Consider the following 57,671-nt stretch of genomic DNA (forward strand, 5'->3'; position numbering starts at 1 on the left):
TCCTAAAGCTCTCATCGCATCAATATATTCGAGCTTCTTAACAGATAAAGTAGAACCACGAACAATCCTGGCAAATACAGGTACAGATGAGATAGCAACCGCGATAATAACATTTTGCAGGCTTCCTCCAAGCACGGTTACGATTGCAAGTGCAAGTAAAATACTAGGAAAAGCAAGTAAGATGTCCATTAATCTCATAAGGATGCTGTCCGTTCTTCCACCATAATATCCAGCGAAAATTCCAATAAGGACTCCGACTGCACCACCGAGTAGAACAGAGAAAAATCCGACAATTAATGTTAGGTTTGTTCCGTGAATAATACGGCTAAAAATATCACGACCAAAGTTATCCGTTCCCAGCCAATTATCTCCTGATGGGGGTTGGAGCTTATTCAGCATATCTTGTGTATCGGGTTGATATGGTGTGAAGTATGGACCGATTATTGCGACAATTATAAGGAATAAAATTAGAAAACCGCCAACCATAGCTGATTTATTCTTTTTTAGCTTTCGATATACTAATCTCCAATTTTTGAATCGCGGGTTAGGAGGTTTGATCGCGGTTCTAGTGTTTTCGATATGTTCTGTCGACTGACTCATAGATTGCTAACTTCCTTTCATAAGTAGATTAAAAGGTAGTTCAAAAAGCCCGGTGAAAAGGACACGTTTAGACGAGAGGTTGACAATGCTCAACACTTTCTGCAGGGCAGAGGTGTGAGCTTAATCATATAACCATCGTCCAAAACTACTATGTATTTTTCATCTGCTTTTTGAACACGCACCTAAATTGCATATTTTTACCCACCATTTTTCGATTATAACACGAAAAATTGAATTTACAATTTGATTAAAAAGTGGGACTATTGTCGAAAAAAGAAACATACTGGTAAATCAACAATTCGCAATAAAAATATGTAAATTGGTATTTTTCAGTAATTAAGTCGTCTAATTATTTCGTCTATGGTATGCTAATAACAGAACGAGCATACACATATAGCAATTAAGTGGCTCATCTAGACAGTAAACCCACTTTACAAAAATGCTTTTAAAAAGGAGTGAGAAAGGATGGCAGACATATTAGAAAGATTAAAAATTACAATTCCGATCATTCAAGCTGGTATGGCTGGTGGGATCACGACGCCTGAACTTGTAGCCGCTGTGTCGAATGCTGGTGCGCTTGGAACAATTGGTGCAGGCTACATGAGTACACATACATTAAAAGATACGATTCACCGTGTGAAACAATTAACTGACAAACCTTTTGCGGTAAACCTGTTTGCTGCAAATCTCGAAGCCTTCTCAACGGATGTAGATGAGATGCAAGCACTATTGAACAAACAAAGAGATGAAGTAGGTATAGATACTAAGGAGAATCTAGTAAAAGTGAAGGACTATTTACAAGAGAAAGTGTATCTGCTTATAAAAGAAAAGGTTCCTATTGTCAGTACAGCTTTTGGTGCACTTTCTTCTGTATTAATAAAACGGTTAAAAGAGAATCACATAATCCTTATTGGAATGGCAACAAATGTTGGTGAGGCAAAGCACCTAGAAGATATGGGGTATGACATGGTCGTTGCCCAAGGTGTTGAAGCTGGTGGTCATCGTGGCACGTTTGATATTGAAAAGTACCCGAGTGGGAGTAATATTGGTTTGATTACACTAATCCAGTCAATTTTAGAAAATACCTCTTTACCAGTTGCTGCTGCAGGAGGGATTTATACGAAGAAACAACTGGATGCGCTACTATTAATGGGAGCAAGTGGTGTACAGATGGGGACAAGATTCTTACTGGCTAAAGAGGCTGGAACAAATAAAACTTATCGGAGAGCATTAATGAAAGCCAGTTATGAAGATACGGTGATAACAAAAGTGTTCTCAGGTAGACCCGCAAGAGCAATTAAAAACAGTTTCATCGATGAAGTAGAATCAAGTGGGCTAGATATTTTACCTTTTCCAATTCAAAATGAACTAACGAAAGATCTAAGAGCAGCTGGAGCTGAATTTGCCATTGCTGATTTACAATCACTTTGGGCTGGTCAAGGAGTAGGGGCATTACATAAAGAAGAAAGCGTGAAAGATATTATCGGATTTTTTGTGGGGAACACAGAAGTTAAAACGATATAACCTGATCATATTAATAAACAGCCAAGAACCTAGATTAACTTAATTTCTTGGCTGTCTTTATTCGCTTGTTTAATAGAATGAATATAACAATAAATTACAGTAAATGAGGAATTATGATTAAATAACTAAAAAAATGATGCTTTAGAATTATTTGACATCAAATTATCGTTCCGTTACTATATTATTTATTAGAATAGTAAAACAAAAGGGGTGTTTTAATGAGAAAGATAAAATTGTTTTTATCGACAGTATTATTGATGGGGTTTGTATTATTTCTAGCAGCATGTAGTGAGGATGAATTTCTCCAAATGCTAACAGGGGGAACTAGTGGTACTTATTACCCGCTTGGTGGTGAAATGGCTACTAATATAACAGAAGCTACAGGTATTCAGACAGATGCAGTTTCATCGAATGCTTCGGCTGATAATGTAATCGCTTTAAGTGAGGGAGATGCTGAGTTAGCGTTTGTACAAACGGACGTTATGTCAAATGCGATTGATGGAATAAACTCTTTCGAAGGTAATCCGATTGATAATGTACTTGCAATTGGAGCACTTTATCCAGAAACAATTCAAATTGTTACAACTGCAGACTCTGGTATTGCATCTGTAGAAGATTTGGCAGGGAAATCTGTTTCAGTTGGTGCACCAGGATCGGGAACATATGTGAATGCAGAGCAAATTCTTGAAATTCATGGAATGACTATGGATGATATCGACCCGCAAAACCTTGACTTCGGTGAATCTACTGGAGGAATCCAAGACGGTACTATCGATGCTGCTTTTATTACAGCAGGTACGCCAACAGGTGCTGTTGAAGGGCTGTCTGCTACAGTAGACGTTTCGGTCGTTCCAATTGCTCAGGATAAAATTGATGAAATGATTGAACAATATCCGTATTATGCTGCTGACACGATTTCAGCAGGAACATATGGCTTAGATGAAGACGTAAACACGGTTGCGGTGTTAGCAATGCTTGCGGTAGTAGATAGCGTTTCAGAAGATACAGTTTATGACATCACGAAAGCTATTTACGAAAATGCAGATAGCATGGCGCATGATAAGGCTCAATTTATTAAGTTGGAAACTGCGTTAGATGGTATCGGAATTGATGTACATCCAGGAGCGCAAAAGTATTATGAGGAAGAAGGTATAAGTGTAGAATAGACTGTTTCTATTTATAGGTTGCTATAGCCGGCTGTCCGTCCTTTTATAAGGAAATGGCTGTCGGCTATTTTTGCCAAATAGATAGGCAGTTATATGACTAATCATTGAATAATGAAAGCATGATCTAGGTGAAACGTTATGTTACATAAAAAAAAGATTATCATTATTATTTTTATCATAGCAAGTTTATTAGGCATTTTTCTATTTGCTCCAGTCGGTACTGCTCTTGTTTTCTATGAAAAAAACACAAATGAACTGGCAGCGTTTAAACCAATAGAAATAGGTGACAAATTTCAGATCATCTTTACACATTCCATTCACTTAACAGATGTTGCAGAAAAATATATCGTTACGGAAAACCTTGATATACAGCAATACGAAATTGTCTATGAGGAATTTGGTATTGGCATGCCTGCTAATGCGGGAGAAGGAGAAACATTTGTCTATGAGGATGGAAAATATCATGTGAGAGACTTAGAAAATTACTTTGCTTCGATGAAAATTCGCAACGGAAAAACTGTTTCAGAAAATCGATTCTTATGGGAGTCAAATTCGGGACAGGAGCATATGGTCTGGTTTAATGATTATTTTGATCCTGGTGATTGGTTTACAGTGAAGGTAGAAAAAATCACATTATGGAAATATGTGAGAGGAGTAGAGATCCATGAGTAAAAACAAAGAAACAAAGCAATTAACATTCGAAGAGCAACAGGAACTTATGCAAAAATATGATGCTGAATCAAATACACGAAATGTTGGTGGCTTTATTGCTAAAGTAATCTTTTTTGTATTAATTGCTTTCTCTCTTTTCCAAATTTATACAGGAGTATTCGGTCAACAAACAGCTTACATTCAACGAACAGTCCATTTAGGCTTTGCATTGACACTGATCTTTCTATTATTTCCTGCCCGAAGAAAAACAAAAAGGCAGACAATACCTTGGTATGACTATGCTCTTGCATCATTATCCATTGTTGTCTGTGGATATTGGCCGGTATTCTATGAGTCCTTAGTTCAACAAGTAGGGGGCATTGATGGCACGCAAGTAATCATAGGTGGGGTTGCAGTACTATTAGTTTTAGAAGCTGCCAGAAGAGCCGTTGGCATGCCAATAACAATAATTGCTGGATTATTTCTTGTGTATGCAATTTTTGGTCCGTTTATGCCAGGAATGCTTGCACATCGGGGGTTAAGCTTCCAGCAATTAATTCAATCTATGTTTTTTACAACAGAGGGTATCCTTGGTACTCCATTACAAGTATCATCTACGTATATTTTCTTATTCTTATTATTTGGCGCTTTTTTAGTTCAAACAGGAGTTGGAAACTATTTTAATGACTTGGCGATTTCGATTGCTGGTCGCCGGATTGGAGGACCCGCAAAAGTTGCGATATTTTCTAGTGCGCTGAACGGAACAATTTCTGGAAGCTCTGTAGCGAATACGGTTACAACGGGTGCGTATACGATTCCAATGATGAAAAAGCTTGGATATAAGAAAGATTTTGCGGGGGCGGTAGAAGCGGCAGCATCCACCGGCGGGCAAATTATGCCGCCAATTATGGGAGCGGCAGCATTTCTAATGATTGAGTTTGCGGGAGAAAGCTATTGGAATATAGCGAAAGCAGCAACAATCCCAGCTATTCTGTATTTCTCCGGTATTTGGATTATGACGCATTTTGAAGCGAAGCGAATGGGCCTTCTTGGATTACCGAAGGAAGAAATCCCAAGTAAAATATCTGTACTGAAGAAAATCCATTTATTACTGCCAATACTGGCAATTGTTTACTTTTTATTTATTGGTATAAGTGTTGAACGTGCAGCAATCTATGGGATTATAGCCACCATTATTGTAAGTTTGTTTCGAAAGGATACACGAATTACACCGAGTAAGTTTATTGTTGCATTGGAGTCAGGTGCGCGAACAGCGTTAGGGGTTGCAGCAGCCACGGCCTGTGCCGGAATTATTGTAGGGGTCGTTACAAAAACAGGTTTAGGGCTAAAATTAGGAAATGGTCTTGTTAGCATTGCAGGAACCATTGCAGGTTCACCAGAAATTCAGTTGATGTTAACCTTGTTCTTCACAATGATTACGTCGATCATTATTGGAATGGGATCTCCGACAACAGCAAATTACATTATTACATCGACTATTGCTTTACCGGCAATCATTGCATTAAATGGAGAACTGGATGTAGCAATTCCTGTTTTAGCTGCACATATGTTTGTGTTCTACTTTGGTATTGTTGCGGATATTACACCGCCAGTGGCACTCGCGGCTTTTGCAGCGAGTGGAATATCTGGAGGAGATCCGATCCGTACGGGACTAAATGCATCGAAGCTAGCGATTGCTGCTTTTATCATACCGTATATGTTTGTTCTTAACCCGACACTATTGATGATAGAAGGAAACTTTCTCGATATTGGCTGGTCACTCATTACGGCCATGATTGGAATGGTTGCGGTTGGTGCAGGTCTCATTGGATTTTGGTATCGGAAAATTAACTGGTTTGAAAGGATTATTTCAGTAGTTACTGGATTGCTGTTAATGTATCCAGAAGGCTATTCCGATACAATTGGCTTTATTGCTTTTGTTATATTAGTGGCTATTCAGTTTATGACAAAAGATAAAGGCCAAAATAATCAGCGTGGGAATCTGGAAAAAGCAGGGTCTGCAGGATAAAATTTAATATGAAGGTGATCAGGATCTTATCTGATCACCTTTCTTTGATTTCTTATGTTAATGCGCTATGCTTAAACATAAGATTTATATAATAGAAGAAAGAGGATTAACATCATGAAGCAATATGATTTTACAGAAGGGAATATATTCAAGCAGCTAATTCGGTTTTCTTGGCCAATTATGTTTACAAATTTATTGCAAACATCCTACCAGCTGATCGATAGTTTGTGGGTCGGAAACTTGCTTGGTGCCACTGCATTGGGAGCAGTAGCAGTATCGGGAACCATTTTGTTTACGGTACTTTCATTTATAATTGGTTTGAATAATGCAGCACTTACCATTCTGTCACAGCAGAAAGGAAAGGATAATGAAACAGGATTAAAACGATACTTAAATGCATTTGTCGTAATTCTAACAACGATAGCGATTGTGTTAGGTGCCATAGGATACTTTTTTTCAGAACAGTTTCTAAGTATGCTTGGTACACCGGAAGTTATGATGGAACAAGCAAATGCTTATTTACAAATTAACTTTATTGGGATTTTATTCCTGTTTGGTTATAATTTTATTAGCACGGTTCTTCGAGCTTTGGGTGATAGTAAAACGCCGGTACGCTTTGTTATGATTGCTGTGGCGCTAAATACGGTGCTCGATCCAATATTTATAAGTGTGTTTAATTGGGGAGTAGAAGGTGCGGCATATGCAACTGTACTATCGCAAGGAGTCGCTTTTCTATATGGTTTGATTTATATTTTATCTAAAAAGCTTGCTCCGTTTAGTATGCCAATATTACCAGCTAAAGCTGAAGTTGGATTGATTTTGAACCTTGGGATTCCTTCAGGTTTACAAATGTCTGTTATTTCAGCAGGATCAGCAGCAATTATGAGTGTTGTTACAGGATTTGGTGGTGGCGTTGTTGCTGGATTTAGTGCAGCTCAGCGTTTGGATAGTTTACTAATGCTGCCTGCACATGCACTTAGTACTGCTGTTAGTAGTATGGCAGGACAGAACATTGGCGTAAAAAATTGGTCTCGTGTAAAAGGGATCGCGAAGTATGGGGTGCTCTACAACTTCTCTATTATGCTAGCAATCGGTATTGTTGTTGTATTTTTGGCTGAATATGGTGTCAAACTGTTTATCCGGGATGAATCAGCAGTGGAGTTTGGTAAGACGTACTTACAAATTATTGCTTTGTGCTATCCGTTTTTAGGAATTAATTTTATCTTAAATGGAATCGTTCGTGCGGCAGGTGCAATGTATCAAGTGCTTGTACTTAATATTATTTCATTTTGGGTATTGCGGTATCCGCTAACAGCCTTATTTGCGATGTTATTTGGTGAGATTGGAATAGCAATCGGAATGGGAGCAAGCTTTGTGATTAGCAGTGTGATTGCTATTGGATACTATCGATTCGGTAAATGGCGAGAGAAAGAATTGTTTAAAAAAAGTAAATAAATTGGAGCAATTTAATGAAACGATTATGTAATCTTATAAGTAGTGGCATCATTTCCGGTTTAGTACTGGGTATATTTTTGAAGATGGTGGAACTTTTTACAGGGAAAGCGGTTTATGTTCTGTTATTAAATGTAGATTATATTCCTGTTATAAAAGAATGGAATATGCATGAGGCTATTGAATTTGGCTTGCATTTGATTGTTTCTATTATACTTGTACTATGTATCTACTTTTTGCTTGAAAGGTGGAAGCTTCAAAATCAAATGCTGCCATACATAATCGTAAATGTTCTGATTGGATGTATCCTCTATTTTACAACGCAATTATCAGAGCGCACTCCAGATTTGATGGATAGGACTGCATTTTTGTTTTGGGCTGTTGGACATCTCATCTATGGGGTTGTTGTCTGGCTGTTGATACAGTTATTGTTGAGGGAAAAGGAAAGATAGTATATGAAGCTAAAACGGAAGATACAAAAGATAACAAAGCAAACCTTCAGTGTAGTGTTTTTTTTAATTGGTGTATTTTTACTAGTGTCGTTTTTGACTTTTGAAAAACAAGAGGAATTCCGTCCTGAAAGATCATCTCCCTTAATCAGTGAAGAAGTTCGGAGCTATAAGCCTTTAATTGAAACCTACGCGAAGGAATATGGTGTTGAAGATTATGTCGATGTTCTGCAAGCAATGATGATGCAGGAATCAGGTGGGAGAGGCAATGATCCGATGCAATCGTCGGAAAGCTATTGTGGAGAAATTGGGTGTATTAAGGATCCTGAGCTTTCTATTAAACAAGGGGTCTATTATTTTTCGAAAACATTGGCGGATGCAGATGATGACCTAGAACTTGCCATCCAATCGTATAATTTCGGCCGAGGATTTATTGATTATGTTCATGCAGAAACTGGACGCTACTCACAGGATATTGCAATTGCATTTTCTAAAGAAATGTATGAGAACGCTTCTGATCCAACCATCTATACATGTCTGCGGGAAGAAGCAAAGCAATACGACGCCTGCTACGGAGATATATACTATGTCAGATCTGTTATGCAGTATAAAGATGTATTAGCTCCTGAATGAAGAACAGCGAAGAAACTGGTATGATTATAGAAAAGAAAGAATTTAGACAAAACAAATACAATGGGAGGAATTCAAATGGTGAAAGTAATTCAAACAGAAAAAGCACCAGCAGCAATTGGACCGTATTCACAAGCAATTCAGGCAGGAGATTTTGTCTATGTGTCAGGACAGATTCCGATAGCTCCAGCATCAGGTGAAATTGTTGATGGTATTGCAAATCAAACCAAACAAGTACTTGAAAATTTAAAAGCAATTTTGGCAGAAGCGGAAAGCGATTTTTCTCAAGTTGTTAAATTTACGATTTATTTATCTTCAATGGATCATTTTGCTGAGGTAAATGAAATTTATGGCAGCTTTCTAACAGAGCCATATCCGGCTAGAGCAACTGTTGAGGTAAGCCGACTACCCAAGGATGTTTTAGTTGAAATGGATGTCGTAGCATATACCAAATAATATTGGAGGAATCTAATTTGGAAAATTTTACGTATCAGAATCCGACGAAATTAATTTTCGGTAAAGGGCAGCTGGAGAAGCTCGCTGATGAAATAAGACCGTATGGCAATCGTGTTTTAGTTGTCTATGGTGGGGGAAGCATTAAACAGAATGGCATTTATGATGATGTGAAGAGAGAGCTCGATAGGCTTGGAGCAGATGTGTTTGAATTGCCTGGCGTAGAGCCTAATCCACGTATTTCAACCGTCCGTAAAGGCGTAGCCATCTGTAAAGAGCAGCAAATTGATTTCCTGCTTGCAGTTGGTGGCGGAAGTACTATTGATTGTACGAAGGCAATTGCTGTCGGTGCAAAAACAGATGTGGATATGTGGGATATTGTGACAAAGAAAGAGCGTGCAAACGGAGCGTTACCATTTGGAACTGTTCTAACTTTGGCTGCAACAGGCTCAGAAATGAATAGTGGATCGGTAATCACAAACTGGGAGAAAAATGAGAAGCATGGCTGGGGAACGCCGTATACGTATCCTGCATTTTCTATTTTAGATCCAGCACATACATTCACCGTACCACGCGCCCAGACAGTATACGGTATTGTCGATATTATGTCCCATGTGCTTGAGCATTATTTCCACGAAACGCCAAATACATTGGTGCAAGATCGTTTTTGTGAATCGATATTATTAACTGTAATGGAAACTGCACCGAAATTGCTTGATGACCCTGAGAATTATGATCACCGGGCAACAATCATGCTTAGTGGTACGTTAGCATTAAATAATATGCTGAACATGGGTTATCGTGGAGATTGGGCGACCCATAACTTAGAGCATGCCGTATCAGCAGTGCATGATATTCCACATGGCGGAGGATTAGCAATTCTTTTTCCGAATTGGATGAAGCATGTTTTGGATGAAAATAATGCACCACGCTTCAAGCAATTAGCAGTTCGTGTATTTGGTGTAAGTACGACAGGTAAATCAGATCAGGAAATTGCCTATGAAGGAATTGATAAACTCCGAGTGTTTTGGAATTCTATTGGAGCTCCAGCGACATTAGCCGACTATGCTATCGATGAAAGCACGGTTGAATTAATGGGTGAAAAAACGGTTAGTGCTAGCCCGGAATATGGTAACTTCAAGCGGTTAAACAAACAGGATTCGATTGCAATTTTCACAGCGAGCTTAACCGAATAATTTCGACTATTTCCCAGGAAATATTTTGTCAAATAAAGTAGAAAAAGAACTGGCATATCATTGATAGATAGCCAGTTCTTTTTTTATTTCCTCACGTATTTTTTCCAAACATTCTTCCGGAGTCTTACCGAAAACGCGTTTGTTGTTTACAAGTGCATACGGTCGTACTCGACATAATCCGCAAAATGATAAACATTCATTCATTAGCACGGCTACTTCCGGAAATTCTGCTTCGATAATTTCTTCTATATTTAAAGTAGTGATTGCATTACCGTCACAAACTTCAACAACGACTATACCCATTGCTATCACTTTCTTTCCTTAATAATTAAGACTTAGTTAGTTTTAGCATATTTGGGTCTAGAAATCAATCATTCTGTTTCGGTCTAGCCACGTAAGCAAAACATCCACCCGCTTTAAGCCTGCTATCTTGATGAAAAGGAATGAGCTTGCTTTGGTGAATTCTCGCTTTTATACCAAGCTACAAGCATAATTACACCACTAGCAATAAGCAATAAACTTGTGATAAGGAATACAGAAGAGAATCCCCAAGTAGCAGCAATTATACCGCCAAGTGCTGGGCCGATAATATTTCCCAGGAAGCGCAGGCTTGTGTTATAGCCAAGCACTTCACCTTGCATTGATAACGGTGCTTCCTGACGAATATATGCAATCCGTAGTGGAACAATACCGCCAATTGAAACACCAAGTAGGAATCTCAGTACGACGAGCTGCCAAATGTTCGTTACAAATGCTCCAGGGAAATAGACAATACCGGCCATAAATAAGAGGATGATTAATATCTTTATATAACCAATACGGTCTCCAATCTTGCCCCATCTTCGGGACATGAGAAGATTCCCTAACCCGGCTGCTGAAAAAGCTAGCCCGGCAAAGAATGCAATATTAACGGGGCCGTGAATTTCAGCTACAAATAAAGAAAGTATTGGCTGAATGCTAAAATGTGCAATCTGTACCAATGTTGAGAGCAACATCACGACAAGTAATACTGGTCTACTCAGAATATGCTGCAATACTTCTTTACTGCTATACGATTTAAAATCATTTTTATCATTAGATATATTGATTTGCAGCTCCTTGATTCCAAACATGACAAGGAATCCTGAAATGAATATTGTAATGGAAACCCATTTAAATGTGCTTGAATACCCAAATATATCTGCTAATGCACCACCGAGCATTGGTCCCATTAGCGCTCCAGTTATGCTCCCGGTTTGCAGCGTCCCGAGTACTTTCCCTGCGACTTCTTTCGGTGTTTGTACAGATATAAATGCTTGTGACATTGGGATAAATCCGGTTACGATTCCCATAAACAATCGCAATAAAAAAAGCTGCCATACTGATGTGGCAAACCCCATTAAAAATACAGATAGTCCAATCCCAAATGCAGAGATAATTAAAATATTCTTTCTGCCATATTTATCTCCTATTCTTCCCCATATTGGAGAAAAGATAAATGCAGCAATGAATGTTACTGCAAACGTTAACCCCGACCAGGTTTGTACATAGGAGTCGGAGAAATTCCCCATTGAATTAATATATAAGGAGATAAATGGAATTACCATTGTCATACTACCACTAACAAAAAAATTGGCGAACCACATAATAGCCAAATTACGTTTAGCCGCTTGGTCAGTATCTATGATTCCAAAAACCTTCTTTCTTTCAATTTATTTCGGTACTCTAAATATACACCAATACGAAATAAATTGAAAGTTATCTGCTCATCATACGGAATTGATTCGTGAAAAAGATGTTCAAAATTATATCCAAGCGTTATAATAGATAAAAGTAAAACTACATTCATTAGGGGCTTTCCCCGCTGAATGTTAGTCCTTCAAGAGTATGGCTTTAAAACGCTTGAAGAGAAACAGCAATTAATGCTATTACGTTAATTCGGAGGTTAAATTTGATTTTTTAGTGAGAATAAAAAGGAGACATATAACATGAAATTTAATGGAAAGATTATTCGATTGTCACTGTTGGTTCTAACGTTATTTATCGCGTTTGCTATGCCGGTATCAGCGGCGTCCAATACGATACTAATTTATGGAGAGAAGTTAAATGATTCACAGCGAGCCCAAGTTCGAGAAGCGTTAAATATTGAAGATACGGATACATTTGAAGCACACGACGTCAGTGGACAGGATTATGCAAATTTTATTAATGGAAATCCAAATGCCAATATGTACTCTTCAGCAAGAATTCTTCTGGAAAATGAAGGAGAAGGGATAACAGTTAATATTGTTACTCCGGAAAATATAACACAAGTTACAGCATCGATGTATGAAAATGCGTTACTTACTGCTGGTGCAGAAAATGCAACAGTGGACGTTGTATCACCAATCAAAGTTAGTGGACATTCAGCATTAACGGGTATTTATAAGGCATACGACGTAGAAGGCGAAGAACTAGACAAAGAACGGATGGAATTAGCCAATGAAGAGCTGAATGTAGCTACAGATCTTGCTGAAAATGAAGATATTACGCAAGATGAAGTAAGTACATTGCTTACCGAAATTAAACAGATGATTGCGGAGCAAAATCCGGCAACAAAAGAAGATGTAGAACGAATTGTCAGCGAGCAATTGGATAAATTAGAGATTCGTTTAAGTGATGAAGATCGGCAAATGCTTGTAAATCTTTTTGATAAAATGCGAGATCTAAACATTGATTTTGGAGCAGTGAAAAATCAGCTCGAGGATATTGCTAATTCAATTGCAGATAAAGCAGATGAATTAGGTCTTGATGCAAGTTTCTGGGAAAAGGTTGCTAATTTCTTCAGCGAGCTATTTAAATCAATTGGCGATTTCCTAGGCGGTTTATTTAATTAAAGTAGATACGTTTTAATAGAGAAGAGAAGTAGTCTTGTGGAAAAGAAGCTACTTCTCTTTTTTGTGTCTAATTTCCTGTTTTGTAATAGGAAAAAATGATAAATTGAGTCTTTTGTATCAAAAATATTACGCAATGTAACAAAAATATGAAAATAGTAATCCTTGTAATAGACTCTTAAACGTCTTGTAACTGTATTTGCAGTTTGCCTGTGGTACGATAATCATTGTCAGAAATTCAAGGAGGTACATCAGATGAAAAAACTAGTAGCAGCACTCGCTGCAGGTATTTTTATTGCTGGCGCGGCTACAACAACAGTTTCAGCTGAAGAACACGAAGTACAAAAGGGAGAAAGTCTCTGGGAGATTGCAGATAAATACGATACAACCGTTGAGGATTTAACTGAAATAAATGATTTAAAATCTACTGTCATTCACCCAAAGCAATTACTGTTTATTAACAACATGTATTCAGTAAAGCAAGGGGATACATTGATCAGTATTGGAAAAGAATATGACATAACAGTAGATGAATTGAAGGAATGGAATGATCTTAAAAACGATATCATTGTTATCGGACAAGATCTAAAAATAAATGGTGTAAATGTTAGTCAAGATGATTCAGAGCCAGCTGAGATTGAAGAAGCGCCAAAACAAGAAAATGAAACGGAAAAACAAGCTGATGAAAAGAAAGCTTCCGTTAAAACAGAGAAAGTAGAAGAGAGTTCAGAAGAGAGTTCAGAAGACAGTTCAGAACAGAGCCCTGAAGGGGAAACAATCACTGTAACGGCAACTGCCTATACAGCTAAATGTGATGGCTGTTCTGGAGTAACATCTACAGGGGTAGATTTAAACGCTAATCCCAATGCAAAAGTAATTGCTGTAGACCCGAATGTAATACCTTTAGGTTCAGAGGTCTACGTTGAAGGTTATGGTTACGCAACAGCAGCAGATGTTGGTGGTGCGATTAAAGGTAATAAAATCGACCTTCATGTCCCAACGAAAGAAGAAGCAGTAAATTGGGGCGCTCAGCAAGTTAACGTAACGGTTATTAAATAATTTTTTAGCCCGAAGCATTAACAAAAAGGAAAGCACTGTTATAATGTGCTTTCCTTTTTTTGCGGCTAAAAAAACATGGAATTTCTCTATCTGCATATGTCTTCCAATATAATAAAATCTTGCACCCGCTTATAAACAATTATAATTGTATCTCTGTGGAGTGATTCGATTCTTCAATGACTTCATTTGGCTTATTGTTTAATTCTGTATACCCAACTATTCCAATCGTAAGAATAATAATAACGAATAATCCCAATAATATCCTTCTCATGCATGCTTCCTCCAAGATGTAAAATGTCTATAAACTAGTATAGTAGAAATAGAGTAAAACTACTATAGGAAAATACAGTAAACTTAAAAATTATTAACGAAATTTTTTAATCAAATTGTATATACACAAATCAAATGTAAGCGTTTTATGTTAAACTTAAATATGGAAGTATTTCTGTGTTTAAGGAGGAGTTTTACCGTATGACTAGTAAGACATTAGACAATTTTTTAAATGGTAGTATTTTAGATTTAAAACAACGTGGGCTATTCAATGAAATTGATACAGTAGAGGGAGCGAATGGTCCAGTTATACGGATTCAGGGAAAAGAGTTAATTAACCTTTCATCTAATAATTATCTTGGACTTGCAACAGATGAACGTTTGAAACAAGCAGCAAGTGAAGCAATAGGTTCGTATGGTGTTGGGTCAGGAGCAGTACGTACAATTAATGGTACTTCTGATCTCCATATTGCGTTAGAGGAGAGAATTGCAGCCTTTAAAGGAACGGAGGCGGCAATTTCCTATCAATCTGGCTTCAATTGTAATATGGCTGCGATATCAGCGGTTATGGATAAAAATGATGCGATTTTGTCAGACTCTCTCAATCATGCGTCAATCATTGATGGCTGTAGGCTTTCAAAAGCAAAGATAATTCGATTTGAGCATTCGGATATGGATGATTTACGTCGGAAGGCTGAGGAAGCAAGATCAACTGGCAATTTTAATAAAATAATGGTTATCACTGATGGTGTCTTCTCAATGGACGGGGATATTGCAAAGCTTCCAGAAATAGTTGAAATTGCAGAAGCATATGATTTAATTACGTATGTTGATGATGCACATGGCTCGGGAGTTACTGGAAAAGGCGCCGGTACAGTTAAACATTTTGGTTTACAGGATAGAATAGATTTTCAAATGGGAACGCTTTCGAAGGCTATTGGAGTAGTTGGTGGTTACGTAGCGGGCAAGTCCAACCTGATTGACTGGCTGAAGGTGCGATCACGTCCATTCCTATTTTCTACAGCTGTTTCACCGGCAGATGCGATTGCTAGTACAAAGGCAATTGAATTACTTATGGAAAGCACGGAATTAAATGAAAAACTCTGGGAAAACGGAGACTATTTAAAACAGGGCTTGAAAGCATTAGGTTTTACAATAGGTGCTAGTGAGACGCCGATAACGCCATGCATTATTGGAGATGAGAAGGTAGCGCAGCAGTTTAGCAAGCGTTTGGTTGAAGAAGGGATTTATGCAAAATCAATTGTGTTTCCAACTGTCCCACGTGGAACGGGGCGTGTCCGTAATATGCCGACAGCTGCTCATACAAAGGAAATGCTAGATAAATCGATTGCTGTGTATGAAAAAGTAGGGAAAGAAATGGGCTTAATTTAATTTCGATTGCATAGAGGGGTTTTGGAGATGAAAAAAATTCTAGTTACGGGTGCTCTCGGACAAATTGGATCCGAACTTACAGGCAAGTTGCGGGGTATTTATGGAACCGATCAAGTTATTGGGACCGATATACGGAAGATTGATGGGATTGAAGAACAAGGGCCATTTGAAGTGATGGATGTTACAGATATAGAACAAGTCTTGCATGTTGTTAAAAAGCATGAAGTAGATACGGTTATGCATCTTGCAGCACTTTTATCAGCAAAAGCGGAGGCATTTCCGAAGGTTGCTTGGGATATAAATATGGGTGGTTTGCTCAATACATTAGAGGTTGCAAAGGAATTCCATTTGCAAATTTTTACACCAAGCTCAATTGGTGCATTTGGTCCAACGACACCAAGGGATAATACGCCGCAAAATACATTACAACGTCCAACCACGATGTATGGCATCAATAAGGTTGCTGGTGAGCTTTTATGTGATTATTATTACCAGCGCTATGGGGTGGATACAAGGGGTGTTCGTTTTCCAGGCTTAATTTCGTATGTTGCTCCCCCAGGTGGTGGAACAACAGATTATGCAGTTGAAATCTATTATGAAGCGGTGAAACACAACGCATATGAATCGTATATTGCTGCAGACACCTATATGGACATGATGTATATGCCAGATGCATTAAATGCGATTGTTCACTTAATGGAAGCAAATCCGGAAAAGTTAATTCATCGCAATGCCTTTAATATTTCGGCAATGTCTGCACAACCAGAAGATTTTGCCAAATCGATTCAAAAACAGCTGCCGGATTTTAAGCTTTCATATAAAGTAGATCCGGTTAGACAACAAATCGCTGATAGCTGGCCGAATTCAATCAGTTCTCAAGCAGCAATGGAGGAATGGGGATTTAAGGCTGAATATGATCTCGATCGTATGACGGTTGATATGCTTGATAAAATTAGAAAGAAAGTAGCAGTTTAATAAAATAGGGGATGCATTCGGCATTCGTGAAAAAATAAGTGAAGGTGCCTAATAAAGGCGCCTTCACTTCGTGTTTTTATGCATACATTTCTGCAATTTGTTTTTGCAGCTTGCGATCTTGTACGTATTCATCATAGCTCATCTCTTTATCGATAATACCTTTTGGTGTAATTTCGATTAAACGATTTGCGATACTGTTAATGAATTGGTGGTCATGTGATGTAAACAGAATGGATCCTTTAAATTTAATTAACCCATTGTTCAATGATTGAATAGATTCTAAATCTAGATGGTTTGTCGGTTCATCAAGCATTAGTACGTTTGCATGTGAAAGCATCATTTTTGACAGCATACAACGTACTTTTTCACCACCAGATAGCACATTCGCCTTTTTCAATGCTTCCTCACCAGAAAACAGCATTCTTCCTAAAAATCCGCGTAAAAACGTTTCTGTCTCATCTTCTGGAGAATATTGACGAAGCCAGTCAACTAGTGTTAAATTCCCGTTTTCAAAGAATTTCGCGTTATCTTTAGGGAAGTACGATTGAGATGTTGTGACACCCCAATGATATGTTCCTTCATCAGGTTCCATTTCACCTGCTAAGATTTTTAATAAAGTCGTTTTGGCAATATCGTTCTTTCCAACAAGAGCAACTTTATCATCCTTATTCATCGTAAAGCTAACATTATCTAAGATTTTTACGCCTTCGATTGTTTTACTTAGCCCTTCGACGCGTAATAAATCGTTTCCGATTTCGCGTTCAGGAGTAAAAGCAATGTATGGATACTTACGGGAAGAAGGTCTAATATCATCTAATGTAATATTATCGAGCATTTTCTTACGAGATGTTGCCTGCTTCGATTTCGACGCATTTGCACTAAATCGAGCGATAAAGGCTTGTAGCTCTTTAATCTTTTCTTCTTTCTTTTTGTTCGCATCCTGTGCCATTTGCGTAGCGAGCTGACTGGATTCATACCAGAAATCATAGTTTCCAATATAAATTTGGATTTTCCCGTAGTCAACATCTGCAATATGTGTACATACTTTATTTAAGAAGTGTCTGTCGTGAGAAACTACGATAACCGTGTTTTCAAAGTTAATTAAGAATTCTTCCAGCCACTGGATTGCTTGAATATCAAGTCCGTTAGTTGGCTCATCGAGTAATAGAATATCTGGGCTGCCGAAAAGGGCTTGAGCAAGCAAAACTTTTACTTTTTGATCGGCAGTAAGCTCAGCCATCTTCATCGTATGAAGCGATTCTTCGATACCAAGACCTTTTAGCAATACAGCTGCATCCGATTCAGCTTCCCAACCGTTCATCTCAGCAAATTCGCCTTCTAGCTCTGCAGCACGCATACCATCTTCTTCTGAAAAATCAGCTTTCATATAAATTGCATCTTTTTCTTGCTTTACTTTATACAGCTTTTCGTGTCCCATTAAAACCGTATCAATTACTTCGTTTTCCTCATAAGCGAAGTGGTCTTGCTTTAAGACAGCAAGTCGTTCACCAGGAGACATGGAAACATTTCCCGACTGTGCCTCAACTTCACCAGACAATACTTTCAGGAAAGTTGATTTTCCTGCACCATTTGCACCAATAACGCCATAGCAGTTTCCAGGAGTAAACTTAAGATTTACGTCCTCAAACAGCTTTTTATCACCATATCGTAAACTAACATTAGTAACAGTTATCATTCTGGGTCTTTTCCTCCAATAAAATAAATAGTAATCATGGTAAGCTTACGTTATTTGACGCAACTTTGCAAGAACCCCATAGCATGTTTTACAAAATTGGTAATGTTTTATAGGTTTCCTATTTCGCTGTATTGTAATATGTTATATTAAATAGGAAGTAATTATTATTTATCGGCTATTTACTTTATAGATCTAGACATAATTATAAAACGTTTTAATAGTCTACTCGTCTTGATTCTAATAATCTTAGTCGATGGAAGCTCTTATTTGTTCATGAAATATATGTCAGTTTAATCAGTGAAAAGTGTAAGCACAAAAAATAACTTGTATATTTGCCTATTTTTTGTAATAGTAGTACAAAAGGCTATTAGAAATGCCAAGCTTATAGGTACCTGTCTTAGATACACTTATGCAATTAGGAAAGCTATATGCTTTCCTGCTTTATAGAATCAATTGTTTTATTGCCCATAACGGAAAGGGGGGAAGGGCATGGGTGAAAGGATCATTTATTTCCTTTTTACCGATACAGGCAGTTATTTATCGAAAGCAATAAATTACTACACGAAAAAGTCATTAAATCATGTCTCTATCGGTTTTGATCCGCAATTAAACGAACTGTACAGCTTTGGAAGAAAGCAGCCGAGAAATCCATTTATCGGTGGATTTATTAGGGAAGATATTCAAAGTGAATTTTTAAAGCGTTCAACCTGTGAGCTATACAGTTTTACAGTTACGGAAGAAGAATATGAAGGTATCATTCATAATATAAAAGAAATTGAAGCAAAAAAACAGCTTTATAAATATAATTTTATTGGTTTATTCGGTGTAATGATGGAAATAGAGATTAATCGAAAATATGCCCTATTTTGCTCCGAGTTTGTTGCAACAGTACTGCGAGATATGAAGAGGTTTCAATTTGGCAAACCGATTAGCTTTATTACACCCGCAGATATTCGTAGTTACCCAGGGATGCAGCTGATATATAAGGGAATTCTTGGAGATTATCAGAAGCAGAAACCACTTGAAGAAAGAATACAAGACCAAGCCATACCAAAGCAATCATTTATTTTTCTATTATCTTCTCGATTTAAACGCTTGGGTTTAAAATAAGCAAAAGAACCATCTACATTGTAAATGGTTCTTTTTTTATGGTCAGGAAGCTTTAAATATGGAATGCTATGGATACTTAGCTATCAATACAGCCACGTCCATGCAGCGCTAAAGCTCAAACCGTTGATAAAAAGGAATGCCGTGTTCCCGGCCGGTTACCATGGGCCTAACATCTCCAGACCTAGTGTTTCATATGGAATCTTTAACCGAAAGGCTAGATTGTTTGCCTCGAGGTCTATCGTTTCCACTGCAACATGAAAATTACTGCGAATATCCATATCTGTAACTGCCACATAAATTTCCTGTTCTTGCGGATTGACCGTAACCCATTCTGGCATTGGAAGTAAGTCAGCCATATATTCCATGATTTTTTTGTTTGGGAGTTCTAATAAGCCAACCGATATGGACTTTTGTTTTAAAATAAGGTCGCCATTATCCTGCACTAATGGTTCGAAATGAACAGAAAGTGGGACCGTTGTTGAGAACACAGGCAGCTCTCCAATTAAATGGACATCTTCATCAAGTGATATACGATAGTAATGATCTGAATCTCCAAGTAATTGTTCAATGTATGCATTGACGAGATTATTCAAATTCTGTTTTGATGTTCGTATAATAAACTCAGAGCTTTCTTGATCGCCTCGTTCATGGCGGACTGGAGCTTTATTTTCCGGAACAGGTCCAAATAAGAGTGCGAGAAGCACAACAAAAACAATGCCATTAAAGATTAGCAAGCTATAGAAAGCTTTTTTCCATTTGTTACGTTTCAAACGCTGTTTTCTATCTGACATAGCGTTCATCCTTATCTTCTATTTGTAATATAGTCAAGTACTCGTTCAGCTATTAGATAATACCCCTCATAATTTGGGTGGAAATTATCTTCAGCAAATAAGTTCGTGGCTTTCACTGTAAATAAATCTTCGGTTGGTATAAATGTAATATTTTCGTATTCACTAGCAATGTTGCTGCTTGCAGTGTTCCAGGCTCCAACAATTAAATCGAGCTCTTTAATATCCTTGAAATATTGTTGGAAAGGGTTATAAAAGCCGACAAGATATATATGAGTGTCTGGATTTAATGCAATAATGGTCTCAAATATTTGCCGAATTCGGGATTCATAGCCATCCATTTCGGCAACAAAGTCATCGATAACAAGGTGCATAATGTTTTCCCTGGCGATTTTCATAATATCATTTGCACCAATTGTAATCAGTACTAAATCGGAATCCGCTATTTCTCTGGCGATCTTTTCCTGTCCCAGACGCTTGAGCAATTGATCTGTACGATTCCCGCGCTTCCCAAAGTTAACAATCTCTACAGATTGCAATCCATCATTGATTGTTCGGTCTAATATTCCAATATAACCACCTTGATCCGTCTCATCACCAACACCTTGGGTAAGTGAATCACCGATTGCCACAATCTTGGTTTCTTGATTACTGAAGAAACTAATTGTATTCTGTAGTGCACCAGATATATTTGGTGGAAATCCCGTTTGATCAGTATCTTCTTCTTGTTTTTGGTTTTCTTTACTTGTATCCGACTCATCATTCACTTCATGATCTTCAAATTCTTGTTGCATATCTTGCTCGGGCTGAGTGGCTGGCTCCTTACTCATTTCATTTGACGGTTGCATAAAAAAAATAATGAAAGCTCCGATAATCAGAAGGGAAAAGGTTATATAAACATACTTTTTCAAGTTAATCACACCTATGCAGTTATCTCTTAATATAATATGGAAAAAAGGCTAATTTGTCCGCTTTATAACTATTCGAAATGGATTTATAAATTATATACCCTTTCAAGCACTCCTGTAAAATTATGCTTAAAGAAATCATGGTGTTTGGCTATATATGTATTGCTTGTTATCCATTATTTCAAGGAAGATCCGTAGTGTCTATATCTTAATCGTTTATTCAGAACATCCATTATAAGTTTAATCAATAATATAAAAAGTTAAACTTGAAGTTGATCTTAAATATCGATTGTTTGTTGCATCATAAATATAGCGGTGAACTACTGGGACGGGAGCGAAATTGTTCCAGCAGATTCTACTAATAATAGGAAGTCAGTATACGCACAATCCTTATTTACACATGAGTTCACACTTTCCTTTAAATACGAACATAACAAAATATAATGCTTAATTAAAAAATCGCCCTCTGTTAAAGAAGGCGATTTAAATTTTAGGTCCACTCTTTGGGGATATTCCCGGTTTGATGGAGATGTAAACCTGATTATATATAGTGTTTAAACTGTAACAGTTGCTTGCGTATTATTGCTTCGAAGCTGAAGTGCTAATGCAGCTGGATTTACCTCTGTAACAATAATTCCCGTCGCATTTGCATGCTGCAATGTTTGATTTGTGCTTGCTGCTCCTTCGGCAAAAATAAATTTTATTTCTTTATTTACCAATTGTTCAATAACTGCAGCTGGAAGTTCTTTATCCTTAACCCATAATGCATCAATAGGAGATGAAATTACAGATAATTCATTAGCTGGATCATCTTCTACAGAAATGATTTCAAAACCAAGTTTTTCTAAGGATTTCGTTTCGCTTTGATCAATCCCGATGCTAGCAATAACTTTTTTGCGAATACCTTCCTGACGATTAAATGGAGAGGAAAGCAAGCTTTTAATTACAGCGTCATTCGATTGTTGTGCAACTTGATTAACTCCTGTTGCTTGATCAATTGCTTGCTCTAAGTCTGCCAGAATATCTTCTACAGCTTCTAGTCCAATCGACAAGCGGACAAGCTCTTCAGTTACACCGCTTTTATTCAAATCTTCAGCATTTAGCTGCTGATGTGTCGTTGAAGCAGGATGGATGATTAAGGATTTAGCGTCTCCAACATTTGCTACATGTGACCATAGCTTCACATTGTCGATTAGCTTTCTACCTGCATCGCGTCCCCCTTTGATACCGAATGTAATAATCGATCCATAGCCGCTCTTGAAATATTTCTTAGCAAGCCCATGTGATGGATGTTCCTTTAAACCAGGGAAGCTGACCCATTCTACTGCTTCATGTTTTTGTAAATAGGCAGCAACTTTTTCTGCGTTCTGTGCGTGTCTTTCAATTCGTAAATGTAGCGTTTCTAGTCCTTGTAAAAATAAAAATGCACTTTGGGGGCTTAAGCATGCACCGATATCACGTAATAATTGAACACGAAGTTTTGTAATAAATGCTGTTGGACCAAGATCTTTATATTTTAAGCCGTGATATGTTTCGTCAGGCTCGGTGAAGCCAGGGAATCGATCGTTATTCCAGTCAAATCTTCCACCATCAACAACGACCCCGCCAATTGTCGTTCCGTGACCGCCGATCCATTTTGTTGCGGAATGAATAACAATATCTGCGCCCCAAGTGAGCGGTTTTGCGATATAAGGGGCAAAAGTATTATCAATAATTAATGGAATATCATGAGCATGTGCAATATCAGCAACAGCTTCTACATCAAATACGTAAAGACTTGGATTTGTGATGATTTCACCAAATATAGCTTTTGTTTTATCGGTAATCGCAGCTTCAAATTCCTCAGGTTTTGTACCATCAACAAATTTTACTGTAATCCCATAGCGTGGAAGGGTCGCTGCAAAGAGATTGTACGTACCGCCATATAGGTTGCTGTCCGCAATAATTTCATCCCCAGCTTCCGCGATATTCAAAATTGCTAGCGTAATAGCAGCCATTCCGGATGATGTTGCAACAGCACCAACCCCATCCTCCAGCTGAGCAACACGCTGTTCAAATGCATCAACCGTTGGATTCATAATACGAGAATATATATTACCTGATTCTGCTAAACCAAATAAGTTTTGTGCATGTTCTGTATCACGGAAAACATAAGAAGTTGTTTGATAGATTGGAACAGCACGCGCACCTGAAGTTGGGTCCGGCTGTTGACCACCATGAAGTAATACCGTTTCTGGCTGAAATTGTGACATAATAAAATTCCTCCTTGAAATGTTATGTTTTTTACTAGAAAACTATAAACTTTAATACCGTGGATCACTTGGCTACCGAAACAGCCACGTCCAGCTCCAGCGCTAAAGCTGTAGCGAGACTTCCCTCGCCTCCGTACGATAAAGAAGACTTGCCGACTGGCTAAGACATGAGGCCTAGTCGCACTTATACCCTTGTGGTGAAAGTCAACATTGACTCTAGGTAAAAGGATGGCCGACTAAAACCAGGCTACGCCTAACATCGGCATACCCCTAAAGGGGCGTGTTTCCTTTATCTCCTGCGGCTCAGTCCGTACGTCGCTAACCGGGCGCTTACGCTTTTGTGTTTGAAGAGGGAAAATGAAAAAGCCCTCTTCCTAAGAAGAGGGCGTATGTACGAACCGTTCCTCCTCTCATCTTCCAGGTTTTTACCCTGTAGGATTTAGCACCGTTACAAGCAGGTTAATGCTTTAAGGTTGCCGGGCTTCATAGGGCCTATTCCCTCCGCCGCTCTTGATAAGAGATGTTGCATTATTTAAGTTAGTGTGAGTATACAATGAATTCTATTATCTGTCAATGATGTTTTCTGAAAAGTTTAAATTAGGTTGAATGTAATTGCATGTTGCAGGATTTACCTAAAGCCAGAGATTCATTTTAATGTGTTCTCAAACGACGCTGCGAATTTTTATAAATAGACGCCATATATATAAATAAAGCAGTCCAAATAAAAGCAAACGTAACTAGATGTGCTTGTGAGAAGGGCTCTTTATAGAAAAACACACCAATTACAAGCATCATGGTAGGTGTGATATATTGCAGGAAACCTACCATGGCTAGAGGAATCTGCTTTGCACCACTGGAAAATAACAATAGTGGAACAGCGGTAGCAATACCCGCTCCAATTAAAAATAGGTTCGTAACTGTTATAAATGGTGTAAAAGTAAATGAACCGCTTGGAATAATCCATAAGTAAATAAGTGCGACTGGTGTAATAAGCAATGTTTCAATTGTCAGCCCGGAGATTGCGCTGACATTCACTGTTTTTTTCAGTAACCCGTATAATGCAAATGTGGTTGCTAGCAGCAGTGAAATCCATGGAAATACACCGTAACTGAATGTTAAGTAAAGCACACCAATTGCTGCTAAAATAAAGGAAAGTAATTGACCTTTCGTTACAGGTTCTTTCAAAATGATAATTCCTAGTAAAATACTAATAAGCGGGTTGATATAGTATCCAAGACTTGCTTGCAGGATATGTCCTTGAACAACTGCCCAAATAAATAGAAACCAGTTTAATGTAATCACAATCGCGGCAGCTGTGATCCCAAGTAATTGCTTTTTCTTTTTCATAATTTGTCGGCATTCCTGTATGAAGTTATTCCATTTACCAAGAAAAATGACAAGAAGCAGCATAAATACTGCTGACCATGCTATTCGATGTGCTAGAATTTCCCCAGCTGGAACATAATCAATTTGTTTCCAGTACATTGTAATAATCCCCCATAAGAGGTAGGCACTGAATGTATAGATGATGCCGGTTTTCGTATGCCGATTATCCATTATATTTTCCCTCCTAAGCGGATTTTTTGAACAACCTTTAACATTTCTATAATAGTAGATGGAATTTACCAATTTAGCAATCACTTAGCTTAGCTTAAGTTTTAGAAAACGCTTTCATAATCAAGTTTTATTCGATATGATAGATGTGAGCGTAAGAGACATCTATCAAGAGGGGGTTTGACGATGACACAAAAACAAAATCAAAAACGTATTGAAACGGCTGTCATCCATGAAGGCTATGATACTAAAGAAATGCTTGGGAGTCTTTCCACACCCATTTTTCAAACATCTACCTACACATTTGAAACTGCGGAGCAGGGGGAACGTCGCTTTGCCGGTGAGGAGTCGGGCTATATTTATTCTCGCCTGGGGAACCCAACCGTCCGTGTGCTTGAAGAGCGTATTGCGACTTTAGAAAAGGGAGAAGCTGGTCTTGCATTTGGATCGGGAATGGCGGCAGTGTCAGCTGTTCTCATTGCACTCACCAAAGCAAATGATCACATTATATGTTCATCGGGTTTATATGGATGTACGTTTGGATTTCTAACGATGATGCGAGAAAAGTATAATATAACTACTGATTTTTCGGAGATGAAATCAAAGGAAGAGCTTCGCAGTCTTATTCGGCCAGAAACGACCGTCATTTATGTAGAGACACCGATTAATCCAACGATGCGCTTAATCGATTTACAGCAGGTGGCAGAGGTTGCAAAGGAATACGGTATTCCGGTTGTAGTGGACAATACATTTTCTTCTCCTTATTTACAGCAACCATTGGAATTAGGGTGCGACATTGTCCTTCATAGTGCAACGAAATATATCGGCGGACATGGAGATGTAATTGCAGGTTTAGTCGTTGGCAAAAAATCCTTTATTGATATGCTTTCCAATACAACACAAAAAGATATCGGCGGGGTTATATCTCCATTTGATGCATGGCTTTTACTGCGTGGTTTAAAAACATTGGCGGTTCGTTTGGACCGTCACTGTGACAATGCCCGAAAAATTGTGGCACAGCTGAAGATGCACCGGCAAGTCGCTAACGTATATTATCCAGAAGATGACGACAATCCGGATCTTGCGATAATGGAAGGACAAATGAAACGTGGAGGGGGAATCATTTCCTTTGATGTGAAAGGGAATAAACAGCAGGCGCAGCAGTTGTTAAATCAATTGGGTTTCTTAAAAATTGCAGTAAGTTTAGGCGATGCCGAAACGTTAATTGAGCATCCTGCTACAATGACACATGCAAGCATACCATATGAAGTTCGGCAACAAATGGGTATCACAGACCAGCTCATTCGACTTTCAGTCGGACTGGAAGCGTGGGAAGATATTTGGTCTGATTTAGAGCAGGCTTTAGATCAATTATAAGAAAAGCAGCACTCATTTTACATGCACGTCTAATGCTAATTATTTTCTAGCATGGACGTGTATTTTATTTGTACTTTAATAATAGAATTGGATAGGTAGGAGGGATATTTTAACTTGAAGTTTATATAAAATGTGGATTAGTGTATTTAAATGGATTGTGCGTCTACCCGCTCCGGAAATATAATTCGCGCATCCAAAGGGGAGCTGTTGAGCCTCCTTGTGCTGTCGCACTGCGTAGTCTCACCGATGCTCTTCTTCCCACAGGAGTCTAAGTATATTAGTATATGCTCACCAGTTATTACTTGTGGAATTAATAAAAACGATATCGATGCGCTACCAGTCCAGGTGAGTGCAGGGCGGTGACTCCAGTGGGAATAGCACGTGTCTGAAGACTCACCGGAAGTGGGTTTCTTCCGGAGAGGCTGAAGCCGTGCCCACGGAAAGCATCCGCCCGAAGCGATCCCGGACGGCGATTATTGCACATACTTGAAGAAAACAGCCGAGAAGTTAGTTCGCAGTTTCTTTCAAATATGATAAAAAGAAAATTTCCCTACTATGTTTTAACTTTTGTTGGCTAGGCTAAATAGTATGCATGAAACATCGGAAAAGCAGCGCATCACTAACCTGGATTAAATTTCTGTGCTATATTAGATAGTGGAAATATACGTTTAGAGGGAGATTGATACGATGGGAATACTGTCGTTTTTACTCGGACTTATAATCGTTTTAAATATTGCATTGGGTATTTCTATTGTATTTTTGGAAAGGAAAGATCCAACGTCTTCATGGGCATGGTTAATGGTATTACTATTTATTCCCATTGCTGGCTTTATCCTTTATTTAATTTTTGGTAAACCAATAAGCAATAGACGAATTTTCACCTGGGATAAGAAAAGCAGGCTGGGTGTGAAAACGACTGTTCAATCGCAGCTGCGTTCCTTGGAGGATGAGGATCTCCATTTTAATGATGAAGCAATGCAGGAGTATAGCGATCTGGTGTATCTACTATTAAGAAATGACGATGCTATTTTTTCACAAGATAATGCGGTAGAAATTTATACCGATGGAGAAGAAAAATTTGAAGCGTTGATTCAGGATTTGCAAAAGGCAAAAGACCATATTCATATGCAATACTATATTATGAGAAGTGACGAGCTCGGTCAGCGTTTAGCAGAGGTTCTCATAAAAAAAGCGAATGAGGGTGTTGATGTACGAGTGCTCTATGATGACATGGGATCACGTTCTTTAAAAAGAAGCTATGTAAAGCGATTAAAGAACGCTGGTGTTATGGTAGAGGCGTTTTTTCCTTCTAAGCTCATCATAAACTTTAAAATAAACTATCGAAATCATCGTAAGCTAACGATTATAGATGGGAAGATTGGCTATATTGGTGGTTTCAATGTTGGTGATGAATACCTCGGAAAAAGCAGGAAATTCGGATACTGGCGTGACACGCATCTACGTGTAATGGGGGAAGCTGTTCAAAGCTTACAGACTCGCTTTATTCTCGATTGGAATCAAGCATCCAAAAATGATATTCTATATGATGATCGCTACTATAACACGAGTACAAGTGGAGACGTAGGCGTTCAGATTGTTTCAAGCGGTCCGGATACAGAATGGGAACAAATAAAAAATGGCTATATTAAAATGATTATGGCGGCAAAGGAATATATTTACATTCAAACACCTTATTTTATACCAGATGAAAGTGTGAAAGATGCATTGCGAATTGCTGCATTATCCGGTGTAGATGTGAAAATTATGATTCCAAATAAACCAGATCATCCATTTGTGTACTGGGCAACGTTGTCCAGTAGTGGAGAACTATTAACGGCTGGTGCAGAGGTATTTATTTATCAAAACGGTTTTCTCCATGCGAAAACAATTGTCGTCGACGGGAAAATTGCATCAGTAGGGACTGCAAACATTGATGTTCGCAGCTTCCGTCTCAATTTTGAAGTAAATGCATTTTTATATGATACCGAAATAGCTGATCGGCTAGTTCAAAAATTTAACAATGATATTAAATTATCGACACAAATGACGAAGAAGCTGTATGATCAAAGAACAATCGGCATCCGATTTAAGGAATCAATTTCTAGACTAATTTCGCCAGTGCTATAGTACGTTCCCAAAAGAAGCAGTAACTTATAGTAAATGGCAAGTCATCGGGAGGATAAGAATATGGAAGCAAAACCATGCTCAAACTCATTAGCAATTAAAACAACACACGTACTTCCGCCAGATACAAATGCTTTTGGTACATTATTTGGTGGAAAGTTAATGGCGCATATCGATGATATAGCAGCAATAGCTGCCGTGAAGCATGCAAGGAATCCTGTTGTAACTGCATCAACGGACTCGGTTGATTTCCTGGCACCTGTAAAAGTTGGCTATTCGATTTCAATCGAGGCATTTGTTACATGGACACATCATACATCGATGGAAGTTTTTGCGAAAGCAGTAACAGAAGATTTAGTAACAGGAGAAAGAAAGGTCAGCGCGACCGCGTTTATGACATTTGTAGCTATTGATGAAAATGGAAAACCTGTCCCTGTACCATCTGTTTATCCAGAAACAGACTTAGAAAAAATGCTCCATGAAAATGCAGCATTACGTGCTAAGCGCAGGGGAGAAAGAAGACGACATTCTCAAGATCTCGCCAAAACCTTTGGTACAAAATACGCAATGGAATAAAAAATTGAGTCAGGCATAATGAAAAAAGGCTGTTGCAAGCGCGACAGCCTTTTTTCATTAGTCTTTTAGCTTTTCAGTATCTTCTTCAACCTCATCAGGGCTAACATGGTCATCAGCCCAAGATTGAATTTCCTTAATTACTGGTTCTAAGTCTTTCCCTTTTTGAGAAAGAGAATATTCAATTCGAACAGGGAATTCAGAATAAATATTCCGCTCCACAATTCCTTCTTTTTCAAGTAGTTTTAGTCGATCGGACAGCAGCCTGCCGCTAATTGGCAAATCAGCTTCCATCTCGGAGAAGCGTTTTGTTCCCTTTAATAATTCAAATAAAATTAAACCAACCCAGCGTGTACTAAGGAGCCCCATCGCCTTTTCAAAACGTGGACATAATTTCTCCATTATGATCACCTCATTCCTATACGATCATTTCAATTTGCTTTATATTAAAACATTACAGTGATTACAAAAAGTAACTTCTATACTATTATAATATCATAAACTGCTAATACCGTAAATAGAACTGACCTCGCGTACTGTTACCGGTAGATAGGAATTTGAAAATGAAGAAGGTTATTTTGGCAATTTTCGGTTGATTATGGAATAATGACTATATGGTACATTCATCCCAGTAATAAAAGACATACTATTTAAAAAGTAATGACTTTTAGGTGAAGCCATTATCTGAAATAATCTTGGAGGTTTGAATTATGGTTAATCAAAAAACACAAGAGAAATATGCAGAATTAGCATTACGCACAGGTGTTAATTTACAAAAAGGGCAAGCATTAATGATTAACGCACCACTTGAAGGAGCAGATTTTACAAAAATCGTTGCTCATAAGGCTTACGAATTAGGTGCGAAAGATGTTCATATTAACTGGGTCGATGACGAATTGACTTTATTAAAGTATGAAAACGCTCCAGATGAAGTTATTGAACATTTCCCGGAATGGCGAGTGAAGCTTCATGATACATTTGCAGAAGATGGAGCGGCGATATTACACATTCGTTCAACAAACCCTGATTTATTACAAAATATTGATCCATCACGTGTTGCGAAAGCAAACAAAGCTGCAGCAGAAGCAATGATTAATTTCCGTAACTATACAATGAACGACAAGATCCCTTGGTCCATCATTTCAATTCCATCAGGTGATTGGGCACAGAAAATTTTCCCTGATAAGTCAAAAGAGGATGCAGTGGAAAGCCTTTGGGAAGCTATTGTAAACATTGTGCGTGTAGATCAGGAAGATCCAATTGCCGCATGGGATAAGCATAATGCAACATTAAAAACAGCACGTCAGGTTTTGAATGGGAAAAACTACCAAAAACTGATTTTCAACGCACCTGGAACGGATCTGGAAATGGAGCTTCCACAAGGACATATTTGGAAAGGCGGATCTGCTGAAGCAGAAACAGGTGTTACATTTAATCCAAATATCCCAACAGAAGAAGTTTTCTCTATGCCGCATAAATATGGTGTCAATGGAACAGTAGCGAGCACCAAACCTCTTAACTACGGTGGTAGCTTAATCGATAATTTCAGCCTGACTTTTAAAGATGGTAAAGTTGTTGATTTTAAGGCGGAAAAAGGGGAAGAAGTACTAAAGCATCTGCTTGACTCGGATGAAGGAGCGCGCAGATTAGGAGAGATTGCATTAGTTCCAGATGAATCTCCAATATCCCAATCAGGATTAGTTTTCTACAACACATTATTTGATGAAAATGCATCTTGTCATATCGCTTTAGGAAAAGCATATCCAACGAACTTGGAAGGCGGTTCTAAAATGAGTGCAGAAGAACTTGATAAACATGGTGTCAATGATAGCTTAATCCACGTTGACTTTATGATTGGTTCTGCGGACATGAATATTGACGGTGTAAAAGCAGATGGAACAACAGAAGCAGTATTCCGCAATGGAACATGGGCTTTAAATGTAAAAGGTGAATAAATAATAAAAATCCAGCGCTCGCATAAGCGCTGGATTTTCACTTGTCCAGGAAAGTATCCCAATGCTATCGCTCGAACCTGCCATCTATCTATGACACCGTCCTACCAAATAAAGCACCATCTATCCATTCTATGACACCAATCTGCCAAATAAAGCACCACCTATCCATTCTATGACACCGTCCTACCAAATAAAGCACCATCTATCCATTCTATGACACCAATCTGCCAAATAAAGCACCATCTATCCATTCTATGACACCGTCCTGCCAAATAAAGCACCAACAATTCACGTTACCACACACTGACCTACATCAACTCATTCTTAACCAACACAGCTTTAATTTTCGTATAATCATATTCCTCTGGCAGCAATTCTTTCAACGGCTTTAGCTTTGGTTCCTCAAGCTTTTCATGAGCTGCAAGTACAACTTCTTCTTCTTGATTATTAAAAAATATCCCCCATGCTAGTGGATAGCCATCTTGGACAGCTTTAAAAATATGATTCTCAATCGTCATTTTAGAATAACCTCGAATAGTTGCGATATCTTTCAATGATTTCCCCGATTGGAACATCTGGTAGCTGATTAAGTGACTAGGTCGGTCATCTGCAGTTTTCTTTTCCTTCGATTTCGCTGAGCTAGTATCTCCAATTCTAATTTTCTGTTTGACATCTGGATGTTCTGCACGCCAATCTTGAATAATTGCTAAAAATTCCTCGCCATACTGTTCGTATTTCTTTTCACCAATTCCTTTGATTTCAAGCATATCCTCTCTATCCGTAGGGAAATAACGGCTTAGCTCCTTTAATGTAACATCGGAGAAAAGGACATATGGCGGCACATTTTTCTCGTCGGCGATTTGTTTTCGTAATGCACGTAATCTTGCAAATAGATCTTCTTGGTAATCCGCATCCTCGTTCGTTGGAATTGGTGCAGTGAACATTTCAACAGGACGTTTTCCTTTTAAAACATCCACTGAATTTTGGTTCAACCGTAATGTTGGGTATTGCCCCTCCTCGGTTGCAAGTAGCTGTTCTGCAATCATGAAGTGTATCCGTTCCGTTAATTCCTTCTCTGTATACGCAGAAAGTATCCCATAGGTTGTAATTTGATCAAGGCGAAAATCGCGCAGCTTTTTATCTTTGGATCCCTTTAGAACCTTTGCTGTCATTCCGACACCAAAGCGCTCACCCATTCGCTTCACACAGGAAAGAATCATTTGTGCTTCTTCGGTAATGTCCATTTTTTCCTGGCGTTCGACACAGTTACTACAACGATTGCAGGATCCTTTTATTACCTTTTTATCAAAATAATCGAGTATAAATGACGTCAGACAGCCATGGGTATGACAGTAGTTAATCATTGCTTGCAATTTCCGGTATTCGTTCTGTTTCGAAGCTTCATCCATTTGGGACTGCTCAATTAAAAACTTCTGCAGCTGCACATCCTGTGGAGAGAAGAGGAGAATACAATCACTTGGTTCTCCATCACGGCCTGCACGACCTGCTTCCTGATAATACGATTCAATGTTCATTGGCATTGCATAGTGAATGACGTAGCGAACATTCGATTTGTCGATCCCCATACCAAAAGCATTCGTGGCAATCATAATCGATTTCTCATCATGGATAAATGCAGCTTGTGCTTCCTTTCTTTCTTGTTCCGTTAAACCTGCGTGATATTTAGAAACAGAAATCCCGCGCTTCGTCAGTTGATCATATAATGCATCTGCTTGCTTTCGTGTGGCAGTATAAATAATGCCGGATTCCTCCCGGTGCTCTTCTAAAAACGACCGAATGTAAGATTGCTTGTCCTTTCCTTTTACGAGATGAAAGGAGAGGTTTTCTCGTTCAAATCCGGTATTCACTACATGATCATCCGCTATATACAGCAATTCTTGAATGTCATGAATGACCTCTTCTGTAGCTGTTGCAGTTAATGCAACGAATACAGGAATGTTTGATAGCTTTTTCAAATTAGGAACGATTGAACGATAGCTTGGTCTAAAGTCATGTCCCCATTGTGATATACAGTGGGCTTCATCAAATGCTACAAGTGCTAATGGGATACGTTTAATCACATTCACAAATGTCATAGATTCAAAGCGTTCTGGTGCCACATAAACAAACTTATAACGACGGTTTGCAACATCACGTAATCGGGCTTGTTGTTCTCCGGTAGAAAGGGAGCTGTTAATGTAGGTGGCAGGGATACCTAAAGCTTGTAGAGCATCCACTTGGTCTTTCATAAGAGAGATTAATGGGGAAATGATAATAGCGGTCCCGTCCATCGACATACCAGGGATTTGGTAGCACAGTGATTTACCACCACCGGTTGGCATCACAGCAAGGGTATTATGTAGTTGTAAAATATGATTTATTGTTTGTCCTTGCCCTGGACGAAATGTTTCGTAGCCAAAATAAGTTTGTAGAATTTTCTCTTCTTTTACTAGCGTCATTAGGGAGCCTCCTTTTCATAAAATGTAAGTGCTGCAAAGGTATGGCCTAAAGGCCGTTGAACAGAATCAAAAATTTACGGGCTGTCTTTACAACAAGGGGATGACACAAGGTCCTCCCTCGCGTTTCTATCTTTTTCACTCTTACAGCCCGTTAATCTGTGACAGATTTATTCTTATCCTAACATATTTTCGATTGGACTGTCAGTAGTAGAGGTGGAGATTACATGCCTTATCAAAGGCACTCGTACCCGTATCCATAGTCATCCCATCGCCCCTTAAAAAAGCTGAGCTTAACAGATCAACTCCTCCATTTGTCAACGAATAGTCCAATCAGGCCTCCGACAATTGCTGGAACAACCCACCCTAGTCCTAAGGAGAAGAAAGGGAGAACCTCCATATATTTAGTCATCGCTTGCAGCTTGAATCCAAATGCGGTTAGTCCATCATATAGACTAAAGAGAGCTGTTAGGAGAACTGCGCAGCGATAAACGGCTTTTGCGCCACCGAATAACCTATCTAAAAATGTAAGAAGAATGAGGACAATCGTTATTGGATAAATAAATACGAGCACTGGAACAGAGTAGTTAATAATTGTATTCAGTCCTTGGTTTGCAATTAGAAAGCTCAAAATTGTGACAGTTAAAATAACCCATTTATATGGGATCTTTGTCGTTTTTGAGAAAAATTCTCCGGAAGCTACGACAAGCCCAATGGATGTGGTGAAGCATGCTAATATAACGATACATCCAAGTAATAATGTTCCGAAATTACCAAAAATAATGCTCGCTGCACGGGATAAAATTTCTCCGCCATTTGTAAATTCCCCATTAATAGCCATCTTACTTCCGATCCAGCCAAGTGAGCTATAAACAACGATTAAGCTGATACCTGCAATTGCGCCAGCTTTCAAAGTAGATTTTACTAAGGCGTTTCGAGTTGTTATGCCTCTCTCTTTAAACGCATTTACAACGAGTATGCCAAATGCAAGAGCTGCAATCGCGTCCATCGTCAAATACCCTTCCATAAAACCTGTAAAAAAGGGTCCGTTTTGATATTTTTCAGTCGGAGTAGTTAAGGCAGTGTCTAAGGTGAGAAAACTGCCAACACTTAATCCAATAATAGCAATTAATAGAATTGGAGTAAGATACTGACCGATTTGATCCACCATTTTCGATGGATTGATGCTAAATAAAAAAACAAGTACAAAGAAAATAACTGTAAAAATAAATAATGGAATTGGTGAGCTCTCATTTGTAAATGGTTCAATACTCATTTCGTATGCAACTGTAGCTGCCCGGGGTATTCCAAAAAACGGGGCAATTGCCAGATAGATAATAGAAGTAAAGATCAAACCGAACAATGGGTGAACATGATCCGATAATTCCCTTGCATCATTTTTAACAAAAGAAATAGCAGTTACTGCAAGAATGGGTAGTCCAACTCCAGTAATAATAAAGCCAATTATTGCAGTCCAGTAAGCAGTTCCTGCGTCAATCCCTAATGTTGGTGGGTATATTAAATTGCCCGCTCCAAAGAATAAGGCAAAGAGCATAAAACCAATCGTGAATGTATCTTTATTCATAACATAAAGCCTCCGAGATATATGAGTAAATTAATTAATCTTCCTGATTTTGTCGTTGTATTTTGAAAATTCGTCTCGTTATCAGATGATTTAAATAAATGTTTTTGCAAATTTTGCAACGAGAATCATCGTAACAAGACTGTTAGTACTTGTCAATGTTCGATGTCAATTGTTGTAGAGGACCAGTTTAGAAATGATTTTGTAAAACGTTTTATACATCTAACATATAACTTGCATAGACGATGCAACATTTTATAACCAGCATATATTTCCCATTATTTACTAAAAACGCTCAAATCATTTACATTTCATGGATACATCTATAAAATAACGTTTATAAAATTTGCTTAGGGGGGTTGAGATGGTTCCTTCATTGTTATTTGAAATCATGATCATTGGTTTACTTGGAATTGGATCACAATGGGTAGCGTGGCGTTATCGATTACCTGCGATTGTTGTAATGGCCATTACGGGATTATTAGTTGGTCCAATTTTTGGATTTATAAACCCTGAGGAAAGTTTTGGTCCGATGTACAGTCCGATTATTTCGGCGGCGGTTGCAATTATTCTCTTTGAAGGGAGCTTGAACCTAAGCTTTAGCGAGCTGCGTGGTGTAGGAAAATCGATTTTCCGAATATCAACAGTCGGCGCATTTATTGCCTGGATCCTTGGGTCTTTAACTGCTCACTATGTTGCAGGTCTTTCTTGGGCGGTAGCTTTTGTTATTGGTGGATTGTTTATTGTAACTGGTCCAACTGTCATTATGCCGTTGCTCAGACAGTCAAAATTAAAAGCAAGACCTGCTAAAGTTCTGAAATGGGAAGGAATTATCGTTGATCCAATTGGTGCATTACTTGCAGTCTTTGCTTTTGAAATCATCACATTTATTACGGCAATTGACCCTGATGGTACACAGCTTCTTATGTTTTTCGCAGCTTCCTTATTTGCGATTATTCTTGGTTGGGCGCTGGGACGTGGTCTTGGATGGATGTTTGAAACAGGACATATTCCTGAATTCCTAAAATCACCGGCAGTGGTTGTCGTTGTTATCTTTTGTTTTACAGCTGCAGATGAAGTCATGCATGAAACAGGGCTTTTATCTGTGACAGCAATGGGAATAACACTAGCTAATATGGGGATTAGTTCAATCTCTGATATGCGCCATTTTAAAGAAAATATCTCTGTGCTGCTCATATCAACGATTTTTATTATGCTTACAGCTTCCTTGGAAATGGACACGATTCTGCATATATTCAGTCCAAATATTATTGGGTATGTTCTATTAATGATGTTTGCTGTTCGTCCATTGTCCATTTTTATAGCTACAATTGGTACAGGACTATCTTTTAATGAACGGGCACTTGTTGGTTGGATTGCTCCGCGTGGGATTGTTGCATTGACGGTATCAGGCTATTTTGCAACTGTTCTAGCTGACGCGGGATATGAGGATGCTTCCATTTTAACAACATTGACGTTTGCACTTGTTATCTTTACAGTTTTGGCCCATGGATTTTCCATTGGCTGGCTGGCGAAGAAATTAGATTTATCGATGACAGGCAATCCTGGTGTGCTGCTTGTTGGCAGTAATCCATTTACAATTGAATTATCCAAATCCTTAGCGAAGGTAAATGTACCAGCAATGATTATTGATTCATCCTGGGAACATTTAAGTATAGCAAGAAAGTCGGGTGTACCCTTTTATTATGGAAATATGCTCTCTGAACAAACGGAACATCATTTAGACACGATTCCGTATGAATACCTGCTTGCCGCGACTGATGACCGAGCATTTAACTCTTTAATCTGTACGACATTTCTGCCAGAATATGGCAGGACAAATGTGTTTAAGGCGAGTCCTTACAACCAGCTTGACAATGGCTATGCAAAAGGAGTCGTTTCCAAGGTAGGTGGAAGAATCTTATTCGATAAGAAATTTCCGCTCGAAATCTTGATTGGAAAAATTGAGAGTGGTTATGTATTCCGTCAAACAACATTGACAGAGCAATTCAACTTTGAAGCGTACAAAGCAGAAAAGGATCCTTCAACTATTTTCTTATATTTAATCAAGCCTTCAGGACAATTGAAGTTTTTCTCTGAGGAAATGCGTACTGTTCCTGCAATAGGTGACAAAATCGTTAGCTTAACTCCACCAACAAAGGAGCAAGCAAAAATTCAAGCAAAATTGGAAAGTAATCGAACGTTAAACGAGTAAAAAGGGAGGGAGGAGAGCGTAATATGCTCTCCTCCCTATTACGTTCGCCTCTTGCTTACTCATCTATTTCGTCTAGCTGGCGGTTCACCTCAGCGATTTCACCCTCCAGCCGGATTAACTGTTCTTCAGCAGAGGATACTCTGCCTTTGACATATTCCAACTTGTCCATGTCACTCTGAATCCGAACATAATCGGATTTTAATTCATCCAGTTTTGCTAGCAGCTGCAGCTTTGTCATGAATCATCCCCCCTTTGATCTGATGTGTTTATTATAGCAAAAACAGCGACTGTATTTTTTATTTCGTTAATAAAAATGAATAGATTATAATCCCTTTGCGTAGAATGGTATAGCGTATTGAAAAAGATTTCCTCTGCTAATCATTGGGAAGTATGTGCAAAAGCTATTAATCTAATGATTTTTGGGAGAATTTCCTGTACAAGCTTTCTTCAAAAAATGACTTCCAGATATTATGATAAAGAGTTATAGTATAAAGCAGAAAAGTATGCTAAAATTTTGACATATATAATGGTATGGGGGTAATGATGTGAGTAATTGGGAAGCAATCTTTCAAAAATGGGACTCATTTGAAGGTCTCGATAAGGATTTAAAAACAGAATTACATACAATTAAAGATAATAAGCATGCACTAGAAGACGCATTTTATAAAGAATTAACATTTGGTACCGGTGGTATGCGAGGTGTCCTTGGTGCCGGTGTTAATCGAATGAACATCTACACGGTTAGAAAAGCTGTTAATGGGCTTGCGAACTATTTATTAGCAAACCAAGTTAATGTCCGTGATAGAGGTGTTGTTATTGCCTATGATTCCAGAAATATGTCAAAAGAATTTGCAGTCGAATCGGCGAAGGTACTTGGTTCCTATGGAATTAAAACACATATTTTTGAATCGTTACGCCCAACACCACTTCTTTCTTTTGCTGTTCGCTATTTGCGAACTGTTGCAGGAATCATGATTACTGCAAGTCATAATCCTCCTGAGTATAACGGATTTAAAGTATACAATGAAACTGGTGCTCAAATTGTTCCAGAAGAGGCAAATCTAATCATTGAGTCAATTCAAAAGACGAAAGATGAGCTGACAGTGCCATTTTTAGAAAAGGAAGAACTAGAAGAAAAAGGTCTTCTAAATTGGCTGGGTTATGAAATTGATAATGCCTATTTGGAACGTTTGTATCATATGACGAAAATGAGCGAGGATGTCCATCAAAAAGAAAAAAACTTGCAGATTGTCTTCACCCCATTGCATGGAACGGCTTATAACCTTGTAACGAAAGGGCTTGAGCAACTTAATTTTCCGAAAGTAGCAATTGTGAAAGAGCAGGCAGAGCCAGATGCAATGTTCTCTACTGTTGCATCACCGAACCCGGAAGAGCATCAGGCATTTTCGCTGGCAATTGAACTTGGTAAAGAGACCGATGCAGATATTCTACTCGGTACGGACCCTGATGCAGATCGTTTAGGGGTAGCAGTTAAAAATAGTGCTGGTGAATACCAAGTATTAACAGGAAATCAGCTTGGGGCATTGTTGCTTGATTACATTTTATCTCATACAAATCCACAGGTCTACCAAAACCCACGTATGATTAAGACAGTTGTTTCAACAGAGCTTGGAAGAGCGATCGCAGAATCATATGATGTAAAAACGCTTGATACGTTGACAGGATTTAAATTTATTGGTGAGAAAATTAATCAATTTGACGCAACTGGTGAGACATTTATATTTGGATTTGAGGAAAGCTACGGTTACTTGATTAGCAGCTTTGCACGAGATAAAGACGCAGTTCAAGCTGCAATGATGGCAACTGAAATGGCTTATTATTGGAAGGAACAAGGAAAAACATTATTTGAGGCATTGGATGTTTTATTTGAGAGGCACGGTTATTTCTTGGAAGGAATGTCTTCCTTAACCTTAAAAGGGAAGGAAGGGTCGGAACAAATCGCTAACATTATGGATGCAATCCGCTCCAACCCACTAAAAGAGATTGCCGGAATAAAAGTTGAACAAGTAGAAAACTATTTAACGAGCGAACGTATGCTAATGGCAGAAGCAAGAAAAGAAACAATTGATTTGCCCCAGGAAAATATGATGAAATTTATTTTGGAGCAAAATGCATGGGTTTGCTTACGTCCATCTGGTACAGAGCCGAAAATCAAATGCTATTACGGTGTATGTGGTAAGGATAAAGAAGATAGTGAAGCAAAGCTAACTTCATTAAAAGAAACAATGGATCAGATTATTTCCGATATATTGGAAGGTAACGAATAATAAAGCTAGATTGGATAAGCTTTCTAAAAGTGAGATTGTTTATAAACAGATTAATATGGCATGTGACCTCTGTTCAAGGATAATACTGATTAACTTTCACTTTACTGGGAATTATAATTTTAGTGATATTCATAACATTGGTCAATGCTGTAAAGGTCAAAAGTCGTTGGTATAAAGCTGAGAAGCGCTTACGACTGCTAGTTGAACAATCTCCAGAGCGAAATTTGACATTTTGCGATAATTAGGGTTTAATATTAGTAACTTAATATTTCCTAAAGGGGAGTAGCTGTACAATTTAAGTCGTCATTACGAGATAATATCTCCGGCTTAATTGGCAATGAACGTTGTTAGCGAGACCTTTACCCATCGACAGGTAAAGGTCTCTTTTTGTGTGCTTTTCCTGTTGATGAGACTACATTTTAAGGAGAGAACACATGGGAACAGAATTGATTTTGGAATATTTATGGGTTTTAGTTGTTTTGATTGGTTTGGAGGGGCTTTTAGCTGCCGATAATGCATTAGTATTGGCTATTATGGTAAAGCATCTTCCGGAAAAACAACGCAAGCGAGCTTTGTTTTACGGATTGGCCGGGGCATTTGTTTTACGTTTTGGATCATTGTTTGTTATCTCGTTTCTTGTGGAGTTTTGGCAAGTTCAAGCATTAGGTGCTGCTTACCTGTTGATTATCGCCTTTCGGAATCTATATGGTAAATTTAGATCGAAATCCGAAGATGATAGTGAAAAAGGGAAAAAGGTTATTGAGCTTAATGAAAAAGGAGAGGCTTCTCCAAAGGAATTTTGGTTTACTGTTCTTAAAGTAGAGTTTGCTGACTTAGCATTCGCAGTCGATTCGATTCTTGCAGCAGTTGCACTAGCGGTAGCACTACCAGCAACTGGACTAGGTACAATTGGGAGTCTTGATGCCGGACAATTCGCTGTCATATTCGCTGGTGGTGTGATTGGTCTAATCATCATGCGCTTTGCGGCTAACATTTTTGTTGGCTTACTCCATAAACGACCAGCTCTGGAAACGGCAGCATTTGTAATTGTAGGTTGGGTTGGTGTGAAGCTAGCGGTCTTGGTAATGGCACATCCTGATATTGCATGGATTCCATACGAATTCCCGCATTCCACAATATGGAAAACATCTTTCTATATTATACTTGTTTTAATTGCGGTTGTTGGTTGGTTTGCTTCTAGTCCGAAAAAAGAAAAAGAACAAGAAGCTTAAGAACAAAAGCGCAAGCGCCCGGTTAGCGACGTACGGACTGCGCCCCGAACTCTGGGGTGGTTCGACGAGTCGAACATTCCTACGGAGGAGATTCACTCCAAAGTATAAGATGAACTATGACTTTCGCCGTTATGGGCGAAAAGTCAAGTTCATCTAAAAGGAAACATGCCCCTTTAGGGGTATGCCGATGTTAGGCGTAGCCTGGTTTTAGTCGGCATCCTTTTACCTAGAGTCGATGTTGACTTTCACCACAAGGGTATAAGTGCGACTAGGCCTCATGTCTTAGCCAGTCGGCAAGTCTTTTTTATCGTACGGAGGTGAGGGGAGTCTCGCTAGTCACTGGGAGCTGGATGTGGCTGTTTCGGTAACTAATTTATCCACAACATTCAAATTTTGTAATTTCCTAGATAATGAACAAACACTCCACTTCTTTTTTGGGAAGTGGAGTGTTTTTCTCTCGAATTAATTAATTCGTGCTATTATTCGCTGCATTGGTGGCTGCAGTAGTTGAAGCGATTGTAGCGATCATAACTGCCTGTTGTGCCTGCAGGATGGATTCTAATGTCGTTTGAAGAGTTGTTGCTGCTAGGCTCTTATTGTCAATTTTTTCATTTACGTAGAAGGAAACCGCTGTAATCAGATTCATATCCTTTTGCCATCGAAAGCTTTTTTCATTATTTAATTGATCAAACATCTGTGAAATCCCATGCATCTGAAATTGTTCTTCTGGCAGTAAACTTAGCATGCCAATAATAGGATAATACATTGGTTTTGGTCTGATACCAGCATCTCTAAAGCTATCCATTATTGTCGTAGTCCGGCTAACTAAACGATCAGCAGACGTGTCTGTATCCAATGAAAGAATATGACTTAGAAACTGCAGGTCATTCCCTTTTCGAAAACCGTTTTTACTTAATGATTCATAGTATCTTTCCATTTGTTCAATAATGTCATTGTGGTTTTCATATGCGAGCAATACAGCAAGTGGGTAATCACTTGCACTTGTGAGGAAAGGATGCTCTTGTTTCATGCCATCATAGATTTCCTTTGCTCGGGCAATCATTTGCTCCTCGTTATTTCTGTAATCGATATGAGTCAGCAATGTGGATGCAGCCAAATACGTGTAGACACCACTACTGAATTTAGCTTTTCTTAATTTATCATATAAAATGAAAAGGTTATTAATTTGATTTTCAGGACGATCAAATTTTATATCGAGTGTTGCTGCAGTTGTAAATCGTGAAGTAGACTTCATTGGTGAGAAAAAGCCAGCTCTCGCTTTTATACGATCAGCAAGCTGCAGAAATGCATCAAAGTGGAATTCTTTCTTGCTCATCACATAGATAGAAGCAATCGCCATTAAAGTCCGGCTATCGGATACCTTCCATTTCATTGCAGCGTATAGTTCGTTATAAACCGTTTTGTATTGGTTAATTTTTTCTGAATCCATCGATCATCCCGCCTTTCTTTTAAGGGGTATAGTAGTAATACGATTTACAACTGTAAAAGTTTCAGTAAATTTATGTGAATCCTGGCCCTAGTAAGTAAGATTCGTGATGAGGGGTTGACGAAGCGAAAGTTGCATTTGTTTTTGTTTCACTAAGAGCTTAGGTTAAAATGGAAATAAAGAGGTGATTGGAATGGCGGAGCATCATTTTCATTTAAATGCAAGCTGGCCTGGTGGACGAAATAGCCACGGATATATCGAAGCAGGAAATTTACAAACGAAGATTTCGATTCCGAAAGAGATGGATGGACCTGATATTGGGACCAATCCAGATGAAATGCTGCTAGGTGCTGCAGCGACATGCTATATCATTACATTAGCAGCAATGATAGAGCGTGCAGACTTACCACTTGACCATATGTCGCTGGAATCAGAAGGGGTTGTTGATGTAACGAAGGGTGTATTCACCTATAAAAAAATAATCCATCGACCAACCGTTTCTTTACAAGCTAGCGCTACTGATGAACAACGTAGAAAACTAAGTAAGCTTGTGGAGAAAGCAGAAAAAAGCTGTATGATTTCTCGGGCAATAAAAGGTAATGTTGAGATTGAATTAGAGGAAAACTTAATGTGATTTCTGAATGAAACAATCGCACCAATCTAAGATGGTGCGTTCTTTTATGTTTAAATGCCAAGTTAAGATCATAATAGGAATACTGTTGCTTGCTAGATGAAAGACTGATATAAATAGTGATCTTCACAAATAGAAAACTGATATATAAGTTAAAATGGCTGCTGTTTGTCATAGGCAAATTTTTAATTGGTATTCTTTCCATCATTCGCCAAGCTGATTACAAAGCTGCATCAATTTTTCACGATGCTTACAAACTATTAACAAATTGATGAAATCACTTCATTTTTTATGATTTTTTCATAAAAAAAGGGTAAAGTGTTTACTACAATGTAAACCGACATAATTAAGAGGGATGAGAAATGATGAAACGAAATTCGTTTTTTGACAATGCAAAGGTATTATTGATTTTTCTAGTTGTTTTTGGACATATTATACAGCCATTTATTAGTGATTCAAAAGGAATGAACACACTGTATATGTGGATTTACACGTTTCATATGCCGGCATTTATTTTATTGTCTGGATTCTTTGCGAAGGGTTCTGGAAACAAAGATTATATTTTAAAACTAGCAAAACGGTTATTAGTTCCATACTTAATCTTTCAAATCCTATACACCATTTATTACTTCTTTATTGGAAAAGAAGGCTGGCAAGCAGGGATTTTCTATCCGCATTGGTCACTGTGGTTCTTGTTTAGTTTGTTCTGTTGGCATATTCTGCTCTCCTGGTATAAAAAATTACCGGCTCTACTAAGTATTTCTCTAGCAGTGCTTGTTGGAATTATTGTGGGATATTTTGGTGAAATTGGGCATACCTTTAGTCTTTCTCGTACATTTGCTTTCTTTCCTTTCTTCCTCATCGGTTTCTGGCTAACGGAAAAGCAAGTAATGTGGGTGAAACATAGGCTGGTGAAAATTTCATCGGTTATCGTTATGACATTATTAGCGGTAGCAATTTACTACTTGCCTGATATTAATACAGGATGGTTACTCGCGTCCAGTTCTTATGGAGATTTAGGAATGGAACAGTATGGAGGAATTGCAAGGTTCCTATTTTATATTGTTGCTGCAGTGATGACAATTAGTATACTTGCTTGGATACCGCATATAAATCTAGGATGGGTTACGAAGCTTGGAACACGTACATTATATGTATATCTCCTTCATGGATTTATTGTTCAATTTTTCCGCCAAAATAATTACTTTGAGGTAAATGGGGTTATTGATGTTCTCGGGCTTGCAGCTATTTCAGCCTTAATTGTCATTGTGCTCTCCAGTAAGCCGGTTCTGCGCTTGTGGCAGCCGTTCATTGAAGGGAAAGTTACTTTATTGAAACAGACAATAAAAGGTGAAAGAAATAGAAGCACGACACAAACAGAAAGTTAAATGAAAATAATTGAAACTAAAACGACCATGGATCGTATGAGTAACTACCCCCCTTTTTAATAACATAAAAAGAAGCAGGCAATCGAGAATGATTGTCTGCTTCTTTTGTTTGTATCTTGTTTTCTAAAAGATAAAATGTGCAATCAGCGTTATAACTGGGAGTGTAATAATCGTACGCAGTAAGAAAATAATAACAAGGTCTATAAAGGTAACAGGAATCTTTGTTCCAAGTATTAATCCACCGACCTCAGACATGTAAATCAATTGCGTTACTGATAATGCAGCAATGATGAAGCGAGTAATTTCGGCTTCAATTGACGAACCAATAATTGCTGGCAGGAACATGTCGGCAAACCCAATCAGGATGGTTTGTGATGCTTCCTGTGCATGTGGAATTTGCATGAGTTCTAGCAATGGAATAAATGGTGCACCAATCCATTGGAAGAATGGTGTATATTCAGCGATTATAAGAGCAACCAGGCCAAATGCCATTACAACTGGGGCAACACCCATCCACATATCAAAAATGTTCTGTACGCCTTCTTTAATAAAGTTTGTGAAGCTCGTTTCTTTTTTCGCGCGATTTAATGCATTTTTATAGCTATATGTCAAAATACTTTCGCCGGCAGGGATTGCTTCTTCTATTGGCTCAGCTGATTCATTCATATACGTATCCGGCTTTCTTGATAACGGAGGGATTCGCGGCATAATTAAAGCGGCTACTCCACCAGCTATAACAATTGTAATATAAAATGGAATAAACATATGTTCAAGGTTTACTTCTGTTAAAACGACTAAGGAAAACGTGATGGATACGATGGAGAATGTTGTACCAACTACTACTGCTTCGCGTTTTGTATAAAGTCCAGCTTCATATTGTTTACTTGTAAGCAAAACACCGATTGTCCCATCGCCAACCCAGGAAGCAAGTGCATCCACAGAAGAACGGCCGGGAAGCTTAAACAACGGGCGCATTATTTTGGTCATTAACGTTCCAAAAAGTTCCAATAAACCGAAGTTCGTTAATAAAGGCAGGAACAACCCAGCAAATAGAAAAACAGCAAATAATACATGGAGTAAGCTGCCTAATAGAGTTTGCCCCGTAGTTTCCCCGTGAATTGCTTCAGGACCGAGCTGAAAAAAGACCATAATCGCAAAAACTGCTGCAAGTACTCTTGTTATTGTCCAAAAGATACTTGTATAAAATAATTGCTGAAAAAAAGGTGTTTTTCCAAATGCTTCTTTCCCAGCTATTTTCGCAATCAACGTCATCACAGCTGTTATGACAATAATAACCATCATGATGGCAGAAAGCTGATTTTCAAGCAATGTTTGTACCCAATTTGCTAAAATTGCTATTGGTATTGTAACTCCATCCGCTGTTTTAATTGGAATGATAAAGATAAATACTCCAATCAGCGAAGGGATAATAAATTTAAAATGATCGATCAATCGATAATTTCTCATAATAACCTCCAAAAAACTCATACCCTAATTTAATATGGCTAAATCCAACTGTATGATTATACAACTTAACGGAAAAATATTCAATCCCGGTTTTAAGGTGATCGAAAGATACGCTTTATTTCCCCCATTATACCTTCATTGTAACAATCTGCGCACGATCATACCATTATGGATTATAAACCATTTAAATGGGCTCATCGCTCAGTTTCTCAGCCTTTGACCTCAACGGCAGTCCTCACCCAAAGAACTCAATTTCGCACGATTCACTAACTAATATATCTAATCACCCCCTTCAAAATGGATTGCCTATCAGCAATGTCTGTTCCTAATATTCCCACATATAACAAAAATCTTAACCTACCTGCTCATTCTGTACAAACGAATCATAATTCGATATCGTTAAAAGTAATAAGATGATGTTGTTCGGGGTAAAAGAATGATGAGGTGTTATATGTGGCTAAGACATTCAAATACAATTCGATTTATCGGTGTACTGTAATCGTATTCATGGCAGTAAAATTTATAATTAAGATATATTTCTTTTATTTTCGAAATAAAATATGGGATAAGAAGACTGTAGCACGATGGGATATAATGCTATCCGATATGGCAAGGGAGTACCGTGTCAAGGCTGAAAAGCTAGGTGGTATTCTGATCAAGCTCGGTCAATTTCTTAGTACGAGAACCGACTTTATGCCAGATATCTTTATCAAAGAATTGGATGATTTAGTGGATCGTGTACCACCAATGCCATATGAAGATGCAATAGCTACCATAGAGGAGGAATGGGGAACAGAAATGGCAACGCATCTGATGGCGTTTGAAAAAAAAGCAGTTGCATCTGCATCGATTGGTGACGTGTATCGTGCCATGCTAAAAGACGGATCAGCGGTGGCAATTAAGATACGGCGTAAACGCATTGAGGAAATTTTCCACAAGGATTTTGTAGCCCTGCGAATGGTCTTTTGGATCTTAAAGGTGTTTACGACATTTGGTAAAAAGGCAGATTTAAATGCATTATACAAAGAACTTGTACTTGTTATGAATCGTGAGCTTGATTATGAGCAAGAACTGGAATTTGGGGAATACTTTTATAAACGGTATAAAGATGATGGCAGCATACGAATTCCCAAATACGAAAATGAGCTGTGTACTGAAAAAGTACTCGTAATGGAATGGATAGAGGGGGCAAAAATAACAGATGTCGAATTTATGAGAAGACATCGCATTGATCGAGAGAGAACAACGAAAACGTTATTCGATCATTATATTGACCAGTTTCTTAATCCTGGGAAATTTCATGCTGACCCACATGCGGGAAACATCCGCATTCAGAAGGACGGTACAATCGCGATTCTTGACTTTGGGATGGTTGGTGAAATCAAAGTAGAGGATACGAAGCAATTTAAGCTGCTTGTACAAGGATTTATCATCGATAATTATGACATCGTTCTCTCATCTTTAGACAAAATGAACTTTATTTTGCCTAATGCAGACAAAAGAAAGCTGAAACGGGTCATTAAAGAAACTGTTGAGATGTACTCAGACGGATCGATGAAAAATATTGATTCAAAGGTAATGAGCCAGCTGAGCGAAGACATTAGTGTCATCATGCAAGACCAACCAATCCAATTGCCGGCAAATTATGCTTATTTGTTAAGAGCTGTTTCGATTGTCATTGGAATATTATTTGCTATCTATCCTGAAATGGATATAAAAAAATGGGCTGTGCCTAAAATTAAAACATGGTTCGGTAGAAAAAGTTTATTAGAATCTGTTTCCAAGCAATATGCAAAAAATCTGACCGAACCAATTTTATCGTATCCTCGTGCATTGCTTAGTTTTTTAGAAAGTGGGGAAAAGGATAGGAAATGGGATAAAGTAAAACATCATGTTCAATTAAAGCATCAATTTTATTTACTATTAGAGGTTCTTTCCTTTATGATGGTAGTAATAGCGATTGGCATATCCATTTGGGGATTTGTTGGAAGCATGAAACCGATGGCTGTCATTGGTCTTATCGTGTTAGGTATCTTTATCATTTTCTTGAACATAATTTTCGTAAGCCATTTGAGGATGATTAGAAGGGCAAAGGCTCAAGTAATTGATTCGTAAAGGATTGGCTTAAAACGTAAGATAAATCAGTATATAATATCTTGCTAGACTGGGCTAGCCCCCGGATTAATTTATCCACACAAAAAGCTAAAAAGTAAGGGAGTTGTTGAAAATGAGTGATTACTTAAAAAAAGGGTTTTTATTAGGTCTTGGTGCTGCTATTAGCGGTAAAGAGAAATTAGATCAAAAATTAAAAGAGCTTGTAGACAAAAATGAGCTAACTCAGGAACAAGCCAAAACTGTGATGAAAAATTTCATCGAAAAAGGTGAAATGAAAAAAGATGAATGGAATACTAAACAGTTTGAGAAAACGAAAAACATGGCTGACGAGTATGGGATTGCAACAAAAGAAGATATTAACGAATTGAGAGCACGCATCACGGAGTTAGAAGATAAATTGGATCAATTGAATTAATGCATACGGTGAACCGGCTATTAGCCGGTTCACTTTCAATTTAACGGCGAGAACGCTTGAGTTTAGCTAAAACCTACAAAGTATCTACGGATTGCATAATGGCAAGAAGTAGTAGATGGTTAGTTCCGACCCAGCTTATCCTGGGATAAGCTGTTGCCTGCTGTAGTTGATGAAAACGACTCTTACGATGTGTCGTAAAAAAGAGAGTGTCACCCATTTTCTTTGCGTTTCCATTTATTTAGTAGGAAACCCTCACTTCAAAAACGGACGTTTTAAGTGGCGGGAGGTTCATCTTAGCGAAAGATAGACAGATTATTCCTATATACGATTAATCGACACAATGGATAGTCCATTAATCAGTAAATTCTGTCTAATCTTAAATTTTTGTATTGATTCCTGTAATCAAATCCGTTATAATGAACGTGTAAACTTCAGTAGTACAGTATGTATAAAAGGAGTGTTGCGGTATGGAAAGCTTTTTTACGATAAGTAATGTTATGACTAAGAAGCTTGGCAGGAAGTTGCAGGACGAAGAATTGAAATTTTTGCAATGGATGTATGAACGCTATACCGAGGAACAACTGGAAACTGAAATAGAACATACAACAGAAGAAGCTCTGATTACATTAAATTCATAGCTAACAAAAGGTCTTGGGATTACCGAGGCTTTTTTTGTTGTTTGCATGCTGTAGATAACTTAGCCATCGAAACAGCACGTCCACGAAGCGCTAAAGCTGTAGCGTGACTTCCCTCACCTCATGACACAAAAAAAGCAGACTTGCCGGCTGCCAAGACAGGAGGCTTAGTCGCACTTATTCCTTGTGGTGAAATCGGGAATGGCCTCCAAGTAAGGATGGCTGATTAAAACCAGGCTACGCTCAACATCGGCAGGGCTATGTTTCCTTTTAGATGAACTTTTGCCCGTAGGAGCAAAAGTCATAGATCATCTTATAATTTGGAGTGAATCTCCTGCGTCGGAATGTTCGACAGGTCGAGCCACCCTAAAGTTCGGAGCGCAGTCCGTACGTCGCTATCCGAGTGCTTAGGCTGTTGCTCTTGTCATCGTGGATTTCTATTATCATATAAATAATCATGCTATAATGAGAACATCTGAGTAGGACAACGGTAATAAGGAGTGATAGCAATGGCAGTAGCGAACAATACCATTATAAAAAAGATGTTAAATGAATTATACCTTGCTAAAGAGAACCAGCATGAACAGGATCAGATGGTGGCGCATATCGCAAATGTGCGTTTATTATGTGACCTCTTTTTAGAGGGGGAACAGCCTGTTGTGAAACAGGAGAAGACTGGTTTTACCGATGCAGAAATTAAGGTCATGCTTGGTGAACAAAAGGTGGGCAATGACTCCTTACAGGTAAATAACCCCAAAAGTACAAAATTAGATGACGAGGGTGCGAATGGCAACTCGATTTTTGATTTTTAATGATTGAAGGAGGAACTTGAAAATGAAATTATTTTTACTGTTAGGCGCAATTAATGGATTTTTAGCAGTTGCGTTAGGTGCCTTTGGTGCCCATGGATTAGAAGGGAAGTTGTCGGAAAAGGCGATTGCGACATGGGAGAAAGCAGTTGATTATCAGATGTTCCATACGATGGCATTGTTTGTTACTGGTCTGCTTTTAGCAAAATTCCCAAATGTTAGCTCCCTTGCCGCAGCGGGATGGCTATTTTTAATTGGGATTATTTTATTTTCTGGAAGCTTGTACATTTATTCCTTAACATCGGTTAAGACATTCGCAATGATAACACCGATTGGTGGGGTTGCATTTTTAATTGGGTGGGTATTAATAGGAATTGCAGTGATGCGAAATTTATAAATGGAATAGTAGATAGGTAGTAAAAAGAAATAGTATGATTCCGCGAAGTACCTGTTTTCCTGCTTCAGCTGTGTGCCTTGTTTGTAGTAGAATCATCGCATCACAGATAATACTCAGTACGATAAAGTAGAATGCTAGAAACAAGATAATAAGATAACCGAGAACAAGTGCTGCAAGTCCAAATATTAAAGCAAGAAACAATGTAATTAATTCCATCTGAATGAATTTTCGATATGGATGTCTCATTAGAATCATCGCCTCACTTCATTAAAATGCGAGTGAACAATCTCGTTAAGCAAACGGAATAAAGGATGACCCGATGGAGGTGGAGTCATCCTTTTTCTGCTTGCTATGGTTAATCCTCACCCCCCAATCCTGAAAACGTTCAAACTGCCTTTTTATTTCAGTAAGTGATTTTTCAGTTTCTGTCCCAACGATTTATAACAAAAGATTAGCGTGGCGGATAGTTGGCAAACTGCTGCCCTCCACCATATGGATAATTATAATTAATTTCCTCTTCAAAGGTTACATAATCTAAATAAATCATAAGTAAAAGGTACCGTTCTCCTGTATTAGGATCACTTATAATAATATGGTCTCTTCCTGCGGCTTCGATAATGCCAGTAAATATTTTTGCATTCCATTCTGAATTATTTTCAAATGTCATGTAGAAGTTTGCTAGCTTTCCTCTGTTCAAACGCAAAATATTTTCGATATAAGATTGTTGTAAAGGTAGCATGCCGGGTATATCGGTTCCAGTTTGCTGTGTTTGTTGTGTTTGCTGTGGGCTTGGCTGCTGTGTTTGCTGGAATTGCCTCGTGTTGTAAACTGGATAATATGCTGGAGAAGTAGGTGGGTAATAATAGTATGGATAGCCTTGCACCTGGTATTGTGGTTGGCCGCTGTTCTCCTTTTCGCTCATAAAAAAACCTCCTGTTAATGAAATACTTTTCTGTTTCTTTTGGCCTTCTCGTATTACAGGAAAAGAGATTGATGCAATTGATCTCAGATTTTGTTTTACTAAACCAATCACAATTTTAACAAATGATCGATGTGCTTGATTTAGTTCCAGCCACTATTATCTGTAGACCCGTGGACAATCTTCCTGTGTTGGAGCATAAAAACAATGTGATTTGAATCTGCCGACGTTCCATTGATCGTACCATTGTGCTGGACAATCTCCTGCCGGCATAAAAAACCATAAAGAATTCGTTGCAGGATGCTGCCGTTCACCTTGGATAATGCGGCGTGCTAGTCGCTTATCGGATTCTCTCGCTCGTTGGTAGAAATATCCTTTCTGTGTTGCTTCAAAGCCACCTGGGCTTTGATATACCATGTCATTAATATTTCGTAACTGGGTAAAATCAAGACAATTGGAAATGACTCGATTAATTCCGGTATTTCCAACCATTAGCATTCCCAGTTCGCCATCCCCCTCAGCTTCTGCACGCATTAATCTGGCAAGCAGTGCTATATCATTTTCTGTATGTGCAACAAGAGCCATTGGTTTATACCTCACTTTTGTCTAATCTTGATGCTGAACTCACTACATATATCTATGCAAAACGATATAGGAACATGACAATAAAAATAGGCACTCGCTTTAAACACGTCACGAGAGGGTTTCCCTTCGTGACGTGTTTCTGAAACGAATGCCAGGTTGTAGTATGGTTGTTATCCATGATGATGAAATAAAAAAGCTAAAGCACGCAATGTACATTAGCATGCTTTAGCTTTAAAATTTAATTTCGTTTTAATTACAATGCAAAATAGGCGTCCACATCTTCTGCTGGTAAATAATTACCGACAATGAAATCGCCAAACTCAGCGTATTTTGTCGTCACTTCATCAAAGCGCATTTCATAAACAATTTTTTTGAATTCTAGGGCATCATGCGCGAATAATGTAACTCCCCATTCCCAGTTATCCAAACCAATGGAACCAGTAATGATTTCTTTTACTTTACCTGCATATTTACGCCCAGTCATGCCATGTTCATAAAGCAATCTTGTACGCTCTTCCTTTTCAATGGCAAACCAGTTCGCCTCTTCCCAGCGACGACGTGCCATTGGATAGAAGCATGCATGCTCCCATTTTGGAAGAATTGGGTATAAGCGAGCTTCAACCTGTGGAGATAATTTACGATCTTTTCCTTCATTCATTGGATTATGCATCGTCATCTCAACAATAGAAACATAAGAATAATCTGGAATGAGATAATCTCCAAGCTTCGACTTGTTGATTTCACGTTTAATTTCTTCTAATTCATCCATTGTAGGACGAAGGAAGATAAACATGAAGTCGGCTTTGTTTCCGACAACTTTATAAAGAGATTGGCTGCCTAGCTTTTCTTCTTCAACAGCTTCCCACTTTTTCATTAATTCTTTAAACTCCTTGATCGCTGTGTTTCTTACTTCTTCTGATGTCAGTTTCCATGAAGCCCAGTCAAATGTGCGGGTATCATGAACAACGGACCATCCATCCATGGTTACTACTGCTTCTGCCATGTCAATTCACTCCTTAAAAGAAAAAATGTTCTCCTATGTTTTTACTATAGCACATTAAGGGTATTCTAATCATATGAAAGGGTAATGAAGTCGATTGTTTTTCCATATTGTCATTTCTTTGTCATAGATTGTTGAAAAAATAGGTTATTTCCTTTAAAAATACAGGAAAATTAGCTATTATTGTTAAAAGACACACATATTATTGTGATGGAGGTTTTTTTATGGGATCATTATTTGATCAGCTCACAGCAAAAGTATCGAACTCAAACAAAAAGATTGTTTTTCCAGAAGGTCTTGATGAACGAATTCTGACTGCTGCAAGCCAATTAAGTGCTGCAGGGGTTGTAACGCCAATTTTGATTGGTAATCAGGAAAGCATCGAAAAAAAAGCGGCAGCAAACAACATTGACATTGCTTCTTGTACGATCATCGATCCGCAGGAATATGCGGAATTCGATGCAATGGTCGAAGCTTTCGTAGAGCGTCGTAAAGGAAAGGCAACAGAGGAGGATGCGCGTAAAATTCTTCTTGATGAAAACTATTTCGGCACGATGCTCGTTTATATGAATAATGCAGATGGGCTTGTAAGTGGAGCGGCACATTCAACTGCTGATACGGTACGCCCAGCATTGCAGATTATTAAAACAAAAGAAGGCATTAAAAAAACATCGGGCGTATTTATTATGGTACGTGATGATGAAAAGTATGTTTTTGCAGATTGCGCCATTAATATTACTCCGGACAGCCAGGATTTAGCAGAAATTGCAGTGGAAAGTGCACAGACGGCTCGACTATTTGATGTCGACCCGCGTGTAGCAATGCTTAGCTTCTCAACAAAAGGTTCTGCCAAGTCACCGGAAACAGAAAGAGTTGTCGAAGCGCTCGAAATTGCAAAAGAAAAAGATTCATCACTCGTTATTGATGGAGAATTTCAATTTGATGCAGCCTTTGTACCGAGTGTTGCCGCGAAAAAAGCTCCAGATTCTGTTCTAAAAGGGGATGCAAATGTATTTGTTTTCCCAAGCTTGGAAGCAGGAAACATTGGATATAAAATTGCACAGCGACTTGGTGGATTTGAAGCAGTTGGTCCAGTGCTTCAAGGATTAAATCGACCTGTAAATGATCTTTCTCGCGGCTGCAGTGCTGATGATGTTTATAAGCTAGCGATTATTACAGCAGCACAAGCAACGGAATAAGTAGTATACAGAAAAAAACAACGACCGCGGATTCATTTCTCCGCGGCGTTGTTTTTTTCTAATCGCTGCACGTTAGCAACAGTCTCATTACGTTTGATCATTTGGATATACCTTTTTTCAAATGTATTGAGTTCTGTATTTGAAAAAGGCGTCGTCACAATTTCTTCGCATATATCCTGTAACGCAATGTAGACTCTTTTTTTCATATCCTCGACGGTTAAAGGCACTCCAAGCAAATCAGATAGTGAACCCATTACATCTGGTTCTACACTCGGGTAAATAAATTTTGTTTCCGTTTCCTTTTTTGCAATCGCATAGAAATCTCGAATAAGAGAAGCTCTTTCCTTACTGTTTCCTTCTACATCAAGATAAATTTGCACTGCAGCACCGTCCTTTACTCGCCGCTGTGAAATGCCTGCAAATTTTTTCCCGTTAATGCTTAAATCAAAGTCACCAGGACAATAGGACCCGACAATTTCATATGCTTTAATAGCGGTTGTTAAATCCCGTAGCATATATTCGACTAAACGAACCATTGCTTCATAGCAGTCATGAATCGAAAGCTCTGCGACACCTGGTATGACAAGGGATATATTTAATACACCACCATCGAGTGCAACTGCAAGCCCACCAGAATTTCGAACGACAACATGGTAGCCTTGCTCGGCTAAGAACTGAACGCCTTCATCTAGAAAGGGAAGCCTCGCGTCTGGAATGCCGAGCACAATGGTTTTGTCGTGTACCCAAAGTCGTATAGCAGATGGTGACGTTCGATTGCTTACAGATACAGCTAGTGCATCATCAACAGCAAAAGATGTAAGTGCTGTGTATTTTTTTTGTTGAAAAATTGTTTCATGGGAATGATCAAAATATCGTAATGTCGATTGACCGACAATTTCTTTCCAGTTTTTCATTTTTATCTCCTTACCCTTTTAAGCTTTCCATACTTATTATATAATAAACTAAATAAGGAAGTATTAAAATTGCAGAAAAGAACGGATGGGGAATAAATGGCGTATAAAGACGAACAATTGTCGGAGGAAAAAGTATTTAAAGATCCTGTTCACCGGTACGTCCATGTGCGGGATCGTGTTATCTGGGATCTGATTGCTGCTCCGGAATTCCAACGGTTGCGTCGAATAAAACAACTCGGGACAACAAATTTGACATTCCATGGGGCGGAACATAGTCGATTTAACCATTCACTTGGCGTGTACGAAATTGTCCGTCGAATCATTAATAACTTTCAGGACAGGCCTCATTGGAATAAAGACGAGCGACTCTTATGCCTTTGTGCAGCCCTATTGCATGATCTTGGTCATGGGCCTTTTTCACATTCCTTTGAAAAAGTGTTTAAATTGGATCATGAGTATTTTACCCAGCAAATCATTTTGGGTGATACAAAAGTAAATGAAATTCTAGAGCGTGTTAGTGTAGGCTTTGCGCAGAAGGTTGCCGATGTTATTGCAAAAACCTATGAGGATAAATTGGTGGTCAGCTTAATTTCCAGTCAAATTGATGCTGATCGCATGGATTATTTGCAACGTGATGCTTACTTTACGGGAGTAAGTTATGGTCATTTTGATATGGAGCGTATTTTACGAGTAATGCGCCCGATTGAAGATCAAGTAGTCATTAAATCAACTGGGATGCATGCGGTCGAGGATTATATTATGAGTCGTTACCAAATGTATTGGCAAGTATATTTTCACCCAGTTACAAGAAGTGCAGAAGTAATCTTGACAAAAATCCTTCATAGAGCGAAATATTTATATGAAACAAAGGATTTTACCTTTAAATTACAACCGACCCATTTTGTTTCCTTTTTTAAAGGTAAAGTGGATCTAGCAGATTATTTAAAGCTGGATGAGATGGTTGTCCATTATTATTTTCAGCTTTGGCAGGAAGAGGATGACGAAATCTTAAGAGATTTATGTGAGCGATTTATGAATCGACGCTTATTTAAATATGTTGAATTTAATCCCAATCTTCAAATGAATGAGTGGATGGAGCTGTATAAGCTGTTTCAAGAAGCGGAAATTGATCCAGAATATTACCTTGTTGTTGATTCTTCTTCAGATTTACCATACGATTTTTATCGACCTGGTGAAGAGGAAGAGCGGCTGCCAATCCATTTATTAATGCCTGATGGAAGCTTGAAGGAGCTTTCCAGGCATTCGGATATCGTTGAATCCATTTCAGGTAAAAAACGGACAGACCATAAATTATATTTTCCAAAAGATCGGTTGAATGAATTGAAGGATCAGAGGTTAAGAACGCGCATTATGGAAATTCTTTACGGGCAAGGAGCGAAAGTTGATGTTGAATAATCATGCCAAATTAATCCGTTTCTTTTCAGAAGCAAATGGCATAACAGGGCGGAAAAAATTGCAAAAAATGATCTATATTTTACAGAAATGCGATATCCCTTTTGAAGAGAAATATCAATTCCATTTTTATGGACCGTACTCAGAGGAGTTAACATTACGTGTAGAAGAGCTTTGTAATCTTGGATTTTTACAGGAAGAAAAAGAGGATAAAAGCAACTATTATCAATACAATTATAATATAACACCTGCTGGAACAGAGTTTCTGAATCAATTTTCAATGGAAATGCCGGACATGACAACAAAGGTGGCGATGCTGAAGGAAAAGAGCTCGCGTTTTCTGGAGCTTGTCTCCACCATGTTTTACTTTGATGATTTACCGCTTCAGGAGAATATTGAAAAAATCCACATGGTCAAACCAAAGCAAAAGTATAGCGATGAAGAAATTGAGGATGCAATTCGTTTTATGGAAGAATTGAAACAAGAAGGCAAATAACGTCTCATGCAGGATAGCCTTATGCTACAATAGCAACTAGTAACAATGGAGGAGGGGCATTTATGAGCTCAGATCAATCTTCAAATAAAAAGAAGAATTCCTTTACGATCATTAAGGATGATTCAACAGATGGCCATGGAGGCTATGGTGTTGGAGCAATCAGTTTAGAAAACATGTCATCCGTAATTGTCGATCCGAATGAAAATAAAGCATACGTAGATATGGGAGCGATGCATGCACGAAGTGAAGTCGAACGTCGCGTGAAATGGTTACCGGATCGAAATGAAGTACCAAACGGCAAGCTATATTGGATCGTTTGGGTGAATGTGGAACGCGGAGACAATGGTCCTTACTATTCCGGTGTCACAGGCTGTGAAATCCGAGTGGATCGTGAAATAAGACGTGCCTATAAATCAATGGGCCAGCATGTGACGTATATGGAAAAATCGCTCAAAGGGAAAATTATCGTTGACCACATGGATGAGCAATCGAAAAATCTGTTAAGAGATTTCCTGATAGATTTTAACAAAGATATGTGGGATAACAGTACGGACGAATTAAAAGAGGCGCTTCCACTGCAATAGAGAATATGACAATTTTGTGTCCGAATCGTGAATCATTTGTTAAATCGTTGTACTTTGTACCAATAATTTGTAAACTATTGGTACATGGACTAACTCATGTTTACTAGGACAATAAAACAGCCAGCCTTCAGGACTCAACCTGAAAAGCTGGCTGTTTTATTGCCTTCTGTTAGCGCACCATCCCACACCACTAAGACGCCATATCCAAAAATAGCGCACCATCCCACGCCACCATGACACCATATCCAAAAATAGCGCACCATCCCACGCCACTAAGACACCATATCCAAAAATAGCGCACCATCCCACGCCACCATGACATCATATCCAAAATTAGTGCACCGTTCCCAGCCCCTAACACTTATAAAACATTAATTAAACAAATCAAACCAACGTTCGAAGATACCTTTTTCTTCCTCTACCACATCTTCTTCTTCAACTGGATGTTC

The 57,671-nt window shown here is 38.4% G+C and carries 53 protein-coding genes and 1 riboswitch (2 of these 54 cut by a window edge); of the genes, 32 read left to right on the forward strand and 21 right to left on the reverse strand.

The genetic code is table 11. The features are described from left to right. Nucleotides 1-600, reverse strand: partial view of a nickel transporter permease gene (gene nikC, locus NYE61_RS16205; RefSeq protein WP_095307703.1) — the 5' portion only. The gene continues 303 nt to the left of window position 1, outside the view; the window shows 600 of its 903 coding nt (coding positions 1-600); the start codon lies at nucleotides 598-600; the stop codon falls past the left edge of the window. Between the two features lie 465 nt (nucleotides 601-1,065). On the opposite strand from nikC, the gene NYE61_RS16210 reads away from it, so the two are divergent. The 9 genes from NYE61_RS16210 (at nucleotide 1,066) to NYE61_RS16250 (ending at nucleotide 10,150) form a co-directional block, all read left to right on the forward strand. Beyond that, on the forward strand, nucleotides 1,066-2,124 hold the full coding sequence (locus NYE61_RS16210; protein ID WP_095307705.1) for a nitronate monooxygenase family protein: 1,059 nt from the start codon (nucleotides 1,066-1,068) through the stop codon (nucleotides 2,122-2,124). Nucleotides 2,125-2,342: 218 nt separating this feature from the next. Continuing rightward, nucleotides 2,343-3,290: a TAXI family TRAP transporter solute-binding subunit gene (locus tag NYE61_RS16215; RefSeq protein WP_095307706.1), complete on the forward strand. Its 948-nt coding sequence runs from the start codon at nucleotides 2,343-2,345 to the stop codon at nucleotides 3,288-3,290. A 138-nt stretch (nucleotides 3,291-3,428) separates the two neighbouring features. Beyond that, nucleotides 3,429-3,962 carry a DUF1850 domain-containing protein gene (locus NYE61_RS16220; protein WP_095307707.1) on the forward strand — a complete coding sequence of 178 codons (534 nt, stop codon included), beginning with the start codon at nucleotides 3,429-3,431 and terminating at the stop codon, nucleotides 3,960-3,962. Further along, nucleotides 3,955-5,970 carry a TRAP transporter permease gene (locus NYE61_RS16225; protein WP_095307708.1) on the forward strand — a complete coding sequence of 672 codons (2,016 nt, stop codon included), beginning with the start codon at nucleotides 3,955-3,957 and terminating at the stop codon, nucleotides 5,968-5,970. The genes NYE61_RS16220 and NYE61_RS16225 overlap by 8 nt, the downstream gene beginning before the upstream one ends. Before the next feature lie 114 nt (nucleotides 5,971-6,084). Next, a complete protein-coding gene (locus NYE61_RS16230) occupies nucleotides 6,085-7,425 on the forward strand; it encodes an MATE family efflux transporter (RefSeq protein ID WP_303448388.1) in 1,341 nt (446 codons plus the stop codon). A 14-nt stretch (nucleotides 7,426-7,439) separates the two neighbouring features. Continuing rightward, the gene (locus NYE61_RS16235; RefSeq protein ID WP_095307710.1) at nucleotides 7,440-7,874 is read left to right on the forward strand and encodes a hypothetical protein; all 435 of its coding nucleotides are present in this window, start codon (nucleotides 7,440-7,442) and stop codon (nucleotides 7,872-7,874) included. A 3-nt stretch (nucleotides 7,875-7,877) separates the two neighbouring features. After that, the gene (locus NYE61_RS16240; RefSeq protein ID WP_303448386.1) at nucleotides 7,878-8,504 is read left to right on the forward strand and encodes a lysozyme family protein; all 627 of its coding nucleotides are present in this window, start codon (nucleotides 7,878-7,880) and stop codon (nucleotides 8,502-8,504) included. Between the two features lie 75 nt (nucleotides 8,505-8,579). Further along, nucleotides 8,580-8,957: a RidA family protein gene (locus NYE61_RS16245; protein WP_251660199.1), complete on the forward strand. Its 378-nt coding sequence runs from the start codon at nucleotides 8,580-8,582 to the stop codon at nucleotides 8,955-8,957. Between the two features lie 17 nt (nucleotides 8,958-8,974). Further along, nucleotides 8,975-10,150 (forward strand): iron-containing alcohol dehydrogenase, encoded by a 1,176-nt coding sequence (locus NYE61_RS16250; RefSeq protein ID WP_095307714.1) that lies wholly within the window; start codon nucleotides 8,975-8,977, stop codon nucleotides 10,148-10,150. A 57-nt stretch (nucleotides 10,151-10,207) separates the two neighbouring features. Here the strand turns inward: NYE61_RS16250 and NYE61_RS16255 are convergent, their stop codons facing one another. Next, on the reverse strand, nucleotides 10,208-10,453 hold the full coding sequence (locus NYE61_RS16255; RefSeq protein WP_095307715.1) for a DUF1450 domain-containing protein: 246 nt from the start codon (nucleotides 10,451-10,453) through the stop codon (nucleotides 10,208-10,210). 122 nt (nucleotides 10,454-10,575) lie between these two features. Further along, a complete protein-coding gene (locus tag NYE61_RS16260) occupies nucleotides 10,576-11,775 on the reverse strand; it encodes an MFS transporter (RefSeq protein ID WP_095307727.1) in 1,200 nt (399 codons plus the stop codon). Between the two features lie 342 nt (nucleotides 11,776-12,117). On the opposite strand from NYE61_RS16260, the gene NYE61_RS16265 reads away from it, so the two are divergent. Together NYE61_RS16265 and NYE61_RS16270 are read left to right on the forward strand one after the other, a co-directional pair. Further along, entirely contained in the window at nucleotides 12,118-13,005 is an 888-nt protein-coding gene (locus tag NYE61_RS16265; protein ID WP_118888475.1) for a DUF1002 domain-containing protein, read from the forward strand. Between the two features lie 252 nt (nucleotides 13,006-13,257). Next, complete coding sequence (locus NYE61_RS16270; protein ID WP_303448385.1) at nucleotides 13,258-14,061, forward strand: LysM peptidoglycan-binding and 3D domain-containing protein; 804 nt, start codon at nucleotides 13,258-13,260, stop codon at nucleotides 14,059-14,061. A 139-nt stretch (nucleotides 14,062-14,200) separates the two neighbouring features. On the opposite strand, the gene NYE61_RS16275 is transcribed toward NYE61_RS16270, so the two are convergent. After that, nucleotides 14,201-14,332 carry a hypothetical protein gene (locus NYE61_RS16275; RefSeq protein WP_262366376.1) on the reverse strand — a complete coding sequence of 44 codons (132 nt, stop codon included), beginning with the start codon at nucleotides 14,330-14,332 and terminating at the stop codon, nucleotides 14,201-14,203. A 200-nt stretch (nucleotides 14,333-14,532) separates the two neighbouring features. On the opposite strand from NYE61_RS16275, the gene NYE61_RS16280 reads away from it, so the two are divergent. Together NYE61_RS16280 and NYE61_RS16285 are read left to right on the forward strand one after the other, a co-directional pair. Beyond that, the gene (locus NYE61_RS16280) at nucleotides 14,533-15,723 is read left to right on the forward strand and encodes a glycine C-acetyltransferase (RefSeq protein ID WP_303448384.1); all 1,191 of its coding nucleotides are present in this window, start codon (nucleotides 14,533-14,535) and stop codon (nucleotides 15,721-15,723) included. A gap of 27 nt (nucleotides 15,724-15,750) precedes the next feature. Next, nucleotides 15,751-16,698: an NAD-dependent epimerase/dehydratase family protein gene (locus NYE61_RS16285; protein WP_095307720.1), complete on the forward strand. Its 948-nt coding sequence runs from the start codon at nucleotides 15,751-15,753 to the stop codon at nucleotides 16,696-16,698. Between the two features lie 76 nt (nucleotides 16,699-16,774). Here the strand turns inward: NYE61_RS16285 and NYE61_RS16290 are convergent, their stop codons facing one another. Beyond that, nucleotides 16,775-18,394 carry an ATP-binding cassette domain-containing protein gene (locus NYE61_RS16290; protein WP_095307721.1) on the reverse strand — a complete coding sequence of 540 codons (1,620 nt, stop codon included), beginning with the start codon at nucleotides 18,392-18,394 and terminating at the stop codon, nucleotides 16,775-16,777. 489 nt (nucleotides 18,395-18,883) lie between these two features. On the opposite strand from NYE61_RS16290, the gene NYE61_RS16295 reads away from it, so the two are divergent. Further along, nucleotides 18,884-19,504, forward strand: a complete 621-nt coding sequence (locus tag NYE61_RS16295; protein ID WP_303448383.1) for a hypothetical protein — start codon at nucleotides 18,884-18,886, stop codon at nucleotides 19,502-19,504. A gap of 155 nt (nucleotides 19,505-19,659) precedes the next feature. On the opposite strand, the gene NYE61_RS16300 is transcribed toward NYE61_RS16295, so the two are convergent. The 4 genes from NYE61_RS16300 to rarD all read right to left on the reverse strand — a co-directional run bounded on the left by NYE61_RS16300 (nucleotide 19,660) and on the right by rarD (nucleotide 25,009). Further along, nucleotides 19,660-20,295 (reverse strand): YpmS family protein, encoded by a 636-nt coding sequence (locus tag NYE61_RS16300; RefSeq protein ID WP_251660206.1) that lies wholly within the window; start codon nucleotides 20,293-20,295, stop codon nucleotides 19,660-19,662. Nucleotides 20,296-20,306: 11 nt separating this feature from the next. Then, on the reverse strand, nucleotides 20,307-21,203 hold the full coding sequence (locus NYE61_RS16305) for an SGNH/GDSL hydrolase family protein (RefSeq protein ID WP_240033700.1): 897 nt from the start codon (nucleotides 21,201-21,203) through the stop codon (nucleotides 20,307-20,309). 551 nt (nucleotides 21,204-21,754) lie between these two features. Then, entirely contained in the window at nucleotides 21,755-23,452 is a 1,698-nt protein-coding gene (locus NYE61_RS16310; RefSeq protein ID WP_251660207.1) for an O-acetylhomoserine aminocarboxypropyltransferase/cysteine synthase family protein, read from the reverse strand. A gap of 407 nt (nucleotides 23,453-23,859) precedes the next feature. After that, a riboswitch (SAM riboswitch) is annotated at nucleotides 23,860-23,972 on the reverse strand. A gap of 131 nt (nucleotides 23,973-24,103) precedes the next feature. Then, nucleotides 24,104-25,009: an EamA family transporter RarD gene (gene rarD / locus NYE61_RS16315; RefSeq protein WP_303448382.1), complete on the reverse strand. Its 906-nt coding sequence runs from the start codon at nucleotides 25,007-25,009 to the stop codon at nucleotides 24,104-24,106. 183 nt (nucleotides 25,010-25,192) lie between these two features. Here rarD and megL point away from each other — a divergent pair, with 183 nt between their 5' ends. From megL to NYE61_RS16330, 3 genes are all read left to right on the forward strand, one after another. Further along, nucleotides 25,193-26,383 carry a methionine gamma-lyase gene (megL, locus tag NYE61_RS16320; RefSeq protein WP_251660209.1) on the forward strand — a complete coding sequence of 397 codons (1,191 nt, stop codon included), beginning with the start codon at nucleotides 25,193-25,195 and terminating at the stop codon, nucleotides 26,381-26,383. A 687-nt stretch (nucleotides 26,384-27,070) separates the two neighbouring features. After that, the gene (gene cls / locus NYE61_RS16325) at nucleotides 27,071-28,510 is read left to right on the forward strand and encodes a cardiolipin synthase (protein WP_095307732.1); all 1,440 of its coding nucleotides are present in this window, start codon (nucleotides 27,071-27,073) and stop codon (nucleotides 28,508-28,510) included. A 60-nt stretch (nucleotides 28,511-28,570) separates the two neighbouring features. Continuing rightward, a complete protein-coding gene (locus tag NYE61_RS16330) occupies nucleotides 28,571-29,083 on the forward strand; it encodes an acyl-CoA thioesterase (protein WP_095307733.1) in 513 nt (170 codons plus the stop codon). A gap of 57 nt (nucleotides 29,084-29,140) precedes the next feature. On the opposite strand, the gene NYE61_RS16335 is transcribed toward NYE61_RS16330, so the two are convergent. Beyond that, nucleotides 29,141-29,482, reverse strand: coding sequence for a helix-turn-helix domain-containing protein (locus NYE61_RS16335; protein ID WP_095307735.1), 342 nt, complete (start codon nucleotides 29,480-29,482; stop codon nucleotides 29,141-29,143). 308 nt (nucleotides 29,483-29,790) lie between these two features. Here NYE61_RS16335 and NYE61_RS16340 point away from each other — a divergent pair, with 308 nt between their 5' ends. Beyond that, on the forward strand, nucleotides 29,791-31,035 hold the full coding sequence (locus NYE61_RS16340) for an aminopeptidase (protein ID WP_095307736.1): 1,245 nt from the start codon (nucleotides 29,791-29,793) through the stop codon (nucleotides 31,033-31,035). Between the two features lie 308 nt (nucleotides 31,036-31,343). On the opposite strand, the gene recQ is transcribed toward NYE61_RS16340, so the two are convergent. Both recQ and brnQ read right to left on the reverse strand, forming a co-directional pair. Further along, nucleotides 31,344-33,494, reverse strand: coding sequence for a DNA helicase RecQ (gene recQ / locus NYE61_RS16345; RefSeq protein ID WP_095307738.1), 2,151 nt, complete (start codon nucleotides 33,492-33,494; stop codon nucleotides 31,344-31,346). A gap of 298 nt (nucleotides 33,495-33,792) precedes the next feature. Continuing rightward, nucleotides 33,793-35,076: a branched-chain amino acid transport system II carrier protein gene (gene brnQ / locus NYE61_RS16350; RefSeq protein ID WP_303448380.1), complete on the reverse strand. Its 1,284-nt coding sequence runs from the start codon at nucleotides 35,074-35,076 to the stop codon at nucleotides 33,793-33,795. A 361-nt stretch (nucleotides 35,077-35,437) separates the two neighbouring features. On the opposite strand from brnQ, the gene NYE61_RS16355 reads away from it, so the two are divergent. Continuing rightward, nucleotides 35,438-37,288: a sodium:proton antiporter gene (locus NYE61_RS16355; RefSeq protein ID WP_095307741.1), complete on the forward strand. Its 1,851-nt coding sequence runs from the start codon at nucleotides 35,438-35,440 to the stop codon at nucleotides 37,286-37,288. A 55-nt stretch (nucleotides 37,289-37,343) separates the two neighbouring features. On the opposite strand, the gene NYE61_RS16360 is transcribed toward NYE61_RS16355, so the two are convergent. Continuing rightward, complete coding sequence (locus NYE61_RS16360) at nucleotides 37,344-37,526, reverse strand: SE1832 family protein (RefSeq protein ID WP_095307743.1); 183 nt, start codon at nucleotides 37,524-37,526, stop codon at nucleotides 37,344-37,346. A gap of 307 nt (nucleotides 37,527-37,833) precedes the next feature. Here NYE61_RS16360 and NYE61_RS16365 point away from each other — a divergent pair, with 307 nt between their 5' ends. Both NYE61_RS16365 and NYE61_RS16370 read left to right on the forward strand, forming a co-directional pair. Then, a complete protein-coding gene (locus NYE61_RS16365; RefSeq protein ID WP_095307744.1) occupies nucleotides 37,834-39,576 on the forward strand; it encodes a phospho-sugar mutase in 1,743 nt (580 codons plus the stop codon). A 434-nt stretch (nucleotides 39,577-40,010) separates the two neighbouring features. Next, nucleotides 40,011-40,808 (forward strand): TerC family protein, encoded by a 798-nt coding sequence (locus NYE61_RS16370; protein ID WP_303448379.1) that lies wholly within the window; start codon nucleotides 40,011-40,013, stop codon nucleotides 40,806-40,808. A gap of 466 nt (nucleotides 40,809-41,274) precedes the next feature. Here NYE61_RS16370 and NYE61_RS16375 read toward each other — a convergent pair whose 3' ends face one another. Continuing rightward, nucleotides 41,275-42,258, reverse strand: a complete 984-nt coding sequence (locus NYE61_RS16375) for a DUF4003 family protein (protein WP_339316030.1) — start codon at nucleotides 42,256-42,258, stop codon at nucleotides 41,275-41,277. A 190-nt stretch (nucleotides 42,259-42,448) separates the two neighbouring features. Here NYE61_RS16375 and NYE61_RS16380 point away from each other — a divergent pair, with 190 nt between their 5' ends. Together NYE61_RS16380 and NYE61_RS16385 are read left to right on the forward strand one after the other, a co-directional pair. Beyond that, nucleotides 42,449-42,889: an OsmC family protein gene (locus NYE61_RS16380; RefSeq protein ID WP_095307747.1), complete on the forward strand. Its 441-nt coding sequence runs from the start codon at nucleotides 42,449-42,451 to the stop codon at nucleotides 42,887-42,889. A gap of 362 nt (nucleotides 42,890-43,251) precedes the next feature. Beyond that, nucleotides 43,252-44,274, forward strand: a complete 1,023-nt coding sequence (locus NYE61_RS16385; protein WP_095307837.1) for an acyltransferase family protein — start codon at nucleotides 43,252-43,254, stop codon at nucleotides 44,272-44,274. A 123-nt stretch (nucleotides 44,275-44,397) separates the two neighbouring features. Here the strand turns inward: NYE61_RS16385 and NYE61_RS16390 are convergent, their stop codons facing one another. Next, on the reverse strand, nucleotides 44,398-45,741 hold the full coding sequence (locus NYE61_RS16390; protein WP_303448377.1) for a YjiH family protein: 1,344 nt from the start codon (nucleotides 45,739-45,741) through the stop codon (nucleotides 44,398-44,400). 453 nt (nucleotides 45,742-46,194) lie between these two features. On the opposite strand from NYE61_RS16390, the gene NYE61_RS16395 reads away from it, so the two are divergent. The 5 genes from NYE61_RS16395 (at nucleotide 46,195) to NYE61_RS16415 (ending at nucleotide 50,112) form a co-directional block, all read left to right on the forward strand. After that, nucleotides 46,195-47,856, forward strand: coding sequence for an AarF/UbiB family protein (locus tag NYE61_RS16395; RefSeq protein ID WP_303448376.1), 1,662 nt, complete (start codon nucleotides 46,195-46,197; stop codon nucleotides 47,854-47,856). A 112-nt stretch (nucleotides 47,857-47,968) separates the two neighbouring features. Next, complete coding sequence (locus tag NYE61_RS16400; protein ID WP_095307751.1) at nucleotides 47,969-48,271, forward strand: hypothetical protein; 303 nt, start codon at nucleotides 47,969-47,971, stop codon at nucleotides 48,269-48,271. A gap of 467 nt (nucleotides 48,272-48,738) precedes the next feature. Further along, entirely contained in the window at nucleotides 48,739-48,909 is a 171-nt protein-coding gene (locus NYE61_RS16405) for a hypothetical protein (RefSeq protein WP_168927270.1), read from the forward strand. Between the two features lie 506 nt (nucleotides 48,910-49,415). Further along, complete coding sequence (locus tag NYE61_RS16410) at nucleotides 49,416-49,718, forward strand: YwdI family protein (protein WP_095307753.1); 303 nt, start codon at nucleotides 49,416-49,418, stop codon at nucleotides 49,716-49,718. Nucleotides 49,719-49,740: 22 nt separating this feature from the next. Continuing rightward, nucleotides 49,741-50,112 (forward strand): DUF423 domain-containing protein, encoded by a 372-nt coding sequence (locus NYE61_RS16415; protein WP_095307755.1) that lies wholly within the window; start codon nucleotides 49,741-49,743, stop codon nucleotides 50,110-50,112. On the opposite strand, the gene NYE61_RS16420 is transcribed toward NYE61_RS16415, so the two are convergent. The 4 genes from NYE61_RS16420 to hemQ all read right to left on the reverse strand — a co-directional run bounded on the left by NYE61_RS16420 (nucleotide 50,107) and on the right by hemQ (nucleotide 52,619). Continuing rightward, a complete protein-coding gene (locus tag NYE61_RS16420; RefSeq protein WP_339316034.1) occupies nucleotides 50,107-50,328 on the reverse strand; it encodes a hypothetical protein in 222 nt (73 codons plus the stop codon). The genes NYE61_RS16415 and NYE61_RS16420 overlap by 6 nt on opposite strands. Before the next feature lie 235 nt (nucleotides 50,329-50,563). Then, nucleotides 50,564-51,034 carry a spore coat protein GerQ gene (gene gerQ / locus NYE61_RS16425; protein WP_095307759.1) on the reverse strand — a complete coding sequence of 157 codons (471 nt, stop codon included), beginning with the start codon at nucleotides 51,032-51,034 and terminating at the stop codon, nucleotides 50,564-50,566. A 156-nt stretch (nucleotides 51,035-51,190) separates the two neighbouring features. Continuing rightward, nucleotides 51,191-51,616, reverse strand: coding sequence for a cell wall hydrolase (locus NYE61_RS16430; protein WP_095307761.1), 426 nt, complete (start codon nucleotides 51,614-51,616; stop codon nucleotides 51,191-51,193). Nucleotides 51,617-51,869: 253 nt separating this feature from the next. After that, nucleotides 51,870-52,619 carry a hydrogen peroxide-dependent heme synthase gene (gene hemQ / locus NYE61_RS16435; protein ID WP_095307763.1) on the reverse strand — a complete coding sequence of 250 codons (750 nt, stop codon included), beginning with the start codon at nucleotides 52,617-52,619 and terminating at the stop codon, nucleotides 51,870-51,872. Nucleotides 52,620-52,840: 221 nt separating this feature from the next. Between hemQ and pta the strand changes: the two genes are divergently transcribed. Further along, complete coding sequence (gene pta / locus NYE61_RS16440) at nucleotides 52,841-53,815, forward strand: phosphate acetyltransferase (protein ID WP_303448375.1); 975 nt, start codon at nucleotides 52,841-52,843, stop codon at nucleotides 53,813-53,815. Between the two features lie 32 nt (nucleotides 53,816-53,847). Here pta and NYE61_RS16445 read toward each other — a convergent pair whose 3' ends face one another. After that, on the reverse strand, nucleotides 53,848-54,729 hold the full coding sequence (locus tag NYE61_RS16445; protein WP_303448374.1) for a lipoate--protein ligase family protein: 882 nt from the start codon (nucleotides 54,727-54,729) through the stop codon (nucleotides 53,848-53,850). A gap of 96 nt (nucleotides 54,730-54,825) precedes the next feature. On the opposite strand from NYE61_RS16445, the gene NYE61_RS16450 reads away from it, so the two are divergent. From NYE61_RS16450 to NYE61_RS16460, 3 genes are all read left to right on the forward strand, one after another. Beyond that, nucleotides 54,826-56,145, forward strand: a complete 1,320-nt coding sequence (locus tag NYE61_RS16450) for an HD domain-containing protein (RefSeq protein WP_095307769.1) — start codon at nucleotides 54,826-54,828, stop codon at nucleotides 56,143-56,145. Next, nucleotides 56,135-56,638, forward strand: a complete 504-nt coding sequence (locus NYE61_RS16455) for a hypothetical protein (RefSeq protein ID WP_095307771.1) — start codon at nucleotides 56,135-56,137, stop codon at nucleotides 56,636-56,638. The genes NYE61_RS16450 and NYE61_RS16455 overlap by 11 nt, the downstream gene beginning before the upstream one ends. 62 nt (nucleotides 56,639-56,700) lie before the next feature. Next, the gene (locus NYE61_RS16460; protein ID WP_303448373.1) at nucleotides 56,701-57,222 is read left to right on the forward strand and encodes a YwhD family protein; all 522 of its coding nucleotides are present in this window, start codon (nucleotides 56,701-56,703) and stop codon (nucleotides 57,220-57,222) included. Nucleotides 57,223-57,593: 371 nt separating this feature from the next. On the opposite strand, the gene NYE61_RS16465 is transcribed toward NYE61_RS16460, so the two are convergent. Next, a protein-coding gene (locus NYE61_RS16465; RefSeq protein ID WP_303448372.1) for a transglycosylase domain-containing protein crosses the window boundary here: on the reverse strand, nucleotides 57,594-57,671 show its 3' end. Its footprint extends 1,935 nt past the window's final position; the window shows 78 of its 2,013 coding nt (coding positions 1,936-2,013); the start codon falls outside the window, past its right edge; it ends in the stop codon at nucleotides 57,594-57,596.

It is taken from the genome of Oceanobacillus sp. FSL W7-1304 (assembly GCF_037969805.1).
GTDB lineage: Bacteria > Bacillota > Bacilli > Bacillales > Amphibacillaceae > Oceanobacillus > Oceanobacillus profundus.

Bases quoted from the DNA above. Each gene is read 5' to 3' on its own strand.
- NYE61_RS16210 (WP_095307705.1), top strand. From the start codon at position 1,066: ATGGCAGACATATTAGAAAGATTAAAAATTACAATTCCGATCATTCAA.
- NYE61_RS16215 (WP_095307706.1), top strand. From the start codon at position 2,343: ATGAGAAAGATAAAATTGTTTTTATCGACAGTATTATTGATGGGGTTT.
- NYE61_RS16220 (WP_095307707.1), top strand. From the start codon at position 3,429: ATGTTACATAAAAAAAAGATTATCATTATTATTTTTATCATAGCAAGT.
- NYE61_RS16225 (WP_095307708.1), top strand. From the start codon at position 3,955: ATGAGTAAAAACAAAGAAACAAAGCAATTAACATTCGAAGAGCAACAG.
- NYE61_RS16230 (WP_303448388.1), top strand. From the start codon at position 6,085: ATGAAGCAATATGATTTTACAGAAGGGAATATATTCAAGCAGCTAATT.
- NYE61_RS16235 (WP_095307710.1), top strand. From the start codon at position 7,440: ATGAAACGATTATGTAATCTTATAAGTAGTGGCATCATTTCCGGTTTA.
- NYE61_RS16240 (WP_303448386.1), top strand. From the start codon at position 7,878: ATGAAGCTAAAACGGAAGATACAAAAGATAACAAAGCAAACCTTCAGT.
- NYE61_RS16245 (WP_251660199.1), top strand. From the start codon at position 8,580: ATGGTGAAAGTAATTCAAACAGAAAAAGCACCAGCAGCAATTGGACCG.
- NYE61_RS16255 (WP_095307715.1), bottom strand. From the start codon at position 10,453: ATGGGTATAGTCGTTGTTGAAGTTTGTGACGGTAATGCAATCACTACT.
- NYE61_RS16260 (WP_095307727.1), bottom strand. From the start codon at position 11,775: ATGTGGTTCGCCAATTTTTTTGTTAGTGGTAGTATGACAATGGTAATT.
- NYE61_RS16265 (WP_118888475.1), top strand. From the start codon at position 12,118: ATGAAATTTAATGGAAAGATTATTCGATTGTCACTGTTGGTTCTAACG.
- NYE61_RS16270 (WP_303448385.1), top strand. From the start codon at position 13,258: ATGAAAAAACTAGTAGCAGCACTCGCTGCAGGTATTTTTATTGCTGGC.
- NYE61_RS16275 (WP_262366376.1), bottom strand. From the start codon at position 14,332: ATGAGAAGGATATTATTGGGATTATTCGTTATTATTATTCTTACGATT.
- NYE61_RS16280 (WP_303448384.1), top strand. From the start codon at position 14,533: ATGACTAGTAAGACATTAGACAATTTTTTAAATGGTAGTATTTTAGAT.
- NYE61_RS16285 (WP_095307720.1), top strand. From the start codon at position 15,751: ATGAAAAAAATTCTAGTTACGGGTGCTCTCGGACAAATTGGATCCGAA.
- NYE61_RS16290 (WP_095307721.1), bottom strand. From the start codon at position 18,394: ATGATAACTGTTACTAATGTTAGTTTACGATATGGTGATAAAAAGCTG.
- NYE61_RS16295 (WP_303448383.1), top strand. From the start codon at position 18,884: ATGGGTGAAAGGATCATTTATTTCCTTTTTACCGATACAGGCAGTTAT.
- NYE61_RS16300 (WP_251660206.1), bottom strand. From the start codon at position 20,295: ATGTCAGATAGAAAACAGCGTTTGAAACGTAACAAATGGAAAAAAGCT.
- NYE61_RS16310 (WP_251660207.1), bottom strand. From the start codon at position 23,452: ATGTCACAATTTCAGCCAGAAACGGTATTACTTCATGGTGGTCAACAG.
- rarD (WP_303448382.1), bottom strand. From the start codon at position 25,009: ATGGATAATCGGCATACGAAAACCGGCATCATCTATACATTCAGTGCC.
- megL (WP_251660209.1), top strand. From the start codon at position 25,193: ATGACACAAAAACAAAATCAAAAACGTATTGAAACGGCTGTCATCCAT.
- cls (WP_095307732.1), top strand. From the start codon at position 27,071: ATGGGAATACTGTCGTTTTTACTCGGACTTATAATCGTTTTAAATATT.
- NYE61_RS16330 (WP_095307733.1), top strand. From the start codon at position 28,571: ATGGAAGCAAAACCATGCTCAAACTCATTAGCAATTAAAACAACACAC.
- NYE61_RS16335 (WP_095307735.1), bottom strand. From the start codon at position 29,482: ATGGAGAAATTATGTCCACGTTTTGAAAAGGCGATGGGGCTCCTTAGT.
- NYE61_RS16340 (WP_095307736.1), top strand. From the start codon at position 29,791: ATGGTTAATCAAAAAACACAAGAGAAATATGCAGAATTAGCATTACGC.
- recQ (WP_095307738.1), bottom strand. From the start codon at position 33,494: ATGACGCTAGTAAAAGAAGAGAAAATTCTACAAACTTATTTTGGCTAC.
- brnQ (WP_303448380.1), bottom strand. From the start codon at position 35,076: ATGAATAAAGATACATTCACGATTGGTTTTATGCTCTTTGCCTTATTC.
- NYE61_RS16355 (WP_095307741.1), top strand. From the start codon at position 35,438: ATGGTTCCTTCATTGTTATTTGAAATCATGATCATTGGTTTACTTGGA.
- NYE61_RS16360 (WP_095307743.1), bottom strand. From the start codon at position 37,526: ATGACAAAGCTGCAGCTGCTAGCAAAACTGGATGAATTAAAATCCGAT.
- NYE61_RS16370 (WP_303448379.1), top strand. From the start codon at position 40,011: ATGGGAACAGAATTGATTTTGGAATATTTATGGGTTTTAGTTGTTTTG.
- NYE61_RS16375 (WP_339316030.1), bottom strand. From the start codon at position 42,258: ATGGATTCAGAAAAAATTAACCAATACAAAACGGTTTATAACGAACTA.
- NYE61_RS16380 (WP_095307747.1), top strand. From the start codon at position 42,449: ATGGCGGAGCATCATTTTCATTTAAATGCAAGCTGGCCTGGTGGACGA.
- NYE61_RS16385 (WP_095307837.1), top strand. From the start codon at position 43,252: ATGAAACGAAATTCGTTTTTTGACAATGCAAAGGTATTATTGATTTTT.
- NYE61_RS16390 (WP_303448377.1), bottom strand. From the start codon at position 45,741: ATGAGAAATTATCGATTGATCGATCATTTTAAATTTATTATCCCTTCG.
- NYE61_RS16400 (WP_095307751.1), top strand. From the start codon at position 47,969: ATGAGTGATTACTTAAAAAAAGGGTTTTTATTAGGTCTTGGTGCTGCT.
- NYE61_RS16405 (WP_168927270.1), top strand. From the start codon at position 48,739: ATGGAAAGCTTTTTTACGATAAGTAATGTTATGACTAAGAAGCTTGGC.
- NYE61_RS16410 (WP_095307753.1), top strand. From the start codon at position 49,416: ATGGCAGTAGCGAACAATACCATTATAAAAAAGATGTTAAATGAATTA.
- NYE61_RS16415 (WP_095307755.1), top strand. From the start codon at position 49,741: ATGAAATTATTTTTACTGTTAGGCGCAATTAATGGATTTTTAGCAGTT.
- NYE61_RS16420 (WP_339316034.1), bottom strand. From the start codon at position 50,328: ATGGAATTAATTACATTGTTTCTTGCTTTAATATTTGGACTTGCAGCA.
- gerQ (WP_095307759.1), bottom strand. From the start codon at position 51,034: ATGAGCGAAAAGGAGAACAGCGGCCAACCACAATACCAGGTGCAAGGC.
- NYE61_RS16430 (WP_095307761.1), bottom strand. From the start codon at position 51,616: ATGGCTCTTGTTGCACATACAGAAAATGATATAGCACTGCTTGCCAGA.
- hemQ (WP_095307763.1), bottom strand. From the start codon at position 52,619: ATGGCAGAAGCAGTAGTAACCATGGATGGATGGTCCGTTGTTCATGAT.
- pta (WP_303448375.1), top strand. From the start codon at position 52,841: ATGGGATCATTATTTGATCAGCTCACAGCAAAAGTATCGAACTCAAAC.
- NYE61_RS16445 (WP_303448374.1), bottom strand. From the start codon at position 54,729: ATGAAAAACTGGAAAGAAATTGTCGGTCAATCGACATTACGATATTTT.
- NYE61_RS16450 (WP_095307769.1), top strand. From the start codon at position 54,826: ATGGCGTATAAAGACGAACAATTGTCGGAGGAAAAAGTATTTAAAGAT.
- NYE61_RS16455 (WP_095307771.1), top strand. From the start codon at position 56,135: ATGTTGAATAATCATGCCAAATTAATCCGTTTCTTTTCAGAAGCAAAT.
- NYE61_RS16460 (WP_303448373.1), top strand. From the start codon at position 56,701: ATGAGCTCAGATCAATCTTCAAATAAAAAGAAGAATTCCTTTACGATC.